Genomic DNA, 45,859 nt, shown 5'->3' on the forward strand with positions numbered 1-45,859 from the left:
ATATGTCTTCCGTATTTCGCCCATGAAAAATCCCCTCCAAGTAAACATTAGTGCGCTTTTTACACACTGTCTACTTAGAGGGGATAATATCATGTAGGGGCGGTCTTTTTTTACAGGCTTAGAAGCAGCCATATGAGAACCAATTAAATCATTGCTGTCGAGGTCCCTTAAGGATTACAAATTTCGTTCTTATAATAATCTTTTTTTAGTATAGAATAGGCAGCCATATCCCTGAACTTTTCCTTAATTAAGTATTTTTCTTTTGAAACACCATCTAAACTCATTCCTATTTTTTGTAGAACTCGCTGTGATTGAACATTCTCAACTATACAAAGTGCTTCAATCCGATTAAGTTTCATATGTTCAAATCCGAAATCAATTACCTTTAAAGCAGCCTCAACAACTAGACCTCTGCCCCAATATTCTTTGGATAGTATGAAACCAATTTCAGCGCTGTGATGAGGTGTTGACCAAGCAACAAAGTCAATTGTGCCTATCACCTTACGGTTCTCTTTGTACTCTATGGCCCAAGGTGCTAATTTCCCTTGCCTGTACTGTTTAAATACAAAATTTAAAAATTCAAGTGTATCTTCAATTTTCTTGTGAGTTTCCCAAGGCACATAGGTAGAAACTTCAGGCATTGATGAGTAATCAAACATATGCTGTGCATCATGAATTGTAAATTTTCTAAGCTTTAACCTTGATGTTTCCAATGTGGGTAAATTACTAAATACGTCCTCCACGTTCATTCCTGTATCCCCCCGCCAAAAGACCCTCCAACTCATTAGCTGAAGAACTAATTTTTTTTAATCTTATACTAAATTTATCACGAAAGGTTAATAGGTCCTTTAGAATGCGAATACTCACAATACTTTTGAAGGGATGTTTTACTTAAGTTCTGGCACAAAACGCAGCGCTGCCGAGTTCACTTGGTAGTGCTGACCACCGGGCTGCGCTGTATCGAAGAACACATGCCCCAAATAAGCTCCGGACAACCGGCTGAAGATCGCCGTCCTTGTCAGACCGTTCCGCAGATCTGCCTTCTTCGTAATCAGCCCGTCGTGCAGCGGACGCCGGAAAGCAGGCAGACCTGTTCCGGCATCAACCTGATCCCGGGTGCTGAACAGCGGATCCCCGCTGATTATATCAACATAAATCCCATCCTGATCATTGTTCCAGTATTCGTTAGCGAATGCCGGCTCGTCCATCTGTTCCTGGGTCACCTGCCACTGCAGCGGCGTCAACTGCCTCTGCAATTTCTGCCGGTCCTTTTTGCCCTTCCAGTGCCTTTCGGTAAAATCTAACCTGCCTGATTCCTCCACATATTGGTTATAGTGATAGCGATGGGTTTTATAGTAGTTCTGATGCAGCTCTTCCGCCGGATAGAACGGACCTGCAGGAATAATTTCGGTTACCATCTTTTTTTTGAAACGTCCGCTGTCCTGCAGTTCACGCTTGGACGCTTCCGCTTCAGTACGCTGGACCTCATTATGAACATATATAGCGGTTCCATAAGAATAGCCCCGATCCATAAACTGCCCGCCTTCATCCGTCGGATCGATCAGCTGCCAGTAGATGTCGAGCAGACGCCGATAGGAGAAGATTCCCGGATCAAATTCAATCTGGACCGCTTCACGATGTCCTGTCGTTTCTGTCCCCACCTCTTCATAGGTAGGATTATCCGTATGTCCTCCGGTGTACCCGGATACGATAGAACGAATTCCCGGCAGCTCATCAAACGGCTTCACCATGCACCAGAAGCAGCCGCCGGCAAAGGTCGCAAGCTCACTTCCTGTTTTCTGTTGTTCCATTCACCCTAACCTCCCGTCGTTGATTCTGTTTATAAACCCCATTAACCTTTCATGCTATGAACGTTCCAGCTCTTTTACATCCGCAACACTTCATTGGTTTTTTTTCCATATAATGCTACAATTGTTTTATAAAATAGTTCAAGGGAGTGTGGAAAAATGAACAAAGTACAGCTTCGTAATTTGTGGTTCTCGGCTGCTGCGGGTATTGGTATCGCTGCAGCTTCCGCAGCTATAGGTGACTGGCGTGTCGCTTTCATCGGCTATCCGCTTCTGTTCATTAACGTCTTCACTTTTCACCTCAAACAGAAATCAGCTTCCTGAAGGAAGAGCGGTCCAATGCGGATCGCTCTTTTTTTGTTCAATATTTGCTGCTGGGCACCCCGATGGAGCATTCCATGATGATCTGCTTCTTCGATTTGGCATGTCTGGATAAGTCCTCTTACTCCTGGGAAGCCTACTGGCAGTACCGGGACTTCACCGAAGGAGGACATGGCATTGACTGCAGCTTCGCGCGGGCTGCCGCATTCCTTTATCGTCGATGGACAGCTGATCGAACCAAGCCTCCGGCATTTAAATAAAGATCATCAGTGGGTGAATGAACTGTTGAAACAGCACGGGGTGAATCAAATCCGTGATATCGCTCTGGCACAGATCGACCAGAATGGGAAGCTTTATATCGAGAAGAACCCTAGCAGGGAATCAGACACTTCCTCAACACCGCATTGATATTTTCATCATTTTCATAGCAGAACACATTGGTTAATGTAACTTTGAACATATCGATCCGTCAGCATGTCAGGAGGAGGAAATCAGATGTATACAGATCTGCAAGGTCAAACCGTCGTCATTACAGGTGCAGCTACCGGCCTGGGACAAGCGATGGCACTCCGTTTCGGACAGGAACAGGCCCATGTAGTGATCAACTACTACGGTGATGACCAGGACGTAGAGCCGCTCATCAAAGAAATTGAAGCCTGTGGAGGACAGGCCATCGGGGTACAAGGAGATGTTTCCAAGGAAGCGGATGTGAAAAAGCTCGTACAGGCCGCACATGAACACTTCGGCTCTCTTGATGTCATGATTAACAATGCCGGTATTGAGAACGAGGTTCCTTCGGAAGACCTGAGCCTGGCAGACTGGAAGCGTGTCATTGACGTCAACTTGACCGGTGCGTTCCTTGGCTGCAGGGAGGCCGTTGATTACATGCTGGAGCATGAGATCAAGGGCAGGATTATCAACATCTCCAGCGTACATGAAATCATTCCATGGCCGCACTTCCTTCACTATGCCGCCAGTAAGGGTGGAGTCAAAATGATGACCGAGACGCTTGCTCTGGAGTTTGCACCAAAGAGAATCCGTGTGAACAGCATTGCGCCGGGAGCAATCAATACGCCTATTAATGCGGTCAAGTTTGCTGATTCCAAGCTTCGGGCCGGCGTAGAGGCCCTCGTTCCACTCGGTTATATCGGCAAGCCTGAAGAAATTGCAGCCGCCGCTGTATGGCTGGCTTCATCCGAGTCCAGCTACGTAACAGGCATTACCCTGTTTGCAGACGGAGGCATGACCAAATATCCATCCTTCCAGGGCGGACGGGGTTAATCTGCTTCAGCAAGTCCTGCTTACAAAACTCAAAGCCGCAGCCGCTGTATCTTTCCAGCGGCTGCGGCTTTTCTCATCATTATATAACCATCTTCTTCAAAACAAGCACCGCTGCGCCCAGAGCGACAGCATGCTCCTGCAGGATCCCTTTGCTGAACTCCGGCTGGTATTCAGAGGCATAATAAATGTGCTTCTGCGCAGTGGCTGCAGCTGTATCGAAATAATGGTCGTCTGCATTGATCAACGCGCCGCCCAGAATTACCTTCTCAGGGTGCAGAATGTTAATCAGATTACCTAAGCCGATCCCGAGATAGGTGGCAGATTGGGAGAACAGCTCCTTCATATGCGGACTGCCTTCATGCAGTGCCTTGACCAGCAGGGGAAAATGAAGAGCCTCCGGATCTGCGGCCCCTGTCTCCGCCAGCTCCATCCGCCCCATCTTCACTTGGGACCTGGCCTGCTGCTCCAGTGCCTGGACGGATGCAAAAGCCTCCAATGCGCCATAATTTCCCGTACCATTCAACCTGGGACCGTCAATCTGGATCACCATCTGACCAATGGAACCCTCGGTATCTACAGCCCCGTACACCAGCTGTCCACCGGACATCATCGCCGAACGAAGACCTGTGCCGACATGGACATACAGCATATGCTGAAGATTCTCCCCGCGATAAGCCCAGTGCTCACCGACAAGGGCGGCATTGGCTCCGTTCTCCAGAAGGGCAGGAATTCCCGTTCTCTCCTCCATCCATTCGCACAGCGGGACATTCGACCAGCCTTCTGCAGGAAAATAGAGCGGATTCAGAATCATACCGGTGTCCCGATTAAGCGGTCCAACAGCTCCGATACCGATCCCTGCAACGAGATCCCTCGGTATCCCCCGGATCTGCAGCATGTCGTCCATCTGTTCCTGCACATAGGCTGTCAGTCTGTTCGGCGTCATGGTCTCATCCATCGTCCACCGCTTATACTGTATCGCATTCATTCCCAAATCAAACAGACCGAGCGTAGAGTAAATCCGCGAGATTTCCAGACCGAATATGTATCGGTGAGCCGGGTTAATACGGTAAAGGATCGGCCTTCTACCGCCTGTCGACTGACCAAAGCCGGATTCCAGAATCCAGCCTTCTGTCGTAAGCTCTTCTAACAAGCGGGTCAAGCTGCTGCTCGTCAATGAGAACTCAGCCATCAGCTCTGCTTTGGAGATGTCATCCTTCTGGGCAATCCGCTCCACTACGGCCTTCTTTATCGATGCTGATGAACCATTCGTTGGTTTCCCCATATCTTCGCTCCGTTAATTCCTAGGATTATAGTAGGCAATAATTCATATTATAAGCGATAGGGACACCCCTGACTACCTGGATCGGTGAATTCAAAATAAAAAGTGAAACGATAAATAATCCATACCAAGTTGATGTGATTAATGCCAAAAAGATAAAAAGTTACTCTTTATAAGCTCTATAAATAGATATAATAAAATTTTTTACCACTTGTTAATTTCATTGTGGAATTAAGATGGTATAATGAGGATAGATCAATCAACAAGAGGTGAACGTCGTGTCCGCATCATTCAGGCAGAATCTGTCGGTTCTGCTTCAACTATTCTGGCTTTTTCTCAAAATCGGTCCCTCCACATTTGGAGGCGGCTACGCCATGATTCCCGTGCTCGAAAAAGAAATTGTGGATAAAAGAAGATGGATCAGCCGTCAGGAAATGAGTGACCTCATGTCACTGGCCAGCTCTGCCCCTGGGGGTGTAGGTATTAACGCATCCGCCTGCCTGGGCTACCGGATGGGTAAAATTCCCGGCGCTTTTGTCGCCACGGTCGGCATCACTCTGCCGACGTTTTTGATTGTATTTGCGCTTAGTATGTTTTACAGTGCTTTTCAGGATGTGCCCAAAGTACAAGCAGCCTTCAAGGGCATCCACGGTGCTGTTATCGGACTGATCGCTGTTGCTGCGTACAGAATGGGCCGCAGTTCCATTTTTGATCGCGCTACCGTCCTGATCGCCGCTTCCTCGCTCATCGTCCTTCTCCTAACTGGTTTGAATCCTTCGTTTATGATTTTGGCCGGTCTCGTTCTGGGCATGGCGGTCATCTCGGCCAAGCGGCTGCTCGGTATGACGGTGGTTACGGAGAAGAAACCATCCGCCGAGCAGCCGGTGATCGAATATTACATCTGAATATGCTGTATCCATTGTATAAATTTGCTGAAGAGGCAGACTGCCTCTCAGGGATTTACGCAGTATGCTGATTCTAGGAGTGTCTTATATGCTGTACTGGCAGTTGTTTATTTCTTTTCTCAAAATCGGATTTCTCTCCTTCGGAGGCGGTTATGCGGTCATTCCCATGGTCCAATTCGAGGTAGAGAAGCATGGTTGGCTGTCCGGCGGACTTTTCCGCCAGATTGTATCGGTGGCCGGCATGTCTCCCGGCCCGATTGCTTCCAACAGTGCTGCGCTGATCGGTTACCATACCGCTGGTATCGCTGGAGCTGTTATGGCTGCCGCTGGCATCCTCCTGCCTTCCCTGCTGATTGTGATCCTCATTGCTGCTTTTTTCTTCAGACTGAATTCCAACATCTGGGTCAGATCCTCCTTTTATGGACTCCGCCCTATCGTTACAGGCCTGATTGTATATGCAGCCATCCACTTTGGTTTCTCTAATTCTTCGGAAGCCATCTACCATTGGCCGGTTCTGGCTACCCTGCTGATCGGTGTACTGGCTTTCACAGCCATTACCCGTTATAAGATCCATCCCCTGGCCGTTATCCTCGGTTCAGCCTGTGCAGGCATTATCCTGTTCTAGCTTATTTGCCTCAGCAGCCGTCAAGGATGCCATGATACTCCGGCTCGTCTTCTTTAGTCCAAGAATGAATCGGAAGGTGGGACCGTGGGAGTGAGAAGATAATGGGCCCGCAAAATACAATCCGCGCTGGCTTGATTCAAAGGCAGCATTCAGCCGCGGAAAGGAAGGGTATCCCTCTTCCCGCTCGATCCAGGACCGTACATCTTCTCCCAGAAAGGGAACCCGGTCCAGATTGATGCGGAACCCTGAGGCTGATATCACATGGTCAACCTCTCTTGTAGTTCCGTCTGATAATGTAAGGATCACCGTATCTTCAGATGCTTGGGCCCTGACTACCTGCACCCCTCCTGTCTCGGGGATCTTGCCCTCAACATAGGGCCTTAGGAAATGAGCCACACTGCCGGGGGACTGCCCCCATTCCTCCTGTTTCTGTGCCAAAGGCAGCTGATAGAAAACTTCCCCCATTTCACGGATCTCGATCTCTGCTTCCCGGCTTCCGGCATAATGGGCTGACGCCCTGCGGTACAGCAGCTCAACGCTGCTGCCTTCGTTATGTAATAATGCTGCAGCCTCCCATGCACTCTGTCCGCTTCCAATGACAGCCACGCGCTGACCTGCATATTGTCCAAAATCTGTGTAGCCGAGCGTATGGGAGACCAGGCGGTCCGGCAGCCGGCGAAGCAAATCTGGAACATATTTGTAATGCTCTACACCGGTGGCAATGATCACATTACGTGAACTCAGCCTCTCTCCGGTCTCTGTCTCTATGAGATAGATATCATTCCGCAAAGTCACGGACGTGACTAGCTCAGGCGTAAATTCCACTCCGGCTTCTCTGGCAAACCACATGGCATAATCGACAAAGATCGGACGCGGCAGCGGCGTAACGAGCTCCGTACCTGTCGCCTCGGCATAACGTTCAATGCTCAGCTCATCATGGGCATCAGCAAAACTGCAGAAGTCATGCGGTGTGCGGATGAACATATTTTGCGGCATCTGATTTTTCCAGAAATCCATCGGGTAGCCAAGCAGTTTATAATTTAGCTTGTGGGCTGCCGCATGGGCTGCCAGCGATATTCCGTAAGGTCCTGCTCCTATAATAACAACGTCATACATGATGATGTCCTCCCCAGATGCAAATGTATTGGTTATAAAAGCTTCTCCATTGCCATCACGTCTACAAAGCGCCCGTCCAGCACACCCTGATTTTCGAAAATTCCAACTTCACGGTAGCCGGATTTGCGGTACAGCTTCTGACCCGGCAGATTGGAAGGAAATGTGTACAATACGATTTTATAAAAGCCATTCTCTCTGCCCGCTCTGTCGATCGCCTGCAGCAGCTGTGTGCCGATACCGCGCCCGCGGTATTCCCGGTGAATGTACACGGACAAATCCCCCACACCATCATAGGCGCAGCGATTGCTGTACGGATTAATGGCGGCCCAGCCTACTGCTTTCCCGTCCTCTTCGGCAACGAGGGCGGTGTAACGGCCTTGATGCTGATCAAACCAGCTGCTCATATAAGCCTCATTCTTCGGCTGGCTCTCCAATGTGGCAATGCGGTCCTCAATACCCTGATTATAGATTTCGAGCAGACCGGGAAGATCAGTCTCCTGTGCTTGTCGGATTAACAGCATGCGTTCTCCTCCTTTGATTAAATCAATAATTGATTATTGCAACTATCGGTTTAAAAGCAGCCCCTCTCATAAAGGAGGGGTACAGCAATGGGGACTTGCACTCATGGCATCACTCAAAATCTGCAGGCTTTCGATGACTTGGGCTTTTTTATCTTCAGGAACGTGACCGAGGATATCCAGAAGGTAGTCTTCCATCGTTTTCTCAATTTCTGTATACTGTTCATTTCCCTTCCCGGTCAGTGCCAGCAGCACATACCGCCGATCGTTGGGAGAAGGTGTCCGGCTGACATACTCCATTTCCACTAATTGTTGTACCTGACGGCTCAGTGTGCTTGTGTCAACACTCAGCAGTTCAGACAGCTCGTTCAGAGTGCTGTTCGGATGCTTGTTCAGCTCATAAATGATATGACTCTGCACCACGGACACGCCGCAGCATTGAGCTCCATCCTTCTGCAGCAATCCAAAGCGCCGGACCAGAAGCTGGAGCATTTCACGTACGTTAGCATAAGGAGGAATTATTTTCATTTTAATCACCTGAACTATTTATACCATTATTATTTGATAAATGCAACTATTTGTAGATGCATCTAATGAAATAGCAAAAAAGCCGGGTCATACCGGCACTTGATAGCCCATACATCCCGACCTTACAACAGACGCACTATATTCTATTATTTCCCATCGGCCAGAAACTGCTCTATTCGCTGCCTGATCGCATCACGGACCGCACGGAATTGAGCCATGATTTCCTCTTCTGTCCCTACTGCCTTGGCAGGATCATCAAATCCCCAGTGCCATCTCTCCGCTTTATCATTGTGTACCACCGGGCAGTTATCATTGGCATGACCACACAGCGTAATAATATAATCTGCATGAGCCAAAATTTCAGCATCAATAACATCAGACGTATGGTTGGAAATATCAATGCCCGCTTCCTTCATAATTGCTACTGCACGCGGATTGAGCCCGTGCGCTTCAAGACCTGCGCTCTTTACCTCATAACGCTCGCCGCCCAGTGCCTTCAGGAAACCATCTGCAATTTGGCTTCTGCAGGAGTTTCCCGTACACAGGAAGTACACGATCGGTTGGTGTGTGTTGTTCATGGTTATTCCCCTTTGTTGGATTTCAAGTAATTTCTGTTCTTTTCCTGCCTTCTCAGCAGGATATGAATCAGTAGTACCATCCCTGCCGTGACGAGTAGAATGATAACCGTCAGCAGCCAGATATTCATTGCGGCCGTGTGAATGACATTTAACCATAAATATAAGCCTGTCAATGTAATGAGCAGGGTGGGTACCGTCAGAATAATCCCGGTTCTGAAATAACTGCCCCAGGTGATTTTCACACCTTTGCTTGCCAGGACATGAAGCCACAAAAGTGTGGCCAGCGAACCGATCGGTGTAATTTTGGGACCCAGATCACTGCCGACGACGTTGGCGTAGACCAATGCCTCCCTCAGGACGCCTCCAATGTGGGTTCCCTGAATAGCCAGCGCATCAATCATCACCGTCGGCATGTTATTCATAACCGATGACAGCACGGCGGACAGGAAGCCCATACCGATGGTCGCCGCGAACAATCCGTGGTCCGACAGATCATGGATGACCTCACCGAGGGCGTCGGTTAAGCCTGCATTTTTGAGCCCGTAGACGACCACATACATACCTATCGAGAAAATAACTACCGCCCAAGGTGCCTCTTTGATGACCTGCTTGGTTTGTATGACGGGACTGGCTCCTGCCAGCAGAATAAAGACAACAGCCACCGTGCCAACCACCAGCGAAACAGGAACATGGACAAATCCGCTAACGATATAAGCTGCCAGCAGGACAGCCAGCATATACCAGGAAATTCGGAACAGCCGGGTATCCTTGATTGCTTCTGCCGGCCTTTTAAGCTGCTGCAGGGAATAGGCTGCCGGAATCTGGCGGCGGTAGAATAGAAACAGTACGCCCATACTTGCGGCCAGCGAAACCAGATTGGTGACAATCATACGGCTCGCATACGTTACAAAATCAATCCCGAAGAAATCCGCAGATACGATGTTCACCAGGTTGCTCACAATCAGCGGCAGCGAGGTGGTATCCGCGATAAAACCGCTCGCCATAATAAACGGCAGAATCATAGAGTCCGGAAGCTTCAGCGCTCTTACCATCGCCAGCACAATCGGTGTCAGGATCAGAGCTGCTCCGTCATTCGCGAACAATGCTGAAACCAGCGCCCCCAGCACGATCACATACACGAACATCAATTTCCCATTCCCGCGGGCAAAATGAGCCATATGCAGAGCTGCCCATTCAAAAAATCCGATCTGATCGAGGATCAGGGATATCAGGATAATGGCAACAAAAGCCAACGTCGCATTCCACACAATGGAGGTCACCGTGAGAACGTCATGAAAGGTTACGACCTGGAACAGCAGTGCCAGAACAGCACCGCCCGAGGCTGACCAGCCGATACTAAGCCCTTTGGGCTGCCAGATTACCAAAAACAGAGTCAGAAGAAAAATTGCCACAGCCATAAATATCATCGGGTTCCCTCCACTTTAGTCACAGCAGCTCCGTCGATTTGCAGGCCGCTGCGCTAATCCGCTCATAGTGGGAGGAAGATGATTCAACAGCTCTGTCAGGAACGGCTTGTCCTCCGCGGCGAGTGAATAATAAACCCACTGCCCTCTTTTAGCTTCCTTGACCAGCCCGCCATGCTTTAGTTTACGCATATGCTGACTAATATTCGGCTGACTCGTTTGGAGCAGGTCAACAAGCTCACATACACACAACTCCTTCTCCCTGAGCAGCAGCAGGATGGTCAGTCTGGTTTTCTCTGCGGTCAGTTTAAGTGTCTCCACCATGGCTGCGATTTCGGTCGTCATCTCTTCCCCCCTGATCTATTGAATTCTATATATTTGCCTGCCGATTATATAATCAATCAGTTATATAAGCAAGAGCTATCCACTGTCTATTCCCTCTAATTACAAAAAGCCCGCCAGCTGCACTGACGGGCCTTAACCTGCTTCATTTGATATTGTTCATCCCGCGGGCTTATAACTTCATATCCGAGCCTAACGTCCAGCTTTGACGCGGGTCTTCCGGTCTTGTCTCCCCAAGCTGAAGCCGTGTCCCGTCCTCAGACACTTCCAGAGACTGGTTGGCATGAACGGAAGTAATGGTCACGGTGTGTGCTCCGATTTGTGTAATTTTCCAGCGCTGATTGTCATAGCCCAGATAGCTGTACAGCTGAAGACGGTTCTGGCCAGTGTCGAGATCCATAGCCTTTCCTTCCTTGGTCCGGATTGAATAGGTACCATCCCCATTCGGAATAAGCAACCACTTCTGCAGAGAGCGGTCCGGTGCACGCAATATGACCGGCTCACCATTTTGTGACTGTTCAGCGTAAAGCGCCAGTTGGAATGCATCATTTACAAAGGAGGTCTCAGCTGTATTGGATTGGGTAACGCTGCTGACGTTTACATTTTGATAGTACACCTGCCCGCCAAAGACGTTCAGTCCCAAATGCCCCTCTGCAAACGTGCCATCCATCACATCCACTACCCGTTCTCCATTCAAATCAATCTGGATATGCGGCCCTTGAGCCTGAATCTTCACATGGTAAGTCGATCCCGGTTGAATAAACCTGGGGACTTTGACAAGTGTCTGCCGCTCTTCATATCGGCCTTCTACTTTGTAGAACAGACGCACTGCTTTGAGATTGGGGTCCAGATTAAAGTAATATCCGCTGCGTCCGTCAGCACTCGCCCGGAACAGGATCGATCCGGCCCCGCCGTTCACACCAAGCCGCATATCAGCCTCATAAGTGAAATTCCCCGCCTCTTCTGCAGCCATATAATTGGCATCACTGGTGTAGCTGCCCCTGAGCCCCTGATCCGTCTTCACCCAGCCCGCAGCTGTGATGTCTTTCTTCCATCCCGTCAGATTCGTATAGAAAGTTCCGTCATAAACCTTAACTGTAGTCTCAGCTTGGACCTTCCCGTTAGGGGTGAAGGACTGAATGACAGCTGCTCCCGGCTTGATCGCTTTCACGTTCACACTCGACATCCCGGTGGATGTGATCTGAACAATATCCGGATCGCTCGACCGCCAGACCAGCCGCTGGTTTGCCCTGCCGCGGCCATTTTCATAAGATGCATACATCTCTTGCGACTGCCCCTTGGACAGTTCCAGTATCGGTACATCCATCGTGATACGTGCAGGTGACTGCTCCTTTTCTCTCCATGTGTTCTGGAGCTGGTTAACCTGGAGTGACACGATCTTGACCTTGCCGTCGTTACTATAGAAGCTCATACCAGTTCGTGAAGGGTTGGGAAAAATAAGATCGGAGAATACTACGCCGTCGTCATTGGCGAACACCTCCACCGAGGATGCGTCGACCAGAAACCGCAGGGTAATTCGGCCGTTGTCCGGCTTCAGTGCAGCTTTATGCTTCGTCGTATACAGACTCGAGAAATCTGTAATCCCCGATCGGGAACGGTCTACAAATATCTGCTGGACCGATGGCTGATAGCCTACGACGGTCTCCTGTCCCCCGCCCTGGCGCAGCCGGAAGCCGAACTCCGAAGGACCGCCTGCCTGCGGCAGCTCAACCTCGGCCACCACCTCGAATGAGCCGGAGACATAGTCCTTTAATATATCCGCCGAGCCCCCCTTGACCTCCCGATTCGTTACCTGAAGCAGACGGCTTCGCAAAGAATTCAGCTCGGCAACGGGAGATTGGTACAGCCGGACCCCATCTTCCGTTCTTCGCAGGGTTACTTCTCTGGGTATCGTCATTTGTCCCTTCCAGCCTTCGGTCGGAAAGCTGAATGGATAGTCCCAATTGGTCATCCAGGCCAGCAGGATACGGCGGCCGTCAGGCACACCGGAGAAGGACATCGAGGCATAGAACTCCTTGCCCCAGTCCGTTTTCAACACTTGACCGGCCCTAAGATCATTCTTGAATTTCCCGTCCGCGGTCAATTCACCTATAAAATACTCCGCATCCGAACCTTCCGTTTTCGGATTGGCCCCGGTGCTGATCATCAGCACCCATTTGCGCTCCGCCGTGCCGTCAACGGGAAGCTGGAACAAATCGGGGCATTCCCACACACCGCCCCGGACGTAGTCTCCATAACCAAAGTTATCCGTCCATGTCCAATCGAGCAGATTGACAGAGGTAAAGAAACGGATATGGTCTCCTCCTGAAACCACCATGACCCACCGGTTATTGGCTTCATCTCGCACCACCTTGGGATCGCGGAAATCCCAGCCGCCGGCATCCTTTCCCTGCTGTCCCGGATTGTCAATCACGACAGGGTGATCCTGAGCATAGGACCAGGTACGGCCGCGATCCGTACTGTAGGCCAAGCCAATCTTCTGATTGCCATTCGGCAGATCCGGATTATAAGACGTATAATAGGCAACCATTCCCTTGCCCCCGCTGTTCCCGAATAAGCCTGATGCATTGTTCATATCTGCAATTATTGAGCCTGACCAGACATGACCCAGATCATTCCAGGGCAGCGCTATAGGGAGGCTCTTCCAGTGCAGCAGATCCCGGCTGACGGCATGAGCCCATTGACCGCCATCCTGGTGGAAAAGATGATATTCCCCCTCAAAATAAACCAATCCGTTAGGATCACTCGCGGAACCGCGGATCGGACTGTAATGATACGCTGGGCGGTACTTTTCATTGTAGTAAGATGAATACGGCGTAACATAGGCGTCCTGAAAAAAGGCGGTGCCTGAATACACAATGAAGCCCTGATACCCACTAGTGAAGCTTCCGTCCGTGATCTTCACTGCAGGAGGTGTATATCCATCAATAAAGACTTGAATCTCCTGACCTATCGCCGTTACCTCCAGATGATGCCTGGTCGATGCGGAACTCGGGTAGGTCTGACTGGATTGGCTGATAACAGTGCCATCGGACTTTTGCAGCTGTACCCTTAATTTATCATTCTCTCTGCTGAGTCTTACCTCGTAGCCTGCAGTGCCCTGTTTATGTTCCCGGAATACGATGCCCGCTGCTGTCCGGTCTCCAAGAATCACATTGCTTTCAAGAACGAAGTCAGCCATCGGATCCCCGTATAATTGAAAAGACGGCGCTCCGGCTGCAGCCGCCCCTTTCATTCCGCGGATATCAGGCTGCCAATCTCCTGCTGCGCTCACAGTATCACCGAGATTACTGTTCAATGCGCTGACTTGTATATTCTGAAACAGTGCACTCCCATTCCAGACATGGAGGCCGAGAAAGCCTGTGGCATGTGCGGAATCCTGAACGTGGATAACGGGTGCATACTGGCTGCCCCAGTAGACCTTTAAATCTCGTCCCTCGGCCTTGATCTTCAAGTGATAGATGTCACCCGCACGCAGTGACACCTTCTGTTCTGCGCGGAGCCCCCCATCCTTGGCTGCCGCGTCCTTCAGACGAAGAATGCCGGCAGACGGCACAATCTGCAGCATATAGGAAGACCAGCCCTCCTGATCTGAACGGAACACAAGCGAGACGTCCGGACTGTCTCCGCCCTTAATCATGACATCCGCCTCGTAAATGAAATCCTCAGATGGTGTGGAGGACATAGCGATCACATTTCCTTGGGTATCCGAACTCAGCAGAAGCCCTTCCGCCGTCTCATCCATTCGTCCCTCTCCCTTCATTGTCCACCCGGACAGATTCGTATGAACCCCACCTGCAGGCTCGTCAGCTGCCCTTGCTGATGACTGGGCCGCGGCCTCCCCCCAATTAAAGGGTGAAATAGCCATTATAACTACCAAGATGAAGCTTAAAACGGCCTGCTTCCACATTCCTGATCTCCCCACCTGCACAGCCTCCTCGTTGTGAAATCGCTTACAAAAAAATGCATAAACACGGCCATCCTTGTGTGAACAGCGGGCTGTTCGCCATTCCGCTGTTCACATGGATGACCTTATGGATCTATATGCTGGCGTTCCTTCTCGACTCTTCCCATGCCTTAAGACCAAGGGCAAGAGCACCATAAAGTCCAGCTTCTTGCCCCAGCCCGGGAGTAACAATGTACGCTTCCATTCGTTTCGTAATCTCTTCGGCCTGTAGGTAACCATTCAGGCTGCGCTTCACTTCATCCTGGATGAGAGGCAGCAGCTGTCTTTGCTGCATGACGCCGCCTCCCAGAATTACTTTCTCCGGTGAATTCATCAGAATTGCAATAGTTACGGCCTGCGCGATATAGTAAGCTTCGATGGCCCAGGCCGGGTGGTCCATCGGCAGATCCCCCGCCTTTTGGCCCCAGCGATCTTCAACTGCCGGACCAGCGGCCATTCCTTCCAGGCAATCCTGATGATAGGGGCATCTGCCGGGATAAGGATCTGCCAAGTGGCGTCTCACCGGTATATGACCGCCTTCGGGATGAACGAGGCCGTGAACCAGCTCTCCGCCCGAATAGATGCCGACGCCAATCCCAGTGCCAATGGTATAATACATGCAGCTCTGCAATCCTTTAGCTGCCCCCCATACGCTTTCGCCATAAGCAGCGGCGTTCACATCCGTGTCCCAGCCAAAGGGAATATCATACTGACTTCGCAGCTGGTCTAAAAAGGGATAATGTGCCCAGCCTGGCTTGGGGGTCGTCGTGATCGACCCGTAACGGCGATCGCCTGCTTTGAGATTAATCGGGCCAAATGTACCAATGCCGATGGCCTCCACTTTTGTATCTTTGAAGTAAGCAATCACTTTGGGCATCGTAATATCGGGATGTTCGGTCGGGAAGCTGATCCGATCTACTATCTTCCCTTCTGGGGTACCGATGCCGCACACCATTTTGGTACCTCCTGCTTCAATCGCTCCAATACGCATCGTTCACTTCTCCTTGTCAGAATTGTCACCGTCAGAGTTTATACAGACAGATCATAGATCCGGAGTACAGGGATCATAAGCTGACAGTCTTCTGCGGCTAGTGAAAGGCCTGTCGCAGCAGCCCCCGGATAGATCAAGTCTGTGAGCACAGACTCTCCGCCATTGACAAAGACCTCCACAGAAGACCGGTCCACAAAGATCCTTACTTCAATTCGTCCGTCTCCGCGACTTACACTGGCAGAATGTCTGCCGGAAAATTCATCATGAAAGCCAATCAATCCAGAACGGGTGCGATCAATATAAATTTCTGAATCTACTGAACGATATCCAATGATCGTCTCATGCCCTTCGCCTACCCGGACCTTGATGTCAGCCGAATGGGAAGCGTTCAGTTCTGCCTCAATCTCATAGCTCTCCAGCCGGAGCCCTGATAATTGTTCTGCCATCTCTTCAGCGGTCATAGATCTGAGACTAAGAACGGGCTTCCGGTATGCGGACAACTCAGCAGCTGGCTGCTGAGCCAGTTTCACTTCTCCTTCGATTGTCCGCAGGGCAAGCTCCCTGACCAGCGTCATCGCGCCTCTCCATCCCTCTGTCGGTGTCATATTGGCGTATTTCCAGTTACTCATCCAGCCGATGAACAGCCGCCGGCCATCCTCCTCCGGTACGTCTGACCAGCTCACCCCCGCATAGTTATCCCTGCCGTAATCGAGCCAGCGGATCTTCTCACAGGATAAAACATCAGGAACAAACTGCCGGCCGTCAAAGTCCCCTGTGAAATACTGAGTCCTGGAACCTTCAGGATAGTCCGCATGATCCCCAATACTCACGAGCATCACCCACTTGGTCTGGTCCTCAGCCCCGTCCACCGGAAGCGGGAACAGGTCTGGGCATTCCCATACACCTCCATGAAAGCCGATGCCCTCTCCAAATTCACTCGACAGACTCCAATCTTTAAGATTCGTTGAATGGTACAGACATACGGACTGGCCGCATGCCACAATCATCACCCACTGGGAAGTTGGTGCATGCCAGAACACTTTGGGATCACGGAAGTCAACAAACGTTTCATGCCGGAGCACCGGGTTTCCTTCATATTTGATCCAGGTTCTCCCCTGATCCTTGCTGTAAGCTAAGCTCTGGTACTGAACCGCATGCGGCCTTTGCTGTCCCTCAGCATGATGAGTAAAGATCGCTACAAGTCCAGGCTCCTCCTCGAAGAAACCCGTTGTATTATGCCAATCCACGACTGCACTGCCCGAGAAGATCATGCCATGCTGGTCAGGGATGAGGGCGATATCGAGTTCCTCCCAGCTGACGAGGTCCCGGCTGACGGCATGTCCCCAATGCATGGGTCCCCAGGTCAACCCGGAGGGGTGATATTGATAGAAGAGATGATATTCTCCCTTGAAATAGACCATGCCGTTCGGATCATTCATCCAGTTCGCCTTGGGCGAAAAATGGTAACTTCCGCGGTAATTCTGATTTGCAATTGTAGACATTGGTAATCTCCTTCATGAATAATTTCAGCCTGCTCGCGTTTTACTCCGCGTTCCGGTCATACCCGGCCTGTTTGATCTTCAGCCATTCCTGCAGCCCCAGACGATCAAGCTCCTTGAGATAGCTGTCCCACTCCTGGTCGACTTTACCGTTCTGGTACCATTCCGTGCGCTTGCGTTCCAGATAGGCGAACATATCCGTTTCAATCGTAGACAGGCGATCCAGTTCATCAATGGAGAAAAAGACTTTAGGATAGGTATTCTCTGCCTTCATATGCGGCACCATCGTCTCTTTCAGCAGCTTCAGTCTCCAGGCTGCATCATCCGGCATGGTTGTATATTTACCGTAATACTCATCCAGAATGGCCAGAGGACCGGCGATGCTTGTTTTTTGTCTCAGTTCAACCGGGGCAGTACCCTCCAGAGGCAGATGCTTCAGCATGCCCTTGGCTTCATCGAATTCAAATATATTTTGCTGTTTGGTGTCCCCGTAGGTCCCCCAGTTATCCTGAACCGATTGCAGCGGGTCATAGAGCTGGTCAACCCACTTGGCCGTGTCCTCCAGATGTTTGTTACTGCTGGTAATCACCATGCGTCCGCGGTCGAGGCCGATCCCGTTCGTGCGGGCAACATTAACTTCACCACTAGGACCTGCAAGCGGAGGCATGACATCATACGTATCATTCATTCCAGTAATATTCGATTTGTCCCATGTAAAATACACACCGTACCGGTTATCCTTGCCTTTGGCGAGATACGTGTTCCAATCCTGCTGGAAGGCTTCGATATCGATCAGCCCCTCCTGATACAGCTCGTGTACAAATTTGACCGCTTCCTTATACCCTTCATCGGATGCCGTGAAGACGACCTTACCATCATCCGTTACTACTGTATGGTCCCAATTCTCCCCCAGGCCGAAGGAAGCAAACAGAAATGCCAGATCTTCACCGCCCGGCTTATTAATGAATGACAGTGGAATTTCGTCAGCCTTGCCGTTTCCGTTCGGGTCCTGAGTCTTGAAGGCAATCAGCACCTTTTTGAGCTCCTCTGTCGTTTTCGGCATGGAAAGTCCCAGTTTTTTCAGCCACTCGACGTTAATCCAGGGAAGGTCATCGACGGACTGGATGCGTTCTTTCCCCGAGCCAAGTTCTTCAATCCATGGAAAAGAGTAAATGTGGCCATCCGGTGCTGTAATCATCTTTTTGTACTCCGGAGCCTGTTCAAGCACCTTTTTGAAATTGGGCATATGCTGCTCAATCAGATCTTCAAGCGGAATAATCGCCCCGTCTTTGGCTAATTTAAGCAGGTCATAATCACTGTAGCCGGCGTCAAATATAGCATCAGGCAGGTCTCCGCTGGCAACCGCCAGGTTGCGCTTTTCCGCAAAGACATCACTCGTGTAATTTTTCCAATTGATATGGATGCCTGTTTTCTCTTCCAGCCTCTGGTTAATCAGCTTCTCATTCGGATCTGCCGGTGCCAGCGGGGAGCTTTGGGTCAGAAAATTCAGAATCAGTTTGCCGTCCTCGGTCTTCTCCGCCTGCTTCTCCCCTCCGCCGCAGCCGGAGAGCAGCAGTACGGCGGTTAATGCAGTGAGAGGCAGCGCACGTGCAATACGTTTGGTCTTCTTGATCTTATTCATTGGATGACCTCCATCATGTAGGAATGAATAATGCACTTATATGTTCAGATAAGACCCTATTTCAGGGAACCTACCATAACACCTTTCTCAAAGTACTTCTGGAAAAACGGATACATAATCAGCAGCGGCAGACTGGAAATGACGATGGCCGAATATTTGATCATCTCGGACAAGCGTTTCAGTTCGTTCATTGCCAGCTGGTCGCTGATCATCCCAGGCGCTGCCTGATTCTGAATAAGGATCGACCGCAGAACGAGCTGAAGCGGCTGCAGCTTGGCATCTTCCAGATAAATCATGGCATCAAAGAAGGAATTCCACTGACCCACAAATGCATACAGCGCAAGCACAAAGATAATCGGTTTGGACAGCGGCAGTACAATCCGGAAAAAGATATGCATATCCGATGCCCCATCCACGTTAGCCGCTTCTTTTAATTCCTTTGGCACTCCCTTGAAAAATGTCCGGGACAGGATGATATTCCACACGTTCACAGCACCGGGTATAATCACCGCCCATACCGTATTGAGCATTCCTAGCTCACGGACCAGCAGATAGGTAGGAATCAGCCCGCCGCCGAAGAACATCGTGATAATAAACAGGGTCATGAACAGATTGCGTCCCGCAAGTCTGTCATCTGAAAGCGCATAGCCTGCGAAGACAGATACCATAACGGTCACCAGAGCAAATGCGGTGGAATAAAAAACCGAGTTTCCGAACCCCCGCAGCATCGCCGGGTTGGACAGGATTTTCTGGTATCCCTCCAGACTCCAGTCCGAGATCCGAAAAGACAAACCCTGGTTCAGCAGAACCGTCGGGTCCATAAATGAAGCAACCACAATGTATACCAGCGGGATGATTACGATCAGCACAGCCAGTGTCAGGAATACCCCGTTACAGAACAGCAGTATCCGGTCCAGCTTGGAAAGTTTGACAGCCATCACTTCCATTCTCCTTCCTTAGTAGAGTCCTTCGCCTTCGTTCAATTTTTTGACGATAAAGTTAACCGTCAGCAGCAGAATGACATTGATTACCGAATTGAACAATCCAACGGCCGCAGAATAAGCATAATCCCCGGACTGCAAACCGACCTTATACACATAAGTAGCGATGATCTCCGAGGCCGGAAGATTCATAGAGGTCTGCATCAGATAGGCTTTTTCAAATCCGATCGACATGATTCCGCCAGCCGCAAGGATAAATACAATAGCCATGATAGGCCGGATGGTCGGCAGGTCGATATGCCTGATCCGCTGCAGCAGGTTGGCCCCGTCCAGGCTTGCTGCATTGTGCAGCTCGGGATCCACGTTCGCTAGGGCAGCTACATAGATAATTGAAGCCCAGCCGGCACTTTGCCAGATATCAGAAAGGATGTAGATCCAGCGGAAATATTCGGGTTCTGACATGAACATCAGCGGTTCCCCTGTCAGCCAGGCTGCGATATGGTTCAAGGGGCCCGTCGGGGACAGAAAGATGAACAGCATACCGACAATGACGACGACCGAAATAAAATTCGGCGCGTACAGGAAGAGCTGGATATTTTTCTTGATCGTGGATTTGCGGATCTGATTCAGCATAAGTGCGAGCAGAATAGGAACCGGGAAGCTGAATATCAACCCAAAAAAGCTGAGTTTAAGCGTATTCATAAATATCACATCAAAGTTGGGTGAGGAGATAAATTTCTCAAAGTGCTTAAGCCCTACCCATTCACTGCCCATAATTCCCTTGATGGGGCTAAAATCCTTAAACGCAATGATGGCGCCGTACATCGGAACATATTTGAAAATCAGAGTCAGAATTAATGCCGGGGCGAGCAGGAGATACAGAAAATAATTCTTTTTTACAGACTCCAGCATCCGCCTCATATGTGTCCTTTGCGGCAGCACCCCCGTCCCCCGTTTGATCTCTGCTGTGTTATCCATACCTTGACCTCCATTCTTACCAAAGAAAGTATTAGACATCGTTTAGTAAAGGCTTTCATTTTTACTATTGCGTATCACTGCTTTTACAATTTATCAGAGTATGTAATCCTCGTCAATAACTTTTGTAAATAAATATTTGTGCAATTGACAATAAAAATATGTTCATTATGCTCAAAAACAGGTGATAAATGTAAAAACAGCCTCTTCCTTAGCTATATCCCCTTATAAATTTGTGCATTTGTAAACATGACATTGCAATTTGTAGAAATTTGATATACATTTGACGTATAATATCCTTGTATGACTTGAGCTTTGGCTTGTAAGAAATACGTTCGGACTAAATCGTTTTCAGAGGTGAACCCTTATTCATGTTGAAAGAAAAAGTCACCATTCAGGATATTGCCGATGCGCTGGGCATCTCCAGAAATACAGCATCCAAAGCTCTGAACGGCAGCGATACGATCCCTGCAGAAACCCGGAATAAAGTCATCAAGAAGGCTATCGAGCTGAAATATAAACAGTTTGCTTTTATGGAGACCGATAATCTCATTGCAAAGGCCCCTGGCAACATCGCGCTGCTGACCGCCAATCTGCCCAATACCTCCCACTTTGGTTCACGTCTGATCAGCGGTCTGGAGAAGAAAGTCAGTGCCGAAGGATACAATTTATCCATCCACATCGTGCGTGATGTCGACCGGAATTCGCTGCAGCTGCCGAATAATTTCGAGACATCCAAGGTAGACGGCATTGTGTGCATTGAGCTTTTTGATCCTGAATACAGCAAGCGGATTACCAGTCTGGGCCTGCCTACCATCTTCATCGACTGCGCCGCCGGGGTATCCTACCCGGAACTGGAGGCAGACCTGCTCTTGATGGAGAATGAGCACAGTACGTATCATATGACCACCCGATTAATGGATAGCGGCTGCCGGTCCATTGGTTTTGTGGGCGACTACAATCATTGCAAAAGCTTCAACGAGCGATGGGTGGGCTTCAACCGAGCCCTGATCGAGGCGCAAATCCCGCTCAACCTGGAGCAGTGTATTCTTAATCCGGATCAGGACTTTTTCTCGGAGTCTGATTGGATGGACCGGCGGCTGGAGCAGATGACACAGCTGCCTTCCGCATTTGTGTGTGCCAACGATTTTATCGCGGTGAATGTCATCAAGGCATTGAAGAACAAAAATATGAAGATTCCCGATGATATCGTGGTAGCCGGTTTTGACGACGCTCCGGAATCACGAATTGTTGAACCCCACTTGTCGACGGTCCACATCTACAGTGACGAGATGGGGATTACTGCAGCCAATATGCTATTATCCCGTATTCAGGAGCCTGATCTGCCGCATCAGATCACGCATATTCAGACCCAGCCTGTCTTTCGTGACTCTACGGCCAAGCCCCGGCAGTAAGCTGCAAGCACAAAAAAGCCCTGATCTTCATCAGGGCTTTTTGCATAATATATCCGAAACTAAAACGATTCCAGCGGTTTGTAGTCAAACCAGTCAAAGGACGCCGGGCTCCCTTGTCCTGCAGGACTGGTGGCAACCATGGCGATCATCACGCCGGTAAAACCGCCTGCAACTTCGGTAGACAGCAGATGGGTCTCTCCGGAGCCAAGCTCTACGGCTTCCGATTCCCCCTGCTGCACCGAGAAATGCAGCCACTCGGGCCGGGCCTTGATGCTCAGAACAAGTGGCCCTGCTTCGCAGTCCAGCTCCTGTTCGACCATAAGTGATCCTACCGTCCGGCGGAAGACCACCTTCTTCTGGCCATCCTTCCGCTTCACGACAAGCTCATAGTGGTACTTGCTGTTCATATAGGCGGCCAGTCCCGCTTCTTCACCCTCCTGCAGCGGCTCGTAATCCAGCGCAGCCGCGATGTCGGCCGAGAAATGGCTGAGACGGCGCCCTATAAAAGCCGGAGCAGCGGTGCTGCTCAGTGTATCCGGATTCCCCCGCAGTACGAGGCTGCCCGGCTGTTCCGTCAGGGACCAGCTCCCCGGCTTCGCATTGCGCAGTGTATTCCAGTCATGACCTAATACAGCAGCGTCAAAATCATCACGCACCGGTCTGGCAGGCCATGGTACCTTCGGCAGGTTCGGTCCGTCCATCTCAGGGTAAATATGCCCCTTCTCCCCGATGACCGGCCAGCCGTCCTCGGTCCATGTCACAGCGGCGAGGAAGGTTTCACGGCCTAGGTGATGACGCATTGGATAGGATACGGGGCGGATGCCCAGGCATACGGCCCACCAGCTTCCGTCTTCTGCCTCGACCAGATCCGCATGCCCCGTAGCATGGATGCGTGTCGGCATGCTGCGATTGGACAGGATCGGGTTATTGGTATAGGGCTCGAACGGGCCGTACGGCTCCTGGCTTCGCGCGATCGTCACCATATGGCCGTATTCTGTCCCGCCTTCGGCGAGCATCAGATAATACATCCCGTTCGTTTTGTACAGATGAGGAGCTTCAGGAGCCGCTCCCCCCGTTCCGCGCCAGATCAGTCGGCTCTTCGTCAGCTTGCTGCCTGTCGCAATATCAATCTCACATTGATAGATGCCTTCCCCCTCATCACCGTTGCAGGCCGTCTGGTAATAGATACGTCCGTCATCATCAAAAAGAATGGAAGGGTCAATTCCGCCCTGATCTACAAAAATCGGTTCTGACCAGGGCCCTTCAGGCTGCTGGGCGCGCACATAAAAATTGCCGCCCCCGCCTAAATTGGTAGTCGTCATATAGAACCAACCATTATGATAACGCAGGGTCGGAGCATATACGCCTCCTGAGTTGCCGGCACCGGTCAGCGGCAGCTGCTGTTCATTCGTCAGGCAGTGACCCAGCTGCCTCCAGTGAACCAGATCCCTGCTGTGAAAGATGGGTACACCCGGAAAATATTCAAATGTGCTTGTAACCAGATAATAGTCTTCTCCAACCCGGCAGATGCTCGGATCGGGGTGGAAGCCTGAAATTACGGGATTGCTGTATTTCATCTTTACTTATCTCCTAGTCGTTCCATAGTTTAACTACATCCTGGACATATTTGGTGAAGCCCTTCTCCATTTTCTCGACGCCGGCACTGATCAGCTGCTGCTGATATTCATCCCACACCTTGTCGAAGTCCTCAGGTTTAGCCATGACCGCCTGCGGAATCCATTTCCACGTAATGTCCTGCATTTTTTTCGCCAGAATATTCACTTCATCATCACTTGGCACTGCGATGTTCCAGGCTGCGCCCCATTCTTTTAAAGGGAAATCCTTCTCATTCGGGAACAGATCCATCCAGGTCGTTGCTCCGTAAGCCTTGAGCGTCTCTTTGTCAGCATCCGTATAGTTATCCACGATTTGTTCCGGGAAGTTCTTCGTGTAGTAGTTGCCTGTGGAGTCCTTCACACCATCCCCATAGTGAGCGCCGATATTGCCGTAGAGACCGATGCCCGATTCTTTGGTGAATGGAATGTTATCGTTGATAATGCGCTTCTGTACATCTTCCGGTACAACCCGTTTGCCGTCCTTGATTTCATACTGCTTGCCCTCAATGCCCCAGTTATTCAGGATCTGCCCCTGCTCGGAAGCCAGGAAGTCCAGAAACTTGATTGCACGCACAGGGTCCTTGCAATTTTCAGTAATACCTACACCCCAGCCGGCCATAAAGCCTGTCGACTGATAGCGGTTGTCTTTATATTTGTCGGACAGCATAACCGAATAGTGACCGTAGGTCTGATCGTTTTTGCCGGCACTCTTCAGCGCCTTTTCCCCGTCCGAATACCCCCAGTCTGCATCAATCAGTCCTATCACACGACCTGAAGCGATTTTGGCCAGATACTGATCGTTCTTCTGCACAAAAGTGTCCTTATCCAGCAAACCGGTGTTATACATATGGTTCAGCCACTGGAAGTATTCCTTCTCCCCCTCCGTACGGAAGTGATAAGTCGCTTCATGCGTTTCCGGATCAATATAATACTCGCCGTCCCCTGATTTCCCTGTCGTCTCCGCAGCCGGGTTCGTAACCGTAATAGACATATGCCAGTCATCTGCATTCAAGGTCAGACCGATGTTCTTGTTGCCCTTCTCATCCGTCGGATGTTTCGCAAGATAGTTTTTGATCACGTTCTCATAATCCTGCAGTGTCTTGATCTCCGGATAGCCGGCTTCCTTCACCGCACGATGCTGCAGCTCGAATCCCGCACCAGCCACAAAATTGACTCCATCTACGGCCGAATAGGTAGGAATCACATAAATCGAGGGATCCTCATTGCTGTAACGCAAACGTTTGATCTGGTCACCGAACAGCTTCTTGAGGTTAGGCGCGTGCTTGTCAATCAGATCGGTCAGGTCGATCATAGCCCCCGCATCTACCAATTTGTCCAGATCACCCTTGGGACTGATCAGATCCGGATAGTCGCCGCTGGCCGAGATTAAGGCAATCTTCTGGGACGGATCGGCCACTGCAAATTCGGCATTCAGCGTTACCCCCGTCTGCTTGGTGATTTCCTTCCCAACATCGTCCTGCATGTTATTCCAGTTAGGATTGGCGTCTGCCCCAAAAAAGGAAAAGCTGACCGGAGATGTATCATTTGCGTTGTCTTCTCCGGTGGCCCCTTTATCCGGGCTGCTGCTATTGCTGCTGCCGCAGCCAGCCAGTAAAGTTACGGAAAGCGCGAGCACAACAGATAACTTCGGAATTTTTCTTTTCACCATGAATCAGAACCCCCTGCTTCAATTTAATTGAACTAAGCTTCATTCCCGCTGAATCATCTGTCAGACTGTTGAATGCGTTTGCAATTCATGACGGGAGCAGTATTTCTTCCCCTATTGTAGGGGTCTCTGCCTACACTAGCCTTGATTTTCCGGTCTTGGAATAGCATGATATAGACATTCACTCTCAATTGAAGCATTGGAGGAGATCCTTTTGAGCAACGCTTATCTGAATTGGTTTACCTCGGATCCGCAGTTTCCGTTCTTCATCCAATATGGCGGGCATGACACCGATACCGAGCTTCACCATCATGTTGACTTCACCGAGCTTGTGATCGTGCTGAATGGCACTGCCACTCATATCGTGAACACGGAGGAGTTCTTCGTGAAGAAAGGTAACGTATTCGTCATTAACGGCGTTACGCCGCATGCGTATAAGGATCCTCATGACTTTAAAATATGCAATATTATGTTCCGTTCCCAAATGCTAAACACCGCCGGCCCGGATCTGCGGATCTCGAATGGTTATCAGGCCTTGTTTGTCCTGGAACCGTTCTACCGGAATATCCATGCCTACCAGAGCAAACTCAGCTTATCCATCCCCAGTCTGGAATACGTTTCTTCGCTGATCTCCGATATGATTAAGGAATACCATGACCGCATGCAGGGCTATCAGACGATGCTCGTATCACGTTTTATGGAGCTGGTAGTGTACCTGTCGAGACAATATGACAAGCAGGAAAATGGCGTCGACAGCAGCATGATGCACCTGGCCAATGCCGTCTCCTATATTGAGGATCATTACCTCAAGCCCTTGTCCCTGGAGGAAATAGCAGAGCAGTCCAATATTTCAGTAAGGCACCTGAACCGGATCTTCCGTTCCTTTTATCAGATTTCACCTATCTCTTATCAGCACCGTCTGCGTCTGGAGCGCGCCTGCACCCTGCTCACGACGACCTCGCTGACAATTACGGAAATTTCTCATGAATGCGGATATAATGACAGCAATTATTTCACCCGCCAGTTCACCCGAAACTTCGGCCTTTCCCCGAAGGCATACAGGCAGCAGCGCGGATAAACCAAAAAAAAGAAGCATCGACAGTCGTCGACACTTCTTTTCCCCCTACTTCACTGCCTGACCCGTAGATTTACCTTTATTTAAACTTCTCTCCGAAGCCTTCAGTTGAGCGATCAGCTTGTCGCCCTCCACATCCAGATTCGGGAGCAGGCGGTCGAGCCACTTGGGCAGCCACCACGCTTTATCCCCGAATACAGCCATCAGCGCAGGAATCAGCGTCATACGGACAATAAAGGCATCGATCAGGATGCCAATCGCAAGCGCAAACCCGATCTGTTTGATCATGATATCATCGGTGAAAATAAAACCAGCAAAGACAGATACCATAATCACCGCAGCGGCAAGAACGACACGGCTGGACTGCTCATAACCGTGAATGACGCTATCTTTACCTTTATGCCCATGGACATAAGCTTCGCGCATCGAGCTGACAAGGAAAACCTGATAGTCCATAGCCAGGCCGTACAGGATACCTGTGACCATGATCGGCATAAAGCTGAGCAGCGGACCGCCGGTGTCAAATCCGAAGAGGGAATGAACCCATCCCCACTGGAATACAGCCGTGGACATGCCGAATGTCGCAAGCACACTGAGTACAAAACCCACGGTTGCCTTAATCGGAACGATGATAGAACGGAATACGAGCAGCAGAATAATAATAGACAGAATAACAATAATGCCAATATACAGCGGAAATGCCTCTGCCAACTTCTCCGACATATCGATGTTAATGGCCGTTACCCCGGTTACTCCGATGGACAGGTTGTTCCCTAGAGCTATATCCGATTTCGGATCTCGAATTGCCTTAACCAGATCTTTGGTCGCTTCGTCATTGGGACCTGACTTTGGAATAAGGCTAATAATCGCCATATTCCCGGATTGGTTAACGCCCATTGGAGTAACAACAGCAACGTCCTCGTATTTCTGAAGCTCTGTCACAACATGGCCTAGCAGCTCCGGGGTCACCCGTTCAGAAGCGTTGTTGGTCTCTGCGACCAGGATCATCGGGCTGTTATACCCTTTGCCGAACCCTTTGGCTACCGCATCGTAGCTCTGACGGGCGGTCGTATCGAGATTAGCCGTCTCACTCGAAGGAATCCCCATATTCATTTTGGCTACAGGAATGGCTGCCGCACCTAGTATAACGATCGCACCCAGGATGACCAGAATACGATATTTTAATACACCCTTCACCCAGCGGTATGCAAATCCATGACGTTGTGTCGTCTTGGCACGCCCGCTGTTCTTCGCACGGCTCTTGGCTGAAACGATACGTTCACCAACCAGACCCAGCAGGGCCGGCAGCAGGGTAAGAGCAATCAGCACATTAACCAGTACGCTGGCTGCGGCAACCAGTGCCATGGTCGACAGAAATTCAATCCCGATGACCAGCATGCCGCAAAGAGCGACAATAACAGTCATCCCCGCGAAGAATACGGCGCTGCCGGCCGTACCAACCGCCCGGCTGGCCGCCTCACGGGCACTTAATCCTTCATCCAGTATCATACGGCGCTGCCGGTTCACAATGAACAGGGAGTAATCGATCCCGACGGCAAGTCCGACCATGACGGCCAGAGCCGGTGTAATGTCGGTCATGGTGATAAATTTGGATACCCCGAAGGCGCCGCCGACACTAATGGCTACACCCAGAAGCGCGCTCAGCAGCGGCAGTCCGGCGGCAACCAGAGATCCAAGCGTAATGAACAGCACGATCGCTGCGACGACGACCCCGATGATCTCGCCAGCACCGCCCAGACTGAATGCCCCCTTAAGCGTGTCACTAGGCAGCACTGTAATGCCTGAGTGGTTATCACCCGCAGCTTGAACCGTATCCAGGACAGAATCAATGACGGATGCGGGCACCGATTGCTGCTGCACAGTAAATTGGAACTGGAACAGAGCAACGCTGCCATCGGAGGAAATCAGCACACCAGGCACGGGTGCTCCGTTCACGATAAGCGGTCCGTAGGGTGCGGCTGCAGCCCCTGGACTCTGCTGACCTGCTTGAGCGGAAGCCTCTGCCCCTGTACCTTCAGCAGCTCCTTGAGCAGCAGCGGCCTCGTCCGTTGCCGCCCCGGCGGCAGAAACTCCAGCTTGGGCGGCCAGCTCGGCCGGATTAATGACATACTCCTGATTATAAACTTCGTTAACAGCCTTGCTGAGCCGGGTTACGCGCTCGGGCGTGTCCAGCCGCTCTCCATCAGGAGCTGTGAAGACGACACTCGCCTGTCCGCCCGAAGCTGCGGGAAGTTCTTTGGCCAATTGATCCAGAACTTTCTGTGCTTCCGTGCCCTCAATTTTCATTTCCGAGCTTGCATGTATTCCATTAATGCCAATCATCGCAACGACAATACCCAGGATGGCGACCCAGCTTACAATAAAATACCATGGTTTGTTAAAAGCTGATTTAGCTGCTTTGTAAAGAAAGGTTGACATCCGGTAGGTTTCTCCCCTTTATATGTAAAATTCAAACTCCCCCTAAAATCCGTTACGCAAATAATTAAACATCGTCTCCAGATACTGATCAAAGGTCAAAGCCTCTGTTTCATCTCCGGCCGTCTCCCCGTTAATAAGAACTTTTACACTCCCATCCAGCAAAGGCGTAATTGAACCATATACTGCCCCCGCTAATAAATGGGTGTATGCTTCTGGATACCGTCCGTTCAATGCCATGCTCACCATTTGCTGAGCTGAAATCTGCAGCTGATGAAAGGCGCTGAGAATGAAAGGTTCGAGCGTGGGATAGCGCTTGGACAGTGAGACAAGATCCCGCATTTTCCCGATATGCTCCGTCACCAGCTGGGTCCGCATCAAACGATAAAAGATATCGAGAGGCTCCGTATCTGCATTTACCTCAGAAAGAATACGCTCTGCTTCTTGTGCATCTGTCCCTTGAAAAGATACGGCAGCGGCCGCCACCGCTTCTTCCTTACAGGAGTAGTGGTTGGCGAATGTCCTTCTGGAGTAGCCCGCCTTCTGTACAACATCGTCTACAATGAAGCCATCCAGTCCCCGCTCCAGGGCAAGCTCGTACGACGCATCGGCTAGTGCATGAGCGGTTGCTTCTTTTTTGATATCACGAAGACTGTGCTTTTGTATCATCCCTCTTAACTGGCCTCCTTTCTGGTGTTATAGTCATATTATTGCCCAAAGTGCATTTTTGCTCAATGGGTAACAGGTGACGGTAGTGTGAACGATAATGACGCTTTTCGAATCCCAAATATGCAAAAGGAGCAGCCGTATTCTGCAGCTGCTCCTTCTCATATACATGTGTAATTTTCGCTGACCTGACAAAACTGCTTCTTTTAATCCATGTACCGATATTCCATCAGGCTTTTCAGTACCGAGATTTTCTTCAGCAAGTTCTCTCCCACATTCGTCTCGCTAACCTTTTTTCTCTCCAGTTCTTTATCCACCAATCGTTTGACCGATAGGACGTCTGTTCCGTTGTGCAGCACATCCTCTTTGGAGTTGAACTTCTTGTGGGCTACCAGCTGCATGCCAAAGGAATTATACAGCAGTGTATATCCGGCGATGCCTGTGGTGGATTGATACGCTTTGGAGAAGCCTCCGTCGATAACAATCATCTTTCCGTTTGCTTTAATCGGGCTTTCACCATTAATTTCTTTGACTGGTGTATGACCGTTGATAATGTGACCATGATCCGGATCCAGATCAAATTCCTCCAGGATTCTCCGGCAGGTCTCCTCATGCTCACGAAGATGATAATAAGGGTTCTTTTTCTCTTTGTGGGTCTCTTTATCCTTAATAAAATACCGCTCAAAGGTGGTCATGGCTCTCTTCCCAAATAATGATGAACGTTCTCCGCTCCAGAGATACCATACCATATCTGTCGCAAGATCATCCGTCTCTTCGGGATGGGCGAAGGCATACCGCAAATAAGATTCAAATACATCGAGTAATTTACGTCCTGAATAAGTCTTATCTTCGATACGCATCTCTTCCATATTACCTTCCTCGTCCAAAGGAATACAGCCATGAATCAATAAATTTCCATTATAGCGCAAATAGAGACTGCCTTTTTTCATAAGAAACTTCATGTGTCTGGCCAGCTTCTCGGAATGCTGAACGGAGAAGAGCAGCTTCTCGATGACCTGCTCTTCTTCCTCTAGCAGCTGTTCCGGCTGCTGCGGATTGACGGTTGCGAAGCAGGTGTTATCCAGCGGATAAGTTTTCCCATCCAAGGTAATTTCGTTTTTATCATAATTGATCTTCTCGAGCAGAAGCCGCTCCGACATGTTGAAATAAGGACGTCTCTTGATGATGGGCATTTCGAGCTTAAACTGGATCATAGCAATCGCTTGATGAATCTTCGTAATCTGCAGCAGCTCTTGTTCTGTCATCGTTGTATGGGGCTGTACCTTCGGTCTGAAGGCAGGATTATCATCATAGTACCTCTCCGCCAGATTAAGCAGCGGGCGCAGATTGATGCCATATACATCTTCAATAATATCCAGATTGTCGTATCTGGCACAGATGCGAATGATATTGGCAAGACAGACCATAGAGCCGGCATAAGCACCGATCCACAGCACATCGTGATTCCCCCACTGAATATCAAGCGAATGGTAATGAATCAGCGTATCCATAATCCGATCCGGTTCAGGGCCGCGGTCATAAATATCCCCAACCACATGAAGATGATCAACCACCAGCTGCTGGGTCGTATAGGCGAGACCTATGATGAGCTTGTCCGCTTGTCCTAAAGATATAATTTGCTGGTAGATGGCCTCATAATAGGATTCCTTATTGTTGATGTCCGCTGTCTTGTACAGCAGCTCTTCAATGATGTAAACAAACCGGCTCGGCAAGGCTTTGCGCAATTTTGAGCGCGTATATTTGGAAGAGGCATACGAGATCAGCTTCAGCATCTGCTCAATCGTTTGTCTGTACCATTGATGCAGGGATCGCTTATTCGTAAAAGTCCCCTTAATCAGCTGTAACTTTTCTTCTGGATAATAGACCAATGTAGCCAGTTCGCTAATTTCCTTCTCCGTTAATATTTCTCGGAACAGATCGTTTATTTTTTCTTTGACCTTACCCGATCCGTTTCTCAAAACATGCTGGAAAGCCTGGAACTCACCATGCAGATCACTTACAAAATGCTCGGTTCCCTTAGGGAGATTACTGATCGCCTCCAGATTGATAATTTCAGTTACAACTTTTTCTTCGGAATCGTATTTCTGAGCCAGTAAATCTAGAAATTGAGCATCCAAAAGACATGTCTCCCTTCGAATTGGTGGTGTGATGATGACTTCAATTGCTGGTACAACGGGAAAATCAAAAATGATTCACTGCATTTAGCATGTCTGATTAGTCTTGTCTATAAACAAAATCACGGAACTCTGCTATATATACAATAACATAATCAAATAGATCCAGCTTGTCCTGCGTCAGGCACGGAATCGACACGAAGCGGGCGATTCGTTAATAGGCAAAGGATTATAAAAAAAGCCATCCTGATTAGGATGGCTTTTTCAATGCTTTCCATATCAATCTATTAGCCTTCAGCAATCAACACACGAGAAGCAGTTTGATACGGTCGATGCGCTCACGCCTTCCGGGCAGTTGGCTTGTAAAAGACATCTCCATGCATATGCTGAATTCTGTCCCAGTTCCCCGGATTGGTCGTGTCTGGAGAGCGGTGGTTCAGCATGGCCTGGTATAAAACCGTCTTTTCTTCCAAATGGGCAATGTGCTGTCTGGCTTCTTCAAGCTTAGCGAGCGCCGCTTTTTTATGCTCCATCATAAGTGCAAAGCGCTGCGGAATGGTCGAATCCCCTTCGAGGCAGAGATCAACATACGTTTTAATCGCTTCGATCGGCATCCCGGATTGCTTGAGACACTTGATACCATGCAGCCAGTTGATCGACTCTTCGTCGAACATCCGAATGTTATTGGGGTTGCGCTGTACGCTGGGCACAAGCCCTTTATCTGTGTAATAGCGCACGGCGTGTTCTGTAAGCCCTGTAATCTGGGCCGCTTCTTTGACCGTTAGCATGTGCAATCCTCCTCAAAAACAAATTAATTGCAGAAAATCGCTTGCCTTCGTGTAACACGAAGGTCTTAAGCTTATTGTAATGCAAAGCAGCCGTAAGCGGAATCCCCGCTGCAGTTCCGATTTTGGGATACGTGCTGTTCGCTGCATACCATTTGATCACTGGGAGGAAGTGCAATGCAAACTGTAACATTGAATAACGGAGTAAAAATGCCGATCATCGGCTTTGGTGTCTACCAAGTTCCGGATGCTGAAGAATGCGAGAATACGGTATATGAAGCGCTGATGGCCGGTTACCGCCTGATCGACACCGCCGCCGGTTATCTGAATGAGGAAGCCGTCGGTCGCGCGATCAAGCGCAGCGGTATACCACGTAAAGAGCTGTTCATTACGACCAAGCTCTGGGTTCAGGACGCCAGCTACGAGAGTGCCAAGCTGGCATTTGCCAAGTCCCTGAAGAAGCTGCAGCTCGACTATCTCGACCTCTACCTTATTCACCAGCCGTTTGGTGATTACTACGGCGCTTGGCGTGCGATGGAAGAACTGTATCGCGAAGGCAAGATTAAGGCGATCGGGGTCAGCAACTTCCTGCCGGACCGCCTAATGGACCTTATTGTGCACAACGAAATCGTACCTGCTGTTAACCAAATCGAAACACACCCATTCTACCAACAGGCCGAGACTTCGGCTTTTATGAAAGAACAGGGAGTGCAGCACCAATCATGGGCACCGTTCGCTGAAGGCCTTAACAACATGTTCAGCAATGAAGTACTGGCCTCGGTCGCAGACAAACACAACAAGTCCGTTGCCCAAGTCGTGCTTCGATGGCTTGTTCAGCGTGGGATCTTTGTCATTCCGAAGTCGGTGAAAAAAGAACGGATCATCGAAAACTTCAATATTTTCGAGTTCGAGCTGAGCGCGGGCGATATTGAGCAGATTGCTGCTCTCGATACACGGGAAAGTCTCTTCGGCTCGTACCTTGATCCAAACGTCGCTAAAATGATGGGTAACTGGAAAGTGGATTTGTAAACGTGAATTGAAGCGTAAAGTCACAGTTATCAATGCTAGCTATAAAGATAGCTTGCTCAAACATAACAATTTTATTGTTTAAAAATAAAAGGAGTCCGGCTTAATTAGCCGAGCTCCTTTTAATCATGGAAAGACAATAGCCTATTATTGTTTCTCAGGTTTCAGTTTCCTGCTTTAAATCTATCAAATATTAAATATCCGATAAAAAACCCGCTTCTATCGTGACACCCCTGAATAGAACTTTATTACAAGACTTACAACAGGTCCGTGTGAAATAAACTGACTATTCCCTCTACATTTTCTGCTAGACCATAAATGATATCAAAGGTACTTCATAGTGTATGGCATAAAATGCGACTATATAAGCGTTCTTTCCATATGAAACACAACTTAATAACAGTACCTTATTATACGAAGAGAAGAATGAAAATTTTAGGTGAGGATCTCCACAATGTAAATATAACCACAACGCAACGCTTGTAGAGGTATATGACTTCGCCGCCTTTGTTTTAGGCTGCTGGATCAAGCAAGCCAAGAGTTCAGGCTCCTTCAAGGAGAAAGGCAATTGCTACATCGCTCCAAAAGCCTTGTTAGCCTTTCGAGAAAGAGCCTGCATTTTCCTTCCCTATCTCCTAATCCCTAACCTGTACCAAAAGAAAAGCCGAGCAAATGCCAGAAAATAATCCTGGATCTGCTCAGCTCTGATATGAGTTTATTTGCTTCTCACATTCATTATCAACAACTCTCTAATCTCTTACTCCACTGTTACACTCTTCGCCAGGTTACGCGGTTTATCCACGTCCAGACCCAGAGCCAGAGAAGCATAGTAAGCGATCAATTGCAGCGTCACCACAGACAGCGCAGCTGTCAGGATTGGCAGCGTCTTAGGAATCGTGATTACTTGATCCACGGATTTCTGCAGGCTCTCCGCATGCTCTTCATGCGTAATGGCCAACACTTCACCGCCGCGGGCTTTCACTTCCTTAATGTTGCTGACCGTCTTCTCCAGTACAGCTTCTTGAGTCGCTACGGCGATAACCGGGATCCCATCTTCGATCAGGGCCAGCGTACCGTGCTTCAATTCACCTGCTGCATATGCTTCAGAGTGAATGTAGGACACTTCCTTCAGCTTCAGCGAGCCTTCTTGAGCTACGGCGTAGTCCAGACCGCGTCCGATGAAGAACAGGTGCTGGTGCTTGGAGATGTGTTCAGCATAAGCTTTCACTTCATCCACATTGTTCAGCATGGACTCCACTTGCTCAGGCAAAGACTGCATAGCAGCAATGACATGAGCAATTTCCTCTGGAGTCTGTGTGCCTCGTACTTCTGCCAGATACAGACCAAGCAGATAAAATGCGATTAGCTGGGAAGTATAAGCTTTGGTGGATGCTACCGCAATCTCAGGACCTGCCAGTGTGGCCAGAACATCGTTCGCATCACGTGCGATGGAGCTGCCTACTACGTTCGTGATGGCCAGTACATGTGCACCATTGCTTTGTGCTTCGCGCAGTGCCGCCAGCGTATCCGCTGTCTCACCCGATTGGCTGACTACGATCACCAGCGTCTCCGGTGTTACGATTGGAGCACGGTAGCGGTATTCGGAAGCAACGTCTGTTTCAACCGGAATACGAGCCAGCTGCTCAATGACATTACGTCCAACAAGACCTGCATGGTAAGCTGTACCGCAAGCAATGATTTGTACGTTGCGGATGTTTTTGATTTGCTCCTCAGTCAGACTCAACTCAGGGAGAACCACTTTTTTGCCGCTGGCATCAATACGACCCAGCATGGTGTCTGTGTAGGCTTTTGGCTGTTCATGGATTTCTTTGAGCATGAAATGATCAAAGCCGCCTTTTTCTGCTGTTACAGCGTCCCAATCGACATGAATCATTTCCCGAGAAATAAAATTGCCCTCGATGGTCATCAATTCGACAGCATCCTTAGTCAGAACAGCCATTTCGCCGTCGTTAAGGATATAGATGTTACGTGTATATTTCAGAATTGCCGGGATGTCAGAACCGATGAAGTTCTCGTCCTCACCCACACCAATGATCAGCGGACTTGCTTGACGAACTGCTACAAGCTTCTCTGGCTCATATTCTGTCAGCACACCCAATGCAAAAGCACCGCGCATATGCGTGATTGCTTTTTGTACCGCTTTGACAATGTCACCATCATATTCGCGGGCAACCAGGTGGGAAATAACCTCAGTATCGGTCTCGGACAGGAATTTGTGTCCTTCCTTGATCAGTTCATCCTTCAGTTCCATGTAGTTCTCGATGATCCCGTTGTGCACGACAGAGAATTTCTCGCTCTCATCCAGATGTGGATGGGAGTTCTCATCCGAAGGCTTACCGTGAGTAGCCCAACGAGTATGACCGATACCTGCACTGCCTACCAGCGGTGCACCGCCCAGCTTCTCTTCCAAGTTAGCCAGACGGCCAACCGATTTGGCAACCTGCAGTCCTTTATCCGTGAAGACGGCAATCCCTGCAGAGTCATAACCGCGGTATTCCAGCTTCTTCAGTCCATCGATCAGTACTTCCTGCGTGTTTTTGTTACCAATATATCCGACGATTCCACACATGTTATAATTCCTCCGATTCTATAATAGCGCGTCGAAGAACAGACACATATGCGGTGTCAGGAAAAAATCATTCATTATGAAGTTATCAATGAATCCATGATCCTCACGAATGCACTACTTTTCCGTACCCGCACATGCTTATGCTCTACGCACATTCATGAAATATAATCAATTGTTAGGCACCCATCGGAGCGTTGTCTAGACGGTCGCCCATCTGTTTTCCGCTGTCGATTTACGGCTGGTGCATCACCGGGAGGTCCCCGCCGAACACTTCGAACGCCTCCACCTCGTCAGCTTTGATGCCGTGCTATGGTTTCGGATTCTTCCCGACTTCTCATGGGAGTCATCCGACCATCGCATTCCCCGCGCAATCCAAAGCCCTGGCGCTTAATGAACCTGTAACCTTACGATCCTCACTTTCCATGTCAAAGTAAAATACTAACTCATTATATGCATCCTCAGCTTGTTTTGCAATCATGTTACAAATTGTTCTTACATTAGCAGTGGCTGCAATCGCAAATCAGGCTTCACCTAATCGTACAAATGACTCTTTTCTATACCCGCTCTGGGCAGCCAGTGAATCACAAGAGTGACTCACCGGCTCCAAAGCTTTTATACCATTACACATTCATTCCGTGAATAATTTATCCAATTCATTTTCAGACCAGTTCACGCTTAACGACATCGGCAATCTGCCCTACGAACTTCTCCAGCTCATCCTTATCCGGGCCTTCTGCCATTACGCGAATCAGGGATTCAGTACCGGAAGGACGCACGAGCACACGGCCATTGTCGCCAAGCTGCTGCTCTACGACCGCAATGGCTTCACCGATGGCTGTATTCCCTTCATAGTTCCGCTTATCCGCGACACGGACATTAACCAGCACCTGAGGATACTGCTTCATGAGAGACTTTAGCTCGCTCAGCTTCTTGCCGGAGGCTTTCAGGGTATCCGCCAGCTGAATCGCTGTAAGCATACCGTCACCTGTAGTGTTATAGTCAAGGAAAATCACATGACCGGACTGCTCCCCGCCCAGGTTGTAGCCGCCACGGCGCATTTCAGCCATAACGTAACGATCGCCTACAGCTGTTTTGGCTGTCTTCAGTCCCAGCTTCTCTGTTGCCTTATAGAAGCCGATGTTGCTCATGACCGTGGATACGATGGTGCTGTCATTCAGCTTGCCCGCCTTGTTCATGGCATCCCCGCAGATGCACAGGATAAAGTCACCGTCGACCTCCTGTCCCTGCTCATCAATGGCAATCAGACGGTCCGCATCACCGTCAAAGGCCAGGCCAAGATCCGCCTGATGACGAAGGACCTCCTCCTTCAGCTTCTCAGGATGTGTGGAACCACAGTAATCATTGATGTTAAGGCCGTTAGGTTCCGCACCAATGGTAATTACTTCAGCCCCCAGCTCGCGGAACAGCTTCGGAGCCAGTTCATAAGCCGCACCATGGGCGCAGTCCAGGACAACTTTCAGACCATCAAAAGTATGGGTAATCGTCGTTTTGAGATAAGCCAGATAATCGTAACGGGCCGTGTCGTTCACGACAACCGTACCCAAGCCGCCGCCAACAGGACGAGGGAGTGTATCTTCTTCCGCATCCATCAGCTCTTCAATCCGCAGTTCCGTCTCATCGGACAGCTTGAAGCCGTCTCCGCCGAAGAATTTAATGCCGTTATCTTCGACCGGATTGTGGGAAGCCGAAATCATGACCCCTGCATCAGCTTTCAGCTGACGTGTGAGGTAGGCCACCCCAGGTGTTGATACAACACCAAGACGAATAACGTTAGCCCCGATCGAAAGCAGACCCGCCACTAGAGCAGATTCCAGCATAAGACCCGAAATTCGAGTATCCATACCGATGACAACGGTAGGCTTCTCTACATTACCTGCTAATACATAACCGCCACAGCGTCCAATGCTGTATGCTAATTCCGCGGTCAGTTCCTTATTTGCCACACCGCGTACACCATCTGTACCAAAATATTTTCCCATCATTAAACTCCTTCTGTTCTCTGTCTGAACATTTCAATAGATCCCCTTGATTATAAAACAAACAATCTCGTCCATCATATAAGATTATGGGCTTCCTCCGCCAGTGCCGCTGGGTTCAGAGCTGCCTTCATTCCCCGTCGACCCGCTGCCTGAATCTGTACCGTCTCCGGCTGCAGGATCTGCAGGAGTCTCTGGCGTCGTTGTTGATGGCTCCCCGCTGTTCTCCTGCTGACCGGAGGTGGGATCGTCCTTAGGCGGACTATCTGTATTCGGTTTATTTCCATTCTCCGTGCTGCTGTTGGTGTTCCCTGTCGAGCCCGTGCCACCCTGATCGGGCTTGGCTGCAGCAGCTGACGAGCTTTTCTCCTTGATCGTGACCGTTACCGATGGAGAGGTATCTTTACCTGCAAGGGTTACATACTCGGGCAGGGTTACCGTTACCGGTACCTGATGCTGGCCCGCTTCCAGACCTGATATGTTGGCTACAGCGGAGACATCCTCCGGGCCCAGATCACGAAGCATATCAGCCGGCGCCGTAACGGTCACGTCAATCCGGGCATCGGATGGAGAACTAATGGCTGCATCCAGACGACTGCTTGCTCCTTTAAGTGTTACAGGCACGCCCGTGATGACTTCCTCACTGCTCTGCACATCGGCCTCCGGTGACACCGTCACCTCAAGCTTAACTGCCGCCGGCTCAACCCGTTCAGCACCTCCCGGCGCCTGCAGATCTGCCTCTACCGTCGTTGTTCCTGCCTCTTTGATTTTCCCAAGGTCCAGCGTAACCGGAACATAAGCACCCAGTGAGGACAAATCAGACTGCTTGGCATAGACAGCAGCTACGTCGACATTCGGTACCACTTTGGATAGCACTAATCCATCAGGCAGCTTGCCTGTATAGTTTACTTTAACCGGAAGTGAGACATATCCCTTCGTTACGGGCACCCGGGCGGTTACCACGGGAGGTTCAATAACTGCACCGCTCAGCTCATGCCCTTCCTTATCGTACGCCTTCAGCTTCACTTTTTTGAGTGTGACATCCTCTTCCGCTCCTGAGACATCCACCACGCCCTGAATCTGCTGAACTTCATCCAGCTGACTCTTCGGCAGCGTGACCTTTACCCTCGGTGAACCATCAATGACTGGAGTCCCCAGCTGGTAGCCATCTGAAGGCACCCCTTTGGTTATAATCACGGGTGTGAATGCCTTGGTGCTCTTCTCCTCGATCGTAGCAGTTACCATAGAAGGTTCCATCGATACGAGCTTCACACCGTCCGGCAGATCCGGAACAAGCGGATACGTATTCGTTCCCGGCTGTGCCTGGCTCAGATCCAGTTCTACCCGGTAATCGTCTGTAAAAAATGAAGTCAGATCCGAGCGCTGTCCACGTACCTCCAGCCTTACCCGGTCTGTCTCCATCGCACTTAATACATATTTATCCTCATCCAGCCCATGTGTCTGAATTTTAACATTCGGAATTGCCTTCGTATCATAAGCTGCCGTCGGGACTGGCGTCGTGGACACATCATCCAGATGAACCATTCCCCACAGCAGCACACCAATCGCCAGTGCGAGCACCTTCGATATCGTGTTATTATTAATCCATTTGTCCATCATTTTTTTGTGCCGTCCCCTTTCCGTCTCCAGAACGAACTGCGCTTATCTTTGAGGGACGAAGCCGGCCTTAACTCTTCATATAATTTGGAAATCAGAGATTCTTCTTTAATATCCCGGACGACCTGTCCATTCAGGGCCAATGAGATTTGTCCTGTCTCTTCGGAGACAACGATCGATACGGCGTCCCCCACCTCACTAATACCTATAGCTGCCCGGTGGCGTGTCCCCAGCTCTTTACTGATAAAAGGGTTCTCCGAGAGAGGCAGATAGCAAGCCGCAGCCGAAATCTGCTGTCCTTGTATTATTACTGCACCGTCATGCAGCGGCGTATTGGGAATAAAGATATTAATCAACAGCTCCGAACTGATCACCGAACGGGTAGCAATCCCTGTGCCTGTATACTCGTTAAGCCCGGTTTCACGTTCAAAGACGATCAGAGCCCCGATCTTGCGGCGGGATAAATAGTTCACAGCCTTAATCACTTCGCCGATTAACTTATTAAGTTCCTCATCATCCACCGAGGAACGCCCGAATAATTTGCCGCGTCCCAGCTGTTCAAGACCCCTCCGCAGTTCGGGCTGAAAAATAATAAAGATCGCCAGCACACCAAAGGTGAACATCTGGTTCATTAGCCACTTGAGCGTATACAGATCAAACCAAGTACTCAGCGCCCAGATTACGACCAGGAACAGGATCCCTTTAAGGAGCTGAACCGCCCTTGTTCCGCGCACCAGCAGAATAATCTGATAAATGATATAGGTAACAATGAGAATATCGATAATATCCTTAATGGACTCTTTCCATGTTAAGTCCGTAAAGTAATCCATAAGCGCGCCCCCGCATCCCATGCCGTCGATGGGTTTTCTTTACGTATGTAGTATGTTCTATCATATCTAGGTTATAACGAACCTGACGCAGTTGCAAGCCGCATCCCGCTCCCATGGGTAACTATCCCAATCCAGTTTAGCAGATATTAAAAAAACGCCCCTTTTCCTGCGAAAAGAGACGTCCTGACTTTGCTCTCTGGGCTACCGATAAGCTACATCCGAGAAAAGATTCGAGATTTTGTACCATACCCAATCCATCGCCTGATCGATGCTTTTCACTTGTCCCGAAATATGTGCCGTAGACGCCTGATATAAGGATCCGTCAATGACGGTCACATTTCCGTTAACACTGCCATATACCTGTGCCTTTCCGTTCTCGACGGTCAAATCACCGGCAATGGATTTATCTGCTGGTACAATGACGGTATCTCCCTTGATGACTACCTGGTCCAGATCGGTGCCCCTCACAATCAGCTGACTGTCCTGACTCCAGAAATTAAGAGTACCGAAGAACATAAATACCAAAAACAAAGCAGCTGCCGTAATCGCAGGATGCTTCTTGATCCACTTCAGCCATGCCATCTGTTTCTTCGGCTGAGGCAGGGCATTCATTATACGAGCAGTCAGCTCATCTGATGCAGTAGGTGCCGTGTGTCTAATGGCATAGAGCAGCATATCTGTCTGTTCCAATTCCTTAAACTTCATGCGGCATTCAGCGCAGCCCTGCAGATGATTCTGAAGCTCCAGCTTCTCATGAGCAGAGGCATCGCCATCCAAATAGTCATGCATCAACGAGACGGCCTGTTTGCAATCCATATGAGCCAATCCTTTCTTGAAATCTCTGTAATTCTGAACGACGATACGGACACGAAACAATACCTTGCTTCATTCAATACGCTTCATCGCGCAATATGTTTCAACATTTTTTACGAATAGGCTAAACTTTATTTTCCAGCTTCTTGCGCAGAAATTCACGCCCTCTATGTACCCGTGTCTTGATCGTTGTGACCGGCATGTCCAGAACATCACTGATCTCCTGCAGCGACAGGTCCTGCAAATATCGCAGAATCATAATGGTCTTATACTTGTCAGGCAGACTCTCCATCGCATCCCGGATCGTCCCCTGTGTCTCTGACAGCAGCGCTTCGGTCTCCGGTGTACGGTCATCACTGGGCAGCAGAGAATAACCGTCCATACCTTCCTGGTCGTTCATCTCAGCATCCAGAGAGTAGGTCGGCTTACGGCGCCGCAAGCGGTCAATGCACAGATTGGTGCCAATACGATAAATCCAGGTAGAGAACTTCTGAGTGTGATCGTATTTCTCCAGGTTTCGGTACACACGTAAAAACGTCTCCTGAACCATATCCTCCGCCTCATGACGGTTGTTCAGCATCCGGTACGCAAGGTGAAATATTTTATCTTTGTACAGTTCTACGAGCTCCGCGAAGGCACGTTGGTCTCCTTTTAGGACCAGTTTAACTAAGCGGCTTTCCAAATTGTCCACCATTTATTCCCCCAGACTTGCTGATGGGCACATAAAATTTAGTATAACATTCGTATCGTAAAGCATGTTCCTGTAAAAATCAAGAAGAAGCGGAAGTTTTATCAGCAACAAAAGAAGGCACCCCTGAGGGTGCCCTTTTCTTAATCGGACATGAATCAACCTGTGTTACGCAGGCCGGCAGCGATTCCGTTGATGGTCAGCAGCACTTCGCGAAGAAGCTCAGCATCATCAGCATTCTCATTTCTCAACGCACGCAGTTCACTCAGAAGCTGAACCTGCAGATAACTCAGTGGATCGACGTACGGATTCCGGAGACGAATTGACTCCTGAATGACAGGTACGTTATCCAAAATTTCGTTCTGTTTTGTTATTTTGAGGATCAAATCAGACGTCAATCTGAATTCCTTCTCAATCTCGCCAAAAATACGCTGGCGTGCTTCCTCATTGGCTGTCATACCTGCATACTGCTGAGCGATCAGCAGATCCGCTTTGGCGATTGCCATCTGAAGCGTATCGATCAGTGTACGGAAGAATGGGAAGTTCGTGTACATATCCTGCAGTGTCTCTAAACGTTCTTCATTATTCTGATAGAAGCTCTGCAGGCCTGTGCCTGCCGCATACCAGGCTGGCAGCAAATAACGGCTCTGTGTCCATGCAAATACCCACGGGATGGCGCGCAAGTCTTCAAAGCGGTCGCTGTTCTTCCGTTTGGAAGGACGGGAGCCGATATTCAGCTCACCTACTTCCGGAAGTGGCGTAGATTCCTTGAAGAAGCTCAGGAAATCCGGATCACGGAATATCAGATCCTGATACTTGTGCAGCGAAACCTCTGAGATTTCCGCCACAATGCGGTCCCACTCCGGATCAATAATTTCAGACTCGCCTGTGCGATTATGCATTGCAGCTGTGACAAGAGCCGAAGCAGCCTGCTCAAGACTGCGGTAAGCAATCCCTTTCAGCGAATACCGTGAGGAGAGAACCTCACCCTGCTCTGTAATCTTGATGCCTCCACCGATGGTGTGGGCAGGCTGGGCAAGAATACTGCGGTTCAGGGTCATACCGCCGCGTCCAAGTGCACCGCCGCGTCCATGGAAGAACTTCAGCTTGATTCCTTCTTGATTCGCAACCTCTGTCAGTTCATTCATCGCAAGGCGCAGCTCCCAGTTCGCTGTTACCACTCCGCCGTCCTTGTTGCTGTCGGAATAGCCCAGCATAATTTCCTGGAGGCCGTTTCTGGAAGCGACAGACTCACGGTATACCGGAAGCTTAAACAGGGTTCTTAGAATTCCCGGGGCTTCATGCAGATCATCAATGGTCTCGAATAACGGTACCGATTGAAGGGTTGAGATGACTTTGCCGTCCTTGTCTTTACGGAACAAGCCTACTTCTTTGGCGAACACCATAACCTCCAGCACATCGCTTGCGCCTTCGGCCATACTGATCAGATAGCTGGTGATGCACTGTTCACCGAACTCTTCTTGTGCCAGATAAATCGTGCGGTATACGTCCAGACACTCCCGGGTACTGTCACTGTATTTATGATACGGCGAAGTAATCGGACGAGGATCGTTAAGCAGCTGTTCCAGCAGATTGATTTTGTCTTCCTCGGATAACCCGGCATAGTCAGGTACGATATTCATCTTGGACAAAATCTCAGCCATCGCCTTCTCGTGCTCCTGGCTGTGCTGGCGTACGTCAAGGGCTGCGGTATGGAAGCCAAACAGCTCTACCTGACGAATCATACGCTGAACATAGGTATCTGCAACGCTGTCTGCATAATGGGTTCTCAAGCTGCGGTCAATAATCTGCAGATCATGAATCAGATCGTTCGGAGAGACATAACTCTCCGGTGTACCCTTTTTGTCGGCGTTCAGAATGTTGTTCAACTTGGCCAGCATGTAAGCCAGCTTGATGCGGTAAGGCTCTTTATCATTTCGCCAGATCTCCAGCTTCTTCAGCGTTACATGTTTACGGTCTTCTTCAATGGAGCTGAGAAGTTCATCCGAAACTTTAACAATGCTCGTGCTGAAGCTGAGCGAGTTCATCAATTCAAGCATAATGCGCTGGTACTCTCTGACTGCGAGCTTGCGCTGCATCTCGAGTGTTTCCCAGGTGACATTGGCTGTTACCGAAGGATTACCGTCCCGGTCTCCTCCAATCCAGGAACCAAAACGAAGGAAGGTCGGTACATGCCAGCGGCGGTCCGGATAATATTTAAGAAGTGAACGCTCCAGTTCCTGATAGACATCAGGCAGAACATGGAACAGGGTTTCGTGGAAATAGTACATTCCATTGCGGACTTCATCAAGAACGGTAGGCTTGCGATCACGCAGCTCATCAGTCTGCCACAGCGTAGTCACCTCGTTCAGGAGCTTCTCACCCAGCTGCTCACGCTCTCTGAGCGTCAGTGCCGGATTATCCAGCTGTGTCATGTCCTCGGCAATCCGTTTGTGGATGTCCAGAATAACACGGCGCATAGCCTCGGTAGGGTGAGCCGTCATCACTAGTTCCAATGACATTTCACTCAGGATTCCTTCGACTTCCTCATAGGAGAAGCCGCGGTTCTTCAACTCCTGAATAGAGCTCTCGATTGATCCAGGCTGGATGGTCTCACCTGCAGAACGCTCGTAATCCCGTTTTCTCCGAATACGGTGGTTCTGCTCTGCGATGTTGACCAACTGAAAGTAAATAGCAAAAGCGCGAATGACCTGATGTCGAATCTCGGGCCCCAGCTCATTGATCATTTGTTTGAAGTCATCAAAAAGTTCGGGCACCAGTTCTACACGCAGCGACTTGCTGGTTTCGCGGATTCGCTCCACGATATCAAGAAGCTCTTTCCCACCTTGACGAACAAGCACCTCTCCAAGAATATTACCAAGAAAGCGTACATCCCGCCGCAGCAGATTGTTGTTGGAATTCCCTTTCGTCGTAGCGGCTATCATCTGTTCAGTCATGCCTATCCTCCCGTCTGTTCCGATCCATTCATTCACAAATATTTAACATCTTCATAACATCATACAATAATCTGACACGAAAATCCTTACTTTTCTCAGAAAATAAGACCGAATTATCCACATTTTTTGCTACCAATTAATGCTATACAGCAAAAAAATAATAATAATTATGAAGATTTTGTATCAACTAAGGAAATATGTAATTGTTTATTAAAGTTATTAACAGATTGATTAAAGGAAAAAAAGATCATTGTGCCATGATGACAAAGAGGGTGTGGATAGATTGTAAGTCAGAGATTATGCTCTGCACTTAATCATGAAAATATGTTGGTAAGTATAAGCTTTTCCACATCTTAATCACAATCGGGGATAGAGCACGACATTCCTCACTGCAAAAAGCATTGAGGATATCAGCGTATGCACAGTCTGGGGAAAACGTGTGAGTAGATTCACTGAAGATCTGTGGAGCTTTAGTCTTGTTCTCAGGTGGGATAACGTTCTAGATGGATCAATTAGTTTGCCGATTGCTCTGACCGTATTCTAAAGTTTGTAGGCAGCAATAGAGGATAAATGAGGGCCTAATAAAATGAAAACATTGATACAGCGGAAAAGAACAATAAAAAAAAGCCTTTCGGCTTCGATAATCATATGGAGCGGGTGATGGGAATCGAACCCACGCTACCAGCTTGGAAGGCTGGAGTTCTACCATTGAACTACACCCGCATCTTACATGGTCGGGATGACACGATTTGAACATGCGACCCCCTGGTCCCAAACCAGGTGCTCTACCAAGCTGAGCTACATCCC

General features: G+C 49.5%; 37 protein-coding genes and 1 tRNA gene. 8 read left to right on the forward strand and 30 right to left on the reverse strand.

Annotated elements, in window-relative coordinates:
- Window positions 1-167: 167 nt before the first annotated feature.
- On the reverse strand, window positions 168-749 hold the full coding sequence (locus Q5741_RS20280) for a GNAT family N-acetyltransferase (RefSeq protein WP_305025933.1): 582 nt from the start codon (window positions 747-749) through the stop codon (window positions 168-170).
- Between the two features lie 138 nt (window positions 750-887).
- Window positions 888-1,811 (reverse strand): peptide-methionine (S)-S-oxide reductase MsrA, encoded by a 924-nt coding sequence (gene msrA, locus Q5741_RS20285; RefSeq protein ID WP_305025934.1) that lies wholly within the window; start codon window positions 1,809-1,811, stop codon window positions 888-890.
- 156 nt (window positions 1,812-1,967) lie between these two features.
- Between msrA and Q5741_RS20290 the strand changes: the two genes are divergently transcribed.
- The 3 genes from Q5741_RS20290 (at window position 1,968) to Q5741_RS20300 (ending at window position 3,410) form a co-directional block, all read left to right on the forward strand.
- Window positions 1,968-2,132 carry a hypothetical protein gene (locus Q5741_RS20290; RefSeq protein ID WP_305025935.1) on the forward strand — a complete coding sequence of 55 codons (165 nt, stop codon included), beginning with the start codon at window positions 1,968-1,970 and terminating at the stop codon, window positions 2,130-2,132.
- A gap of 108 nt (window positions 2,133-2,240) precedes the next feature.
- Window positions 2,241-2,537: a YetF domain-containing protein gene (locus Q5741_RS20295; RefSeq protein WP_407074395.1), complete on the forward strand. Its 297-nt coding sequence runs from the start codon at window positions 2,241-2,243 to the stop codon at window positions 2,535-2,537.
- Between the two features lie 87 nt (window positions 2,538-2,624).
- Window positions 2,625-3,410: a glucose-1-dehydrogenase gene (locus Q5741_RS20300; RefSeq protein WP_305025937.1), complete on the forward strand. Its 786-nt coding sequence runs from the start codon at window positions 2,625-2,627 to the stop codon at window positions 3,408-3,410.
- A gap of 79 nt (window positions 3,411-3,489) precedes the next feature.
- Here Q5741_RS20300 and Q5741_RS20305 read toward each other — a convergent pair whose 3' ends face one another.
- Window positions 3,490-4,692 (reverse strand): ROK family protein, encoded by a 1,203-nt coding sequence (locus Q5741_RS20305; protein ID WP_305025938.1) that lies wholly within the window; start codon window positions 4,690-4,692, stop codon window positions 3,490-3,492.
- Window positions 4,693-4,967: 275 nt separating this feature from the next.
- Here Q5741_RS20305 and Q5741_RS20310 point away from each other — a divergent pair, with 275 nt between their 5' ends.
- Both Q5741_RS20310 and Q5741_RS20315 read left to right on the forward strand, forming a co-directional pair.
- A complete protein-coding gene (locus Q5741_RS20310; RefSeq protein WP_305025939.1) occupies window positions 4,968-5,594 on the forward strand; it encodes a chromate transporter in 627 nt (208 codons plus the stop codon).
- Between the two features lie 88 nt (window positions 5,595-5,682).
- Window positions 5,683-6,219, forward strand: a complete 537-nt coding sequence (locus Q5741_RS20315; protein ID WP_305025940.1) for a chromate transporter — start codon at window positions 5,683-5,685, stop codon at window positions 6,217-6,219.
- Here Q5741_RS20315 and Q5741_RS20320 read toward each other — a convergent pair.
- The 12 genes from Q5741_RS20320 to Q5741_RS20375 all read right to left on the reverse strand — a co-directional run bounded on the left by Q5741_RS20320 (window position 6,190) and on the right by Q5741_RS20375 (window position 20,686).
- The gene (locus Q5741_RS20320; RefSeq protein ID WP_305025941.1) at window positions 6,190-7,335 is read right to left on the reverse strand and encodes an NAD(P)-binding domain-containing protein; all 1,146 of its coding nucleotides are present in this window, start codon (window positions 7,333-7,335) and stop codon (window positions 6,190-6,192) included. The genes Q5741_RS20315 and Q5741_RS20320 overlap by 30 nt on opposite strands.
- Window positions 7,336-7,367: 32 nt before the next feature.
- Window positions 7,368-7,856: an arsinothricin resistance N-acetyltransferase ArsN1 family A gene (locus Q5741_RS20325; protein WP_305025942.1), complete on the reverse strand. Its 489-nt coding sequence runs from the start codon at window positions 7,854-7,856 to the stop codon at window positions 7,368-7,370.
- A gap of 66 nt (window positions 7,857-7,922) precedes the next feature.
- Entirely contained in the window at window positions 7,923-8,381 is a 459-nt protein-coding gene (locus Q5741_RS20330; protein WP_305025943.1) for a MarR family winged helix-turn-helix transcriptional regulator, read from the reverse strand.
- Window positions 8,382-8,527: 146 nt separating this feature from the next.
- On the reverse strand, window positions 8,528-8,959 hold the full coding sequence (arsC, locus tag Q5741_RS20335) for an arsenate reductase (thioredoxin) (protein ID WP_305025944.1): 432 nt from the start codon (window positions 8,957-8,959) through the stop codon (window positions 8,528-8,530).
- 2 nt (window positions 8,960-8,961) lie between these two features.
- Complete coding sequence (locus tag Q5741_RS20340) at window positions 8,962-10,386, reverse strand: arsenic transporter (protein WP_305025945.1); 1,425 nt, start codon at window positions 10,384-10,386, stop codon at window positions 8,962-8,964.
- 15 nt (window positions 10,387-10,401) lie between these two features.
- The gene (locus Q5741_RS20345) at window positions 10,402-10,728 is read right to left on the reverse strand and encodes an ArsR/SmtB family transcription factor (protein ID WP_305025946.1); all 327 of its coding nucleotides are present in this window, start codon (window positions 10,726-10,728) and stop codon (window positions 10,402-10,404) included.
- Between the two features lie 169 nt (window positions 10,729-10,897).
- Window positions 10,898-14,614, reverse strand: coding sequence for a family 16 glycoside hydrolase (locus Q5741_RS20350; protein WP_407074396.1), 3,717 nt, complete (start codon window positions 14,612-14,614; stop codon window positions 10,898-10,900).
- Window positions 14,615-14,786: 172 nt separating this feature from the next.
- Window positions 14,787-15,683, reverse strand: coding sequence for an ROK family protein (locus Q5741_RS20355; RefSeq protein ID WP_305025947.1), 897 nt, complete (start codon window positions 15,681-15,683; stop codon window positions 14,787-14,789).
- Between the two features lie 38 nt (window positions 15,684-15,721).
- The gene (locus tag Q5741_RS20360; RefSeq protein ID WP_305025948.1) at window positions 15,722-17,185 is read right to left on the reverse strand and encodes a glycoside hydrolase family 32 protein; all 1,464 of its coding nucleotides are present in this window, start codon (window positions 17,183-17,185) and stop codon (window positions 15,722-15,724) included.
- Between the two features lie 40 nt (window positions 17,186-17,225).
- Window positions 17,226-18,824, reverse strand: coding sequence for an ABC transporter substrate-binding protein (locus tag Q5741_RS20365; protein WP_305025949.1), 1,599 nt, complete (start codon window positions 18,822-18,824; stop codon window positions 17,226-17,228).
- A gap of 56 nt (window positions 18,825-18,880) precedes the next feature.
- Window positions 18,881-19,762 (reverse strand): carbohydrate ABC transporter permease, encoded by an 882-nt coding sequence (locus Q5741_RS20370; RefSeq protein ID WP_305025950.1) that lies wholly within the window; start codon window positions 19,760-19,762, stop codon window positions 18,881-18,883.
- 18 nt (window positions 19,763-19,780) lie between these two features.
- The gene (locus tag Q5741_RS20375) at window positions 19,781-20,686 is read right to left on the reverse strand and encodes an ABC transporter permease (RefSeq protein WP_305025969.1); all 906 of its coding nucleotides are present in this window, start codon (window positions 20,684-20,686) and stop codon (window positions 19,781-19,783) included.
- Window positions 20,687-21,111: 425 nt separating this feature from the next.
- Between Q5741_RS20375 and Q5741_RS20380 the strand changes: the two genes are divergently transcribed.
- The gene (locus Q5741_RS20380) at window positions 21,112-22,155 is read left to right on the forward strand and encodes a LacI family DNA-binding transcriptional regulator (protein ID WP_305025951.1); all 1,044 of its coding nucleotides are present in this window, start codon (window positions 21,112-21,114) and stop codon (window positions 22,153-22,155) included.
- A 59-nt stretch (window positions 22,156-22,214) separates the two neighbouring features.
- On the opposite strand, the gene Q5741_RS20385 is transcribed toward Q5741_RS20380, so the two are convergent.
- Together Q5741_RS20385 and Q5741_RS20390 are read right to left on the reverse strand one after the other, a co-directional pair.
- Window positions 22,215-23,732, reverse strand: coding sequence for a glycoside hydrolase family 43 protein (locus tag Q5741_RS20385; protein ID WP_305025952.1), 1,518 nt, complete (start codon window positions 23,730-23,732; stop codon window positions 22,215-22,217).
- 13 nt (window positions 23,733-23,745) lie between these two features.
- Window positions 23,746-25,440 carry an ABC transporter substrate-binding protein gene (locus tag Q5741_RS20390; protein ID WP_305025953.1) on the reverse strand — a complete coding sequence of 565 codons (1,695 nt, stop codon included), beginning with the start codon at window positions 25,438-25,440 and terminating at the stop codon, window positions 23,746-23,748.
- Between the two features lie 211 nt (window positions 25,441-25,651).
- Here Q5741_RS20390 and Q5741_RS20395 point away from each other — a divergent pair, with 211 nt between their 5' ends.
- On the forward strand, window positions 25,652-26,515 hold the full coding sequence (locus Q5741_RS20395) for a helix-turn-helix domain-containing protein (protein ID WP_305025954.1): 864 nt from the start codon (window positions 25,652-25,654) through the stop codon (window positions 26,513-26,515).
- A gap of 45 nt (window positions 26,516-26,560) precedes the next feature.
- Here Q5741_RS20395 and Q5741_RS20400 read toward each other — a convergent pair whose 3' ends face one another.
- From Q5741_RS20400 to Q5741_RS20415, 4 genes are all read right to left on the reverse strand, one after another.
- Complete coding sequence (locus Q5741_RS20400; RefSeq protein WP_305025955.1) at window positions 26,561-28,951, reverse strand: MMPL family transporter; 2,391 nt, start codon at window positions 28,949-28,951, stop codon at window positions 26,561-26,563.
- Between the two features lie 42 nt (window positions 28,952-28,993).
- Window positions 28,994-29,617 carry a TetR/AcrR family transcriptional regulator gene (locus Q5741_RS20405; RefSeq protein ID WP_305025956.1) on the reverse strand — a complete coding sequence of 208 codons (624 nt, stop codon included), beginning with the start codon at window positions 29,615-29,617 and terminating at the stop codon, window positions 28,994-28,996.
- 203 nt (window positions 29,618-29,820) lie between these two features.
- A complete protein-coding gene (locus Q5741_RS20410) occupies window positions 29,821-31,752 on the reverse strand; it encodes a fructose-1,6-bisphosphatase (RefSeq protein WP_305025957.1) in 1,932 nt (643 codons plus the stop codon).
- Between the two features lie 335 nt (window positions 31,753-32,087).
- Window positions 32,088-32,537 carry a MerR family transcriptional regulator gene (locus tag Q5741_RS20415; protein ID WP_305025958.1) on the reverse strand — a complete coding sequence of 150 codons (450 nt, stop codon included), beginning with the start codon at window positions 32,535-32,537 and terminating at the stop codon, window positions 32,088-32,090.
- Between the two features lie 174 nt (window positions 32,538-32,711).
- Between Q5741_RS20415 and Q5741_RS20420 the strand changes: the two genes are divergently transcribed.
- The gene (locus Q5741_RS20420; RefSeq protein ID WP_305025959.1) at window positions 32,712-33,563 is read left to right on the forward strand and encodes an aldo/keto reductase; all 852 of its coding nucleotides are present in this window, start codon (window positions 32,712-32,714) and stop codon (window positions 33,561-33,563) included.
- A gap of 754 nt (window positions 33,564-34,317) precedes the next feature.
- On the opposite strand, the gene glmS is transcribed toward Q5741_RS20420, so the two are convergent.
- From glmS to Q5741_RS20465, 9 genes are all read right to left on the reverse strand, one after another.
- Window positions 34,318-36,150: a glutamine--fructose-6-phosphate transaminase (isomerizing) gene (gene glmS, locus Q5741_RS20425; protein WP_305025960.1), complete on the reverse strand. Its 1,833-nt coding sequence runs from the start codon at window positions 36,148-36,150 to the stop codon at window positions 34,318-34,320.
- Window positions 36,151-36,493: 343 nt separating this feature from the next.
- Window positions 36,494-36,628, reverse strand: a complete 135-nt coding sequence (locus Q5741_RS20430; RefSeq protein ID WP_305025961.1) for a hypothetical protein — start codon at window positions 36,626-36,628, stop codon at window positions 36,494-36,496.
- 181 nt (window positions 36,629-36,809) lie between these two features.
- Window positions 36,810-38,150 carry a phosphoglucosamine mutase gene (gene glmM / locus Q5741_RS20435; RefSeq protein WP_305025962.1) on the reverse strand — a complete coding sequence of 447 codons (1,341 nt, stop codon included), beginning with the start codon at window positions 38,148-38,150 and terminating at the stop codon, window positions 36,810-36,812.
- Between the two features lie 84 nt (window positions 38,151-38,234).
- Window positions 38,235-39,767 carry a CdaR family protein gene (locus Q5741_RS20440; RefSeq protein ID WP_305025963.1) on the reverse strand — a complete coding sequence of 511 codons (1,533 nt, stop codon included), beginning with the start codon at window positions 39,765-39,767 and terminating at the stop codon, window positions 38,235-38,237.
- Window positions 39,764-40,594 carry a diadenylate cyclase CdaA gene (gene cdaA, locus Q5741_RS20445; RefSeq protein WP_305025964.1) on the reverse strand — a complete coding sequence of 277 codons (831 nt, stop codon included), beginning with the start codon at window positions 40,592-40,594 and terminating at the stop codon, window positions 39,764-39,766. The genes Q5741_RS20440 and cdaA overlap by 4 nt, the downstream gene beginning before the upstream one ends.
- 201 nt (window positions 40,595-40,795) lie before the next feature.
- Complete coding sequence (locus Q5741_RS20450) at window positions 40,796-41,410, reverse strand: zf-HC2 domain-containing protein (RefSeq protein ID WP_305025965.1); 615 nt, start codon at window positions 41,408-41,410, stop codon at window positions 40,796-40,798.
- Window positions 41,411-41,531: 121 nt separating this feature from the next.
- Window positions 41,532-42,098, reverse strand: coding sequence for an RNA polymerase sigma factor SigW (gene sigW / locus Q5741_RS20455; protein ID WP_305025966.1), 567 nt, complete (start codon window positions 42,096-42,098; stop codon window positions 41,532-41,534).
- A 155-nt stretch (window positions 42,099-42,253) separates the two neighbouring features.
- A complete protein-coding gene (ppc, locus tag Q5741_RS20460; protein ID WP_305025967.1) occupies window positions 42,254-45,052 on the reverse strand; it encodes a phosphoenolpyruvate carboxylase in 2,799 nt (932 codons plus the stop codon).
- Between the two features lie 649 nt (window positions 45,053-45,701).
- Window positions 45,702-45,775, reverse strand: a tRNA-Gly gene (locus tag Q5741_RS20465).
- Between the last annotated feature and the right edge of the window lie 84 nt (window positions 45,776-45,859).

It is taken from the genome of Paenibacillus lacisoli (assembly GCF_030580655.1).
In the GTDB taxonomy this organism is placed as follows: domain Bacteria; phylum Bacillota; class Bacilli; order Paenibacillales; family Paenibacillaceae; genus Paenibacillus; species Paenibacillus lacisoli.

Coding starts and splice junctions, on each gene's coding strand:
- Q5741_RS20380 (WP_305025951.1), top strand. CDS start 21,112: ATGTTGAAAGAAAAAGTCACCATTCAGGATATTGCCGATGCGCTGGGC.
- glmM (WP_305025962.1), bottom strand. CDS start 38,150: ATGGGAAAATATTTTGGTACAGATGGTGTACGCGGTGTGGCAAATAAG.
- ppc (WP_305025967.1), bottom strand. CDS start 45,052: ATGACTGAACAGATGATAGCCGCTACGACGAAAGGGAATTCCAACAAC.
- Q5741_RS20405 (WP_305025956.1), bottom strand. CDS start 29,617: ATGATACAAAAGCACAGTCTTCGTGATATCAAAAAAGAAGCAACCGCT.
- glmS (WP_305025960.1), bottom strand. CDS start 36,150: ATGTGTGGAATCGTCGGATATATTGGTAACAAAAACACGCAGGAAGTA.
- Q5741_RS20320 (WP_305025941.1), bottom strand. CDS start 7,335: ATGTATGACGTTGTTATTATAGGAGCAGGACCTTACGGAATATCGCTG.
- Q5741_RS20330 (WP_305025943.1), bottom strand. CDS start 8,381: ATGAAAATAATTCCTCCTTATGCTAACGTACGTGAAATGCTCCAGCTT.
- Q5741_RS20300 (WP_305025937.1), top strand. CDS start 2,625: ATGTATACAGATCTGCAAGGTCAAACCGTCGTCATTACAGGTGCAGCT.
- Q5741_RS20355 (WP_305025947.1), bottom strand. CDS start 15,683: ATGCGTATTGGAGCGATTGAAGCAGGAGGTACCAAAATGGTGTGCGGC.
- Q5741_RS20350 (WP_407074396.1), bottom strand. CDS start 14,614: ATGGCTATTTCACCCTTTAATTGGGGGGAGGCCGCGGCCCAGTCATCA.
- Q5741_RS20340 (WP_305025945.1), bottom strand. CDS start 10,386: ATGATATTTATGGCTGTGGCAATTTTTCTTCTGACTCTGTTTTTGGTA.
- Q5741_RS20385 (WP_305025952.1), bottom strand. CDS start 23,732: ATGAAATACAGCAATCCCGTAATTTCAGGCTTCCACCCCGATCCGAGC.
- Q5741_RS20430 (WP_305025961.1), bottom strand. CDS start 36,628: ATGATTGCAAAACAAGCTGAGGATGCATATAATGAGTTAGTATTTTAC.
- Q5741_RS20325 (WP_305025942.1), bottom strand. CDS start 7,856: ATGCTGTTAATCCGACAAGCACAGGAGACTGATCTTCCCGGTCTGCTC.
- Q5741_RS20420 (WP_305025959.1), top strand. CDS start 32,712: ATGCAAACTGTAACATTGAATAACGGAGTAAAAATGCCGATCATCGGC.
- arsC (WP_305025944.1), bottom strand. CDS start 8,959: ATGAACAACACACACCAACCGATCGTGTACTTCCTGTGTACGGGAAAC.
- msrA (WP_305025934.1), bottom strand. CDS start 1,811: ATGGAACAACAGAAAACAGGAAGTGAGCTTGCGACCTTTGCCGGCGGC.
- cdaA (WP_305025964.1), bottom strand. CDS start 40,594: ATGGATTACTTTACGGACTTAACATGGAAAGAGTCCATTAAGGATATT.
- Q5741_RS20280 (WP_305025933.1), bottom strand. CDS start 749: ATGAACGTGGAGGACGTATTTAGTAATTTACCCACATTGGAAACATCA.
- Q5741_RS20440 (WP_305025963.1), bottom strand. CDS start 39,767: ATGATGGACAAATGGATTAATAATAACACGATATCGAAGGTGCTCGCA.
- Q5741_RS20290 (WP_305025935.1), top strand. CDS start 1,968: ATGAACAAAGTACAGCTTCGTAATTTGTGGTTCTCGGCTGCTGCGGGT.
- Q5741_RS20370 (WP_305025950.1), bottom strand. CDS start 19,762: ATGGCTGTCAAACTTTCCAAGCTGGACCGGATACTGCTGTTCTGTAAC.
- Q5741_RS20365 (WP_305025949.1), bottom strand. CDS start 18,824: ATGAATAAGATCAAGAAGACCAAACGTATTGCACGTGCGCTGCCTCTC.
- Q5741_RS20415 (WP_305025958.1), bottom strand. CDS start 32,537: ATGCTAACGGTCAAAGAAGCGGCCCAGATTACAGGGCTTACAGAACAC.
- Q5741_RS20360 (WP_305025948.1), bottom strand. CDS start 17,185: ATGTCTACAATTGCAAATCAGAATTACCGCGGAAGTTACCATTTTTCG.
- Q5741_RS20400 (WP_305025955.1), bottom strand. CDS start 28,951: ATGTCAACCTTTCTTTACAAAGCAGCTAAATCAGCTTTTAACAAACCA.
- Q5741_RS20315 (WP_305025940.1), top strand. CDS start 5,683: ATGCTGTACTGGCAGTTGTTTATTTCTTTTCTCAAAATCGGATTTCTC.
- Q5741_RS20450 (WP_305025965.1), bottom strand. CDS start 41,410: ATGGATTGCAAACAGGCCGTCTCGTTGATGCATGACTATTTGGATGGC.
- Q5741_RS20345 (WP_305025946.1), bottom strand. CDS start 10,728: ATGACGACCGAAATCGCAGCCATGGTGGAGACACTTAAACTGACCGCA.
- Q5741_RS20390 (WP_305025953.1), bottom strand. CDS start 25,440: ATGGTGAAAAGAAAAATTCCGAAGTTATCTGTTGTGCTCGCGCTTTCC.
- Q5741_RS20305 (WP_305025938.1), bottom strand. CDS start 4,692: ATGGGGAAACCAACGAATGGTTCATCAGCATCGATAAAGAAGGCCGTA.
- Q5741_RS20375 (WP_305025969.1), bottom strand. CDS start 20,686: ATGAGGCGGATGCTGGAGTCTGTAAAAAAGAATTATTTTCTGTATCTC.